General features: G+C 69.3%; 46 protein-coding genes and 3 tRNA genes (1 of these 49 cut by a window edge). 20 read left to right on the forward strand and 29 right to left on the reverse strand.

All coding sequences use genetic code 11. The features are described 5' to 3' along the window. From ACT3UL_RS08210 to ACT3UL_RS08265, 12 genes are all read right to left on the reverse strand, one after another. A protein-coding gene (locus ACT3UL_RS08210) for a F0F1 ATP synthase subunit delta (RefSeq protein WP_444577748.1) crosses the window boundary here: on the reverse strand, window positions 1-58 show its 5' portion. The gene continues 758 nt to the left of window position 1, outside the view; the window shows 58 of its 816 coding nt (coding positions 1-58); it begins with the start codon at window positions 56-58; its stop codon lies off the left edge, out of view. A 9-nt stretch (window positions 59-67) separates the two neighbouring features. After that, window positions 68-607, reverse strand: coding sequence for a F0F1 ATP synthase subunit B (locus ACT3UL_RS08215; RefSeq protein ID WP_444577750.1), 540 nt, complete (start codon window positions 605-607; stop codon window positions 68-70). Between the two features lie 10 nt (window positions 608-617). Then, entirely contained in the window at window positions 618-857 is a 240-nt protein-coding gene (atpE, locus tag ACT3UL_RS08220; protein ID WP_319021471.1) for an ATP synthase F0 subunit C, read from the reverse strand. Window positions 858-936: 79 nt separating this feature from the next. Next, window positions 937-1,779 (reverse strand): F0F1 ATP synthase subunit A, encoded by an 843-nt coding sequence (gene atpB, locus ACT3UL_RS08225; protein ID WP_444577807.1) that lies wholly within the window; start codon window positions 1,777-1,779, stop codon window positions 937-939. A gap of 166 nt (window positions 1,780-1,945) precedes the next feature. Continuing rightward, window positions 1,946-2,437 carry a hypothetical protein gene (locus ACT3UL_RS08230; RefSeq protein WP_444577752.1) on the reverse strand — a complete coding sequence of 164 codons (492 nt, stop codon included), beginning with the start codon at window positions 2,435-2,437 and terminating at the stop codon, window positions 1,946-1,948. Beyond that, window positions 2,421-3,545 carry a glycosyltransferase family 4 protein gene (locus ACT3UL_RS08235; RefSeq protein WP_444577754.1) on the reverse strand — a complete coding sequence of 375 codons (1,125 nt, stop codon included), beginning with the start codon at window positions 3,543-3,545 and terminating at the stop codon, window positions 2,421-2,423. The genes ACT3UL_RS08230 and ACT3UL_RS08235 overlap by 17 nt, the downstream gene beginning before the upstream one ends. Continuing rightward, the gene (locus ACT3UL_RS08240; RefSeq protein WP_444577755.1) at window positions 3,542-4,594 is read right to left on the reverse strand and encodes an L-threonylcarbamoyladenylate synthase; all 1,053 of its coding nucleotides are present in this window, start codon (window positions 4,592-4,594) and stop codon (window positions 3,542-3,544) included. Before ACT3UL_RS08240 ends, ACT3UL_RS08235 begins: the two co-directional genes overlap by 4 nt. Continuing rightward, window positions 4,591-5,529 carry a peptide chain release factor N(5)-glutamine methyltransferase gene (prmC, locus tag ACT3UL_RS08245; RefSeq protein WP_444577808.1) on the reverse strand — a complete coding sequence of 313 codons (939 nt, stop codon included), beginning with the start codon at window positions 5,527-5,529 and terminating at the stop codon, window positions 4,591-4,593. Before prmC ends, ACT3UL_RS08240 begins: the two co-directional genes overlap by 4 nt. A gap of 158 nt (window positions 5,530-5,687) precedes the next feature. After that, complete coding sequence (prfA, locus tag ACT3UL_RS08250; protein WP_444577757.1) at window positions 5,688-6,881, reverse strand: peptide chain release factor 1; 1,194 nt, start codon at window positions 6,879-6,881, stop codon at window positions 5,688-5,690. 73 nt (window positions 6,882-6,954) lie between these two features. Beyond that, window positions 6,955-7,164 (reverse strand): 50S ribosomal protein L31, encoded by a 210-nt coding sequence (rpmE, locus tag ACT3UL_RS08255; protein WP_444577759.1) that lies wholly within the window; start codon window positions 7,162-7,164, stop codon window positions 6,955-6,957. Between the two features lie 166 nt (window positions 7,165-7,330). Then, complete coding sequence (locus ACT3UL_RS08260; RefSeq protein WP_444577761.1) at window positions 7,331-8,329, reverse strand: LacI family DNA-binding transcriptional regulator; 999 nt, start codon at window positions 8,327-8,329, stop codon at window positions 7,331-7,333. Between the two features lie 13 nt (window positions 8,330-8,342). Then, complete coding sequence (locus ACT3UL_RS08265; RefSeq protein WP_444577763.1) at window positions 8,343-10,358, reverse strand: aldo/keto reductase; 2,016 nt, start codon at window positions 10,356-10,358, stop codon at window positions 8,343-8,345. Window positions 10,359-10,656: 298 nt separating this feature from the next. On the opposite strand from ACT3UL_RS08265, the gene ACT3UL_RS08270 reads away from it, so the two are divergent. From ACT3UL_RS08270 to ACT3UL_RS08280, 3 genes are read left to right on the forward strand one after another with little or no spacing between them, the layout of a single operon-like run. Next, window positions 10,657-11,907: an ABC transporter substrate-binding protein gene (locus ACT3UL_RS08270; protein ID WP_444577765.1), complete on the forward strand. Its 1,251-nt coding sequence runs from the start codon at window positions 10,657-10,659 to the stop codon at window positions 11,905-11,907. Next, the gene (locus tag ACT3UL_RS08275) at window positions 11,904-12,884 is read left to right on the forward strand and encodes a carbohydrate ABC transporter permease (RefSeq protein WP_444577767.1); all 981 of its coding nucleotides are present in this window, start codon (window positions 11,904-11,906) and stop codon (window positions 12,882-12,884) included. The genes ACT3UL_RS08270 and ACT3UL_RS08275 overlap by 4 nt, the downstream gene beginning before the upstream one ends. Continuing rightward, window positions 12,881-13,774: a carbohydrate ABC transporter permease gene (locus tag ACT3UL_RS08280; protein ID WP_444577769.1), complete on the forward strand. Its 894-nt coding sequence runs from the start codon at window positions 12,881-12,883 to the stop codon at window positions 13,772-13,774. Before ACT3UL_RS08275 ends, ACT3UL_RS08280 begins: the two co-directional genes overlap by 4 nt. Window positions 13,775-14,067: 293 nt before the next feature. On the opposite strand, the gene rho is transcribed toward ACT3UL_RS08280, so the two are convergent. The 5 genes from rho to lysA all read right to left on the reverse strand — a co-directional run bounded on the left by rho (window position 14,068) and on the right by lysA (window position 21,611). Beyond that, window positions 14,068-16,284: a transcription termination factor Rho gene (gene rho, locus ACT3UL_RS08285; protein ID WP_444577771.1), complete on the reverse strand. Its 2,217-nt coding sequence runs from the start codon at window positions 16,282-16,284 to the stop codon at window positions 14,068-14,070. A 315-nt stretch (window positions 16,285-16,599) separates the two neighbouring features. Next, window positions 16,600-17,514: a homoserine kinase gene (gene thrB / locus ACT3UL_RS08290; RefSeq protein WP_444577773.1), complete on the reverse strand. Its 915-nt coding sequence runs from the start codon at window positions 17,512-17,514 to the stop codon at window positions 16,600-16,602. Beyond that, window positions 17,511-18,569 carry a threonine synthase gene (thrC, locus tag ACT3UL_RS08295; RefSeq protein WP_444577775.1) on the reverse strand — a complete coding sequence of 353 codons (1,059 nt, stop codon included), beginning with the start codon at window positions 18,567-18,569 and terminating at the stop codon, window positions 17,511-17,513. The genes thrB and thrC overlap by 4 nt, the downstream gene beginning before the upstream one ends. Window positions 18,570-18,574: 5 nt before the next feature. Beyond that, a complete protein-coding gene (locus ACT3UL_RS08300; protein ID WP_444577777.1) occupies window positions 18,575-19,933 on the reverse strand; it encodes a homoserine dehydrogenase in 1,359 nt (452 codons plus the stop codon). 265 nt (window positions 19,934-20,198) lie between these two features. Further along, complete coding sequence (gene lysA, locus ACT3UL_RS08305; RefSeq protein WP_444577778.1) at window positions 20,199-21,611, reverse strand: diaminopimelate decarboxylase; 1,413 nt, start codon at window positions 21,609-21,611, stop codon at window positions 20,199-20,201. Window positions 21,612-22,067: 456 nt separating this feature from the next. Between lysA and ACT3UL_RS08310 the strand changes: the two genes are divergently transcribed. Further along, entirely contained in the window at window positions 22,068-24,296 is a 2,229-nt protein-coding gene (locus ACT3UL_RS08310; protein ID WP_444577809.1) for a bifunctional alpha,alpha-trehalose-phosphate synthase (UDP-forming)/trehalose-phosphatase, read from the forward strand. Here the strand turns inward: ACT3UL_RS08310 and pabB are convergent. The 4 genes from pabB to ACT3UL_RS08330 form a co-directional block, all read right to left on the reverse strand. After that, window positions 24,271-26,280, reverse strand: a complete 2,010-nt coding sequence (gene pabB / locus ACT3UL_RS08315) for an aminodeoxychorismate synthase component I (protein WP_444577779.1) — start codon at window positions 26,278-26,280, stop codon at window positions 24,271-24,273. The genes ACT3UL_RS08310 and pabB overlap by 26 nt on opposite strands. Before the next feature lie 84 nt (window positions 26,281-26,364). Continuing rightward, a tRNA-Arg gene (locus ACT3UL_RS08320) sits at window positions 26,365-26,437 on the reverse strand. Window positions 26,438-26,531: 94 nt separating this feature from the next. Continuing rightward, on the reverse strand, window positions 26,532-27,590 hold the full coding sequence (gene tsaD, locus ACT3UL_RS08325; protein ID WP_444577780.1) for a tRNA (adenosine(37)-N6)-threonylcarbamoyltransferase complex transferase subunit TsaD: 1,059 nt from the start codon (window positions 27,588-27,590) through the stop codon (window positions 26,532-26,534). Next, window positions 27,587-28,489, reverse strand: a complete 903-nt coding sequence (locus ACT3UL_RS08330; protein ID WP_444577781.1) for a M23 family metallopeptidase — start codon at window positions 28,487-28,489, stop codon at window positions 27,587-27,589. The genes tsaD and ACT3UL_RS08330 overlap by 4 nt, the downstream gene beginning before the upstream one ends. A 468-nt stretch (window positions 28,490-28,957) precedes the next feature. Here ACT3UL_RS08330 and ACT3UL_RS08335 point away from each other — a divergent pair, with 468 nt between their 5' ends. The 5 genes from ACT3UL_RS08335 (at window position 28,958) to ACT3UL_RS08355 (ending at window position 35,758) form a co-directional block, all read left to right on the forward strand. Further along, window positions 28,958-29,770, forward strand: a complete 813-nt coding sequence (locus ACT3UL_RS08335; RefSeq protein ID WP_444577782.1) for a response regulator transcription factor — start codon at window positions 28,958-28,960, stop codon at window positions 29,768-29,770. Then, the gene (locus ACT3UL_RS08340; RefSeq protein ID WP_444577783.1) at window positions 29,767-30,876 is read left to right on the forward strand and encodes a sensor histidine kinase; all 1,110 of its coding nucleotides are present in this window, start codon (window positions 29,767-29,769) and stop codon (window positions 30,874-30,876) included. The genes ACT3UL_RS08335 and ACT3UL_RS08340 overlap by 4 nt, the downstream gene beginning before the upstream one ends. A 123-nt stretch (window positions 30,877-30,999) precedes the next feature. Beyond that, window positions 31,000-34,848 (forward strand): multifunctional oxoglutarate decarboxylase/oxoglutarate dehydrogenase thiamine pyrophosphate-binding subunit/dihydrolipoyllysine-residue succinyltransferase subunit, encoded by a 3,849-nt coding sequence (locus tag ACT3UL_RS08345; protein WP_444577784.1) that lies wholly within the window; start codon window positions 31,000-31,002, stop codon window positions 34,846-34,848. A gap of 83 nt (window positions 34,849-34,931) precedes the next feature. Further along, window positions 34,932-35,576, forward strand: a complete 645-nt coding sequence (locus ACT3UL_RS08350; protein WP_444577785.1) for a GDSL-type esterase/lipase family protein — start codon at window positions 34,932-34,934, stop codon at window positions 35,574-35,576. Between the two features lie 107 nt (window positions 35,577-35,683). After that, a complete protein-coding gene (locus tag ACT3UL_RS08355) occupies window positions 35,684-35,758 on the forward strand; it encodes a 50S ribosomal protein bL37 (RefSeq protein ID WP_370696128.1) in 75 nt (24 codons plus the stop codon). A gap of 103 nt (window positions 35,759-35,861) precedes the next feature. On the opposite strand, the gene rsrA is transcribed toward ACT3UL_RS08355, so the two are convergent. Together rsrA and ACT3UL_RS08365 are read right to left on the reverse strand one after the other, a co-directional pair. Continuing rightward, complete coding sequence (gene rsrA / locus ACT3UL_RS08360) at window positions 35,862-36,230, reverse strand: mycothiol system anti-sigma-R factor (RefSeq protein ID WP_444577786.1); 369 nt, start codon at window positions 36,228-36,230, stop codon at window positions 35,862-35,864. Continuing rightward, window positions 36,227-36,931, reverse strand: a complete 705-nt coding sequence (locus ACT3UL_RS08365; protein ID WP_444577787.1) for a sigma-70 family RNA polymerase sigma factor — start codon at window positions 36,929-36,931, stop codon at window positions 36,227-36,229. Before ACT3UL_RS08365 ends, rsrA begins: the two co-directional genes overlap by 4 nt. 292 nt (window positions 36,932-37,223) lie before the next feature. Between ACT3UL_RS08365 and ACT3UL_RS08370 the strand changes: the two genes are divergently transcribed. The 6 genes from ACT3UL_RS08370 (at window position 37,224) to ACT3UL_RS08395 (ending at window position 43,501) form a co-directional block, all read left to right on the forward strand. Beyond that, window positions 37,224-37,790, forward strand: a complete 567-nt coding sequence (locus ACT3UL_RS08370) for a hypothetical protein (RefSeq protein WP_444577788.1) — start codon at window positions 37,224-37,226, stop codon at window positions 37,788-37,790. A gap of 6 nt (window positions 37,791-37,796) precedes the next feature. Further along, complete coding sequence (gene aroA / locus ACT3UL_RS08375) at window positions 37,797-39,125, forward strand: 3-phosphoshikimate 1-carboxyvinyltransferase (RefSeq protein ID WP_444577789.1); 1,329 nt, start codon at window positions 37,797-37,799, stop codon at window positions 39,123-39,125. After that, window positions 39,122-40,192, forward strand: coding sequence for a ribosome small subunit-dependent GTPase A (rsgA, locus tag ACT3UL_RS08380; protein WP_444577790.1), 1,071 nt, complete (start codon window positions 39,122-39,124; stop codon window positions 40,190-40,192). Before aroA ends, rsgA begins: the two co-directional genes overlap by 4 nt. 137 nt (window positions 40,193-40,329) lie before the next feature. Further along, window positions 40,330-41,124 (forward strand): inositol monophosphatase family protein, encoded by a 795-nt coding sequence (locus ACT3UL_RS08385; protein WP_444577791.1) that lies wholly within the window; start codon window positions 40,330-40,332, stop codon window positions 41,122-41,124. A gap of 198 nt (window positions 41,125-41,322) precedes the next feature. After that, on the forward strand, window positions 41,323-42,543 hold the full coding sequence (locus ACT3UL_RS08390; protein ID WP_444577810.1) for a pyrophosphate--fructose-6-phosphate 1-phosphotransferase: 1,221 nt from the start codon (window positions 41,323-41,325) through the stop codon (window positions 42,541-42,543). Window positions 42,544-42,595: 52 nt separating this feature from the next. After that, on the forward strand, window positions 42,596-43,501 hold the full coding sequence (locus ACT3UL_RS08395; RefSeq protein ID WP_444577792.1) for a C2 family cysteine protease: 906 nt from the start codon (window positions 42,596-42,598) through the stop codon (window positions 43,499-43,501). Window positions 43,502-43,613: 112 nt separating this feature from the next. Here ACT3UL_RS08395 and ACT3UL_RS08400 read toward each other — a convergent pair whose 3' ends face one another. Beyond that, window positions 43,614-44,264 carry an SGNH/GDSL hydrolase family protein gene (locus ACT3UL_RS08400; protein WP_444577793.1) on the reverse strand — a complete coding sequence of 217 codons (651 nt, stop codon included), beginning with the start codon at window positions 44,262-44,264 and terminating at the stop codon, window positions 43,614-43,616. A 98-nt stretch (window positions 44,265-44,362) separates the two neighbouring features. Next, a complete protein-coding gene (locus tag ACT3UL_RS08405; protein WP_444577794.1) occupies window positions 44,363-44,941 on the reverse strand; it encodes a TetR/AcrR family transcriptional regulator in 579 nt (192 codons plus the stop codon). A gap of 103 nt (window positions 44,942-45,044) precedes the next feature. Here ACT3UL_RS08405 and ACT3UL_RS08410 point away from each other — a divergent pair, with 103 nt between their 5' ends. The 4 genes from ACT3UL_RS08410 (at window position 45,045) to ACT3UL_RS08425 (ending at window position 46,998) form a co-directional block, all read left to right on the forward strand. Further along, window positions 45,045-45,518 (forward strand): FAD-dependent oxidoreductase, encoded by a 474-nt coding sequence (locus tag ACT3UL_RS08410; RefSeq protein ID WP_444577795.1) that lies wholly within the window; start codon window positions 45,045-45,047, stop codon window positions 45,516-45,518. Further along, a complete protein-coding gene (locus ACT3UL_RS08415) occupies window positions 45,515-45,922 on the forward strand; it encodes a hypothetical protein (protein ID WP_444577796.1) in 408 nt (135 codons plus the stop codon). The genes ACT3UL_RS08410 and ACT3UL_RS08415 overlap by 4 nt, the downstream gene beginning before the upstream one ends. A 15-nt stretch (window positions 45,923-45,937) precedes the next feature. Further along, the gene (locus ACT3UL_RS08420; protein ID WP_444577797.1) at window positions 45,938-46,198 is read left to right on the forward strand and encodes an FAD-dependent monooxygenase; all 261 of its coding nucleotides are present in this window, start codon (window positions 45,938-45,940) and stop codon (window positions 46,196-46,198) included. Window positions 46,199-46,395: 197 nt separating this feature from the next. After that, complete coding sequence (locus ACT3UL_RS08425) at window positions 46,396-46,998, forward strand: DUF1349 domain-containing protein (RefSeq protein WP_444577798.1); 603 nt, start codon at window positions 46,396-46,398, stop codon at window positions 46,996-46,998. Window positions 46,999-47,209: 211 nt separating this feature from the next. Here the strand turns inward: ACT3UL_RS08425 and ACT3UL_RS08430 are convergent. The 3 genes from ACT3UL_RS08430 to ACT3UL_RS08440 all read right to left on the reverse strand — a co-directional run bounded on the left by ACT3UL_RS08430 (window position 47,210) and on the right by ACT3UL_RS08440 (window position 50,981). Further along, a tRNA-Met gene (locus ACT3UL_RS08430) sits at window positions 47,210-47,283 on the reverse strand. Window positions 47,284-47,626: 343 nt separating this feature from the next. Further along, window positions 47,627-47,700, reverse strand: a tRNA-Met gene (locus ACT3UL_RS08435). Window positions 47,701-47,888: 188 nt separating this feature from the next. Further along, entirely contained in the window at window positions 47,889-50,981 is a 3,093-nt protein-coding gene (locus ACT3UL_RS08440; RefSeq protein WP_444577799.1) for a UPF0182 family membrane protein, read from the reverse strand. A gap of 154 nt (window positions 50,982-51,135) precedes the next feature. On the opposite strand from ACT3UL_RS08440, the gene ACT3UL_RS08445 reads away from it, so the two are divergent. Then, entirely contained in the window at window positions 51,136-51,687 is a 552-nt protein-coding gene (locus tag ACT3UL_RS08445; RefSeq protein ID WP_444577800.1) for a PPA1309 family protein, read from the forward strand. 27 nt (window positions 51,688-51,714) lie between these two features. Here the strand turns inward: ACT3UL_RS08445 and ACT3UL_RS08450 are convergent, their stop codons facing one another. Further along, window positions 51,715-52,206, reverse strand: a complete 492-nt coding sequence (locus tag ACT3UL_RS08450; protein WP_444577801.1) for a single-stranded DNA-binding protein — start codon at window positions 52,204-52,206, stop codon at window positions 51,715-51,717. Between the last annotated feature and the right edge of the window lie 364 nt (window positions 52,207-52,570).

Raw genomic sequence — 52,570 nt, forward strand, 5'->3', positions numbered from 1 at the left:
AGACGGACTGGGCCTGCTGGACGACCTCGGCGAACGAGGTGGAGGAAGTTCCTCGCATCACTGATCCTTATCGGGTGGCGGACTGGCTCGACTCGAGGTCGTCCAGGAACCGGTCGATCACGCGGCGGGAGCGCTCATCATCGGTGAGGGACTCCCCGACGATCTTCGAGGCCAGGTCGCTCGCGAGCGATCCGACTTCGCTGTGGAGCTGCGTGGAGGCCGTCTGGCGCTCCGCGGACAGCTGCTGACGGCCGGCGACGAGAACGCGCTCGGATTCGGCTTCGGCGCGAGCCTTGGCCTCCTCGACGATGCGTGCGCCGTCCTGGCGTGCCTTCTCGCGGATGCCTGCGGCTTCCTGACGAGCGGCGGCGAGCTCCTGCTCCTGGGTGGCCTTGAGATCATCGGCCTGCTGCTGGACCTCTTCGGCCTTCTTCAGCCCGCCTTCGATCTTCTCCGCACGCTCATCGAGCACGGCGGTGAGCCGCGGCAGGACGAACTTCATGAAGACGACGACGAAGATGACGACGAAGATCAACGTCCAGATGATCTCCGGGACATCGGGCAGCAGGAGCTTGTAGCCCGGAACTTCTGCTTCAGCGGTGAGCATCAGGGGAGCCTCAGGCCGTTCCGCCGAAGATGAGGCCGGTGACGATGGCCAGCAGCGTCAGGATCTCCGTGAAGGCGATACCGATGAACATGGTGGTCTGCAGCTGGCCGCGCAGCTCGGGCTGGCGCGCGGTGGCCTCAGCGGTCTTGCCGACAATGATGCCGATGCCGATACCGGGGCCGATAGCGGCGAGGCCGTAGCCGATCGACGCGACGTTGCCGTTGATTTCGGAGAGGATCATCGGGTCCACGGGGATTCCTTTCGTTGTGCTGCCCGGGCGGGCAGCAGACAGGGGTCTTGCGGGGAGGTGCGGGAACGGAGGCGAGCGCTCAGTGCTCGTCCGAGGAGGCCATCTGGATGTACACCGCGGCCAGCATCGTGAAGATGAAGGCCTGCAGCGCGGCGACGAAGATCTCGAAGCCGTAGATGCCGATGGCGAGGGCTCCGGCGAACGGGGAGGCCACGATGAGCCAGGTGCCCGAGAGCAGCAGCCCCTGGGTCAGCCCGATGAAGACGACCAGCATGATGTGGCCGGCGACCATGTTCGCGAGCAGTCGGATCGTGAGCGAGGCCCAGCGGATCAGGATGACCTGGAGGAACTCGATCGGGATCAGCAGGATGTAGATCGGCTTCGGCACACCGGGAGGCATGGTCTCGTGCTTGAGGTAGCCGCCCAGCCCGTGCTTCTTGATGCCGGCGACCACGTAGGTCACGAAGGTCCACAGCGCCAGCAGCAGCGGGAAGCCGATCACGGAGGTGCCCGCGAGGTTCAGACCCGGGACCACCCCGGCGAGGTTCATCGCGAGGATGAGGAAGAAGAGGGTGATCAGGAAGGGGGCGAAACGCCGGCCTTCCCGGATCCCCAGGGTGTTCTGGATGATCGTGCCGTGCACGAACTCGATCAGGATCTCGACGATGCTCTGCGCGCGGCCGGGGACCAGCTTGGCCCGGGAGGCGATCACGCACATCACGATGAGCACGACCGCGATGACGATCAGGCGCACGAGCTGCACCCGGTTGAACTCGAACGGGGTCCCGGCGAAGAGGATCGGCGGCGGGAAGAATTCCGCCAGGCTCGGGATATGGAAGAGCGAATCGCCCTCTGCGTACAGCGTGGGGCTGAGGTCTGCGGTGTTCAGCTCGATCTCCCGTGGTCGTCTGGCCGGACGCAGTCGCGTCGGCCGTGGCCGTCATGTTGATCGAGTCCATCCCGGGGCGGCCACCATGCGTACGACGATGGACGACGCTAGGCGTTCCGGGTGGTCGATCAGTGGTCGAACTCGCTGCGGTATTGCACCGTGATCAGCGGTCGAGCACCTTGGAAATCATAACAGAGAGTCAGGATCCGGACTGGTCCTCGGAGGGGTCTGCGACCTGCTCCACATCGAGGGGCTGACGGGACCGTGCCAGCAGGGTGACCTCGACCGCTACAGCCGAGACCGCGCCCACCAGCAGGGCGAGTCCGATCCACCGGGTGGAGACGCCGGCCATGTCGCGCACGATGATCAGGACGAGGATCACAACAAGCATCTTCACCGCCCAGCTGCCGAGCACGGTCGCGGCCATCGACACCGGCGTCATCCGCGGGCCGGCGAAGGTGATCGCGAGGGTCGGCAGGACGACCACGAGCGTGAGGCCCGTGCCGATGAGCGCACCGACGAGCGCCGGCGAGTCGGAGCTCATGGCTGCGATCACGATGACCACGACGTCCAGCGCCATGCCGACGACGAGCGCCAGGATCAGGGCCCGCTGCATCGCGCGATCTCCCACGGCGCGACGACGCGGCGTCGACCCCGTAGGGGTGGCGGGGCTGTCAGGACGAGGGGACATCGGATTCCTTCCGGCGGCGCCCGGGGCGCCATCTGAGCGGGTCGAAGGTCAGCAGGAGCGCGAGGAGGAGCCCGCACACCCAGAAGATCACGACAGCCTGGGTGGACAGCACGATGGGCAGCAGCAGACCGACCGACACGACGACCGTCCACGTGTACATGATCAGCACGGCGTTGCGCTTGGAGTGCCCCAGGCGCAGCAGCCGGTGGTGCAGGTGAGCCTTGTCGGCATGGAACGGGGACTTGCCCGAGCCGATCCGCCGCACGACGGCGAGCGCGAAGTCGAGGAACGGGATGACCATCACGCCGATCGGCAGCAGGATCGGCAGGAACTGGCCGAAGAAGTCCGCCCCCGACAGTCGTGCGGGATCCACCTGACCGGTCACCGCGATCGTGCTCGCGGCAAGAAGGAGACCCAACAGCATCGATCCGGAATCCCCCATGAAGATCCGGGCACGGGTCATGTTGTGGGGCAGGAACCCCAGACAGGCACCGATCATCACCGCCGTGAGCAGGGCGGCGAGCGAGGAATAGTCGGTCGTCGAGGCGTTGCGGGTGAGCGTGTACGCGTACACGAAGAAGGCCGAGCCCCCGATGGCCATCACTCCGGCGGCGAGGCCGTCGAGGCCGTCCACGAAGTTCACGGCGTTCATGCAGACCACGACCACGAGCACGGTGAGGATCAGGGCCGAGCGCTCGGACAGGATGGTCACGCCGCCGATCGGCAGGGTCACCAGGCTGACGCCCTGCCAGGCGAGGAGCATCGCCGCGAGGATCTGGCCCGCCAGCTTCGTCATCCAGTCCAGGTCCCACTTGTCATCCGCTGCGCCGAGCAGGCAGACGAGGCCGGCGGCCGCGAGGATCGCCCAGGGCTGCCGGTTGTCCTCGAACAGCCCCTCGAGGAAGGGCACCTTGCTGGCGATCACCATCGCGGCGGCCACACCGATGAGCATCGCGAGTCCGCCCAGCCGGGGGGTCACGGCATCATGCACGTCACGCTCCCGCACCGCGGTCATCGCCCCGGCTCGACGGGCCAGCAGCCGCACGGCCGGGGTGACCAGGTACGTCACTGCCGCAGAGATCAGCAGGACGAAGAGATAGATCCTCACCCCGCAGCGTGTCCGTCGCGGGGAACACCCTCGGTATTCGCCGGGTCCGCCGCGGCGGTCGTCGCTACGTCGGCGCCGTCATCCGCGGGGACGACGGGGGCAGCGGGCTCGGCGAGCTCGGCGGGGGACGTCGAGGACTGTCCCAGGTCGGGCTCGGACGGGAGGTCGAGCGCGGAGGCATTGGCCGCGGCAGCAGAACCGCCCGGCACGGACCCGTCGGCGGCAGAAACGTCAGTGGCCGAACCGTCAGTGGCAGAACCGTCGGTGGCAGAACCATCTGCTGCAGAGCCGTCGACGGCAGCACCGTCGACCGCAGAGCCATCGTCCGCTGCCTCGTGCGAGCCCGTCCCGTCTGCGTCGATTGCGTCGACTGCGCCGTCCGGGTCGTCCTCGGAGGCCTCCGGCGCGGGAGCGGCGAAGATGTCGCCGACGACCGCGATGATCTGGTCCTTGGTGAGGCTGCCTTCTCGGACGATCTCCGCAGGCTCCACGGTGGCATCGAGAATGGTCGAGCCGGTCCCGATCCTGGCAGTTCCTCCGTCGAGGTACTCCTCGACGCTGTCCCCGAGCTGCGTGGCGGCATCGAGCACCGTGAGCGCGGCGGGCTTGCCGCTGCGGTTCGCGCTGGAGACGGCGAGCGGACCGGTGCGGCGCAGGAGCGCCAGCGCGATCTCGTCGTCCGGCATGCGCAGGGCGACGGTTCCGCGGGTCTCCCCCAGGTCCCAGGTCAGCGACGGCTGGGCGGTGAGGATGATGGTCAGCGGGCCGGGCCAGAACTCCTCGGCCAGCTGCTCGACGTAGTCGGGCACGTCGGTGGCCAGCGCCAGCAGGACGGCGTGGTCTCCCACGAGGACCGGCGGTGGCACGTCGCGTCCGCGCCCCTTGGCGTCGAGCAGGGCGTTGACGGCATCCGGGGTGAAGGCGTCAGCCCCGATGCCGTAGACGGTGTCCGTCGGCAGGACGATCAGCTTGCCGTCACGGACGGCGTCGGTCGCGGCCGTCAGTGCGGCGTCGCGGGATTCTGGGTTCTGGGTGTCATGCACGCTCACGAGGTCAGTCTCTCACTTCCGGGGTCGGGGTCCGCGTCGGCACGGCGAGCGACCAGGAAGCGGTCGCGGCCGGTGAGATCACGGGCGGTGCGCAGGGTGTCGAATCCGCCGTGCTGAGCAGCGGCGCGCCGCGCAGCGTCCCCCTGGACGTCGGCGTGCTCCATGACCAGCACTCCCCCGGGTCGCAGCAGACGGGCGGCCCAGGAGATCACGGCGCGCGGGACCTCCAGCCCGTCCGGCCCCCCACCGAAGAGAGCACGGTGCGGGTCGTGGTCGAGCACCTCGGCATCCCGAGGCACCGCCTCGGGCGGGATGTAGGGCGGGTTGGAGACGACGGCGTCCACGGGTCCTTCCGCGCACAGCGTGGTCAGGACCGCTGCGGAGGCGCTCGACGGGTCGTGCAGGGCCGCCGTCAGATCGGCGGGCAGCACGCGGCCGCGGCCTGGGCCGGCCATCTCGAGATTCTCTCGAGCGAGGTCGATCGCCGCCGGGTCGACCTCGACCGCGGTGACGCGGGAGTCGGGCATCTCGTCGAGGATCGCGGCGGCCAGCGCTCCGCTTCCGGTGCACAGGTCCACCACGCTGCCCAGAGCGCCGGCGGACTCCTCGCGCAGCAGATCCACGGCGAGCTCGGTCTCCGGCCGCGGGATGAAGACCCCCGGTCGCACCGCGAGCATCAGCCGACGGAATGGGGCACGGCCCAGGATCAGCTGGAGCGGCTCGCGCTGCTCGCGGCGGGCGGTGAGCGCCTCGAGATCTGCGGCGAAGGACTCCGGCAGCTCGTCGAGCATCACGAGCGGCCCCTCGGTGCGGGCCGCCGCGGCGATCAGCGCGCGTGCGTCGACGCTGGACGACGGCACCCCGGCGACTCCGAGGCGCGCTGTGGTCTCCGCGAGGGCGGAGCGCAGGCGATCCCTCGCGGCAGCGCCGGACAGCGCAGCAGCCGGAACCGACGGGGCCGACGGGGCCGACGGAACAGACCCAACAGATGCCCTCGACGCAGCGGACCCAGAGGACGCCGTCGGGTCGCTCGTCACCGTATCGGTGGTCGTTGGAACAGTGGGCGCCGGATCAGTGCTCGCTGAATCGGTGCTCATCGAGCCTCCTCGGCAGCGATGCGCTGGGCGTCCTCGAGGCGGGCGGCGCGCTCGGCGTCCCGGGAGGAGGCGATGAGATCCTCGAGGTCGCCGGAGAGCACAGCGGCGAGGTTCCCCGCCTTGTACCCGGTGCGATGATCGGCGACCCGTGACTCGGGGAAGTTGTAGGTGCGGATGCGCTCGCTGCGATCGACAGTGCGCACCTGGGAGCGGCGGGCCGCGGAGGACTGCGCCTCCTGCTCGGCGCGGCGCGCGTCCAGCAGCCGGGTGCGAAGGATGCGCATCGCCTGCTCACGGTTCTGCAGCTGGCTCTTCTGGTCCTGGCAGGAGACCACGAGGCCGGTGGGGACGTGGGTGATGCGCACCGCCGAATCGGTCGTGTTCACGCTCTGCCCGCCAGGGCCGCTCGAGCGGTACACGTCGATCCGGAGGTTCGCGGGTGCCATCGCCTCGGCGAGCACCTCGCCCTCGTCGGCCTCGTCCGCCTCGGGCAGGACGAGAACGCCCACCGCTGAGGTGTGGATGCGGCCCGCGGATTCGGTGACCGGCACGCGCTGCACGCGGTGCACGCCGGCTTCGTGCTTGAGGTGGGCGTAGACGCCGTCGGCCGGGGTGGTGCCGGCGCGCGCGGTGATCGCCGCGGTGACGTCCTTGAATCCCCCGAGGTCGGACTCCGCGGAGGTGAGGACCTCGACGCGCCAGCCGTTGCGCTCCGCGTAGGAGCGATACATGCGCAGCATCTCGGCCGCGAACAGGGCGGACTCCTCACCGCCTGCCCCGGCCTTGATCTCGAGGAGGACGTCCCGAGCATCGTCGGGATCCCGGGGTGCGAGGAGATCCTCGAGGTGCTCGCGCTCGATCTCGAGGCGGGCGGAGAGCTGCTCGGCCTCGGCCGACAGCTCGTCGTCGGCCTCCCCCAGCTCGATCAGCTCACGAGCGGTCTCGAGATCCGCGGTCGTGGACTCGATCCGTGCGGCGGCCTCCAGCACCGAGTCGATCTCGGCGTAACGACGACCGACCCGTCGGGCGCGCGCGGGGTTGTCATGGAGATCGGGATCTGCCATCGACTCCTGCAGGCGGGCATGCTCGCTGCGCAACGGGTCCAGACGGGCATCACTGTCTCCCCCGGCATCACGGATCCCACGGGCATCGTGGGCCCCGCGACCGTCAGCGGTGTCGTCGTCCTTCATCAACCATCACGCCCTCACATGCGACGACGCCGGTGCACGCCCTGGGGCGCGCACCGGCGTCGGAGACTCGGTGTCAGGCCTTCTTGCCGTAGCGGGCCTGGAAGCGGGCCACGCGGCCGCCGGTGTCCAGGATCTTCTGCTTGCCGGTGTAGAAGGGGTGGCATGCGGAGCAGACCTCGGTGCTGATCGCACCGTCGGTCTTGGTGCTGCGCGTGGTGAACGAGTTACCGCAGGTGCAGGTCACCTGGGTCTCGACGTACTTGGGGTGGATATCAGCCTTCATGTCTCTCCTTCTCGGGGTCGCTGGGTCGGCGCCCGGGCGGGCGCCGTGAACCAGAACCGACGTCACAGTCTGCCACGGCACGCACCCCCGGAGCGAGGAATCCGGATGCGGCGTGCGCAACATCGCGAATCCAGGTGGTGGACGGCCACGGGACGGACTGGACACCTCAGGTCGAGGCGCGGACCTCCAGGTGATAGGGCACCGTTCGATGTGCATCTGGCCCCTTCAGCGGAACGGTCCCCTCGAGCATCCCTGCCACCAGCTCGACGGTCTCCCGCGCCACCGCCTCGATGTCGATGCTCAACGAGGTGAGCTCGGGAGTCACCAGCGATCCGATCTCAAGTCCGTCGATACCTACGAGGCGGACCTGGCCGGGAATCTCGATCTCCATCGAGCGCAGTGCACGCAGCAGGCGCACCGCGAGCTCGTCGTTGAAGGCGATGAGGGCGTCGGCACCGGTGGCGAGTGCCACCTCGAGGGCCTCACGGTGGCCGGTGCGGGCGTCGACCTCATGAATCAGCACCTCGCCGTCATCCGTCAGCTCGCGGAGTGCAGCAGCGAGGGTGAGAGCCCGGCCGCCTATCGGGCCGCCGGTCAGGTCCAGCACCAGCGGGCGCCGCACGCCCACATCCCGGAGGTGCCCCACGAGCTCGGGCATCGCCTCCGTGAACAGCTGCTCGACCACGCCTCCGGCGTCGAGATGCTTCCGGCCGCCGTCCAGCTGCACCACGGGCATGCCCGTGCCGCCGCGGATGTCGCCGGTCCCCACGCCGTAGCCGACGATCGCGTCGACCCGGCGCGCCAGGTCAGCGGCGACGCTCTCCGGATCAATAGCGTTCTCCGCCTCGACCAAGACCACGTTCCACCCGTACGGAGCGCAGGCACGCACCACTGCCGTACCCAGCTCCCCGTAATACGCGTTGGTCAGGTCCATCACCACCAGGCCGAGGGTGATGGGACCCTGCTCGACCAGGCCCCGCCCGAAGCGGGAGGGGCGATAGCTGAGCTCGCGTGCGGCGTCGAGCACTCGTTCACGAGTGGCGACGCTGATGCCGGGCATGTCGTTCATCGCCCGCGAGACCGTCTGCCGGGAGACCCCGGCGCGCTGAGCGACGTCGATGATCGTCGCACGGTGCGTGCCGGGGCTGTTCGCCTGCTGCGTCATGCGCGGAAGTCTGTCACGCCCGCTGCTCGGCCCGCAGGTCGAGCCACGCGAGGTCGCTCTCGGCGAGTTCGACTCCGAGTCCGAGGGTCGACGAGCGCATCTCGGCGATGCTGCGCGGGCCGAACAGCGGGAACGTCGGGAACTTCTGGTGCAGCACGAAGGCGAGGGCGATCGCCGTCGCGGGCACCCCGCGCTCAGCGCCCAGGGTCTCGGCCCGGGCCAGCCGCTCGAAGTTCTCGTCGCTGTAGTAGCAGCGCACGAGCTCCGCATCGGAACGGTCCTCGGGGTGCGCCCGCCCGGTGAAGAACCCTCGCGCCTGGGACGACCACGGCAGCAGCGCGATGCCACGATCCTCGAGCCATGCCTTGGAGTCGGCGTCGGTGGCGTGGACGCAGCCCGCCCACGGCACATCCAGCGCCTCCGCCAGACCGAAGTGGTTGGAGAGAATCGTGAACCCGGCGCGGCCGTTCTCCCGGGCGTACGCGTTGGCCTCGTCCACCCGGGCAGGGGTCCAGTTGGAGCCGCCGTAGGCACGGATGCGACCGGCCCGCAGGTGCTCGTCCATGACGTCGACGAACTCCCCGACCGGGATCTCCGGGTTGTCGCGATGCATCATGTAGAGGTCCGCGTAGTCGGTGCCCTGACGCTCGAGGGACTCCTGGAGCTGACGGGTGATCGACTCCGGATCGCAGTGCGGGGTGTGGGCGCCCTTGGTGATCACGACGACGTCCTCACGCACACCGCGGTTCTGCACCCACTTCCCGAAAAGCCCCTCGACGTACCCGCCGCCGTAGATGTAGGCGGTGTCGAAGGTGGTGCCGCCGATCTCGTAGAAGGCGTCGAACATCGCCGAGGCGTGGGCCAGGTTCATCTGGTTGTCGCAGCCCATCACCAGGCGCGAGACCTTCTTCTCGATGCCCGGGAGCTCCCCGTAGACCATCGACGGGCCGGACTGCACGCTGCCGGCGACGAGCGGGCGCCCGGTGAGGGTGGGGATGTCCGCGTCATCCGCCTCGAAGGGGAAGCGCAGCCCCAACTCCTCGCGCCACGCGTCCAGCGCCCGGGCCTGGCCGAGCGAGTTCTCGGCGGTGACCTCGGGGACCGCAGCGCCCTCACGGGCAGCGCGGGCGAGAGCATCGGCCTCGCGCGCGTACGCGGCGGACTGCGGGATCTCGAGCCGCTGCGGCTCCTTGCCGACGACGTCGAGCTCGATGACCTGCTGCTCACCGAGGGCCCACGGGTCCGACAGCCGGATCGCACCGCGAGAGCCGATGATCGTCGCGGTCTGCGGATCGGCAAGGCGCACCCCGGTGCGCAGGCTGGCCGTGATCCCGCCGGGCAGAGTCACCTCGGCGCTTGCCCACTCGTCGACCCCGGTCTCCCCGATCGTGCCGCTGCCCCGCAGAGCCGTCGGATCAGCGAAGGCAGCGCCCTGCGCGGCACCGGCGACGAACCGTGCGAAGGACAGCGGGTAGCAGCCGACGTCGAGGATGCCGCCGCCGGCGACGGCCGGGTCGAAAAGGCGCCCGGTGCGTCCGCCGGTGTCGAACGCGAACGAGGCGTCGACGTGGGTGACGTCGCCGATCGCTCCGTCGGCGACGAGCTCGAGGACCTTCACGGTCTGCGGGTGGAAGCGGTACATGTACGCCTCCAGGAGCACCTTCCCACTGCGCACGGCGAGGTCGGTCAGCGCCATGGTGGTACCGGAGTTCGGAGTCATGGGCTTCTCGCACAGCACGTGCTTGCCGGCCTCGAGGGCGGCTGCGGCCAGGCGAGCGTGACCGGTGTGGACGGTGGAGACGTAGACGCCGTCGACCTCGTCGGAGGCGAGGATCTCCTCGTAGGTGCCCAGCAGAGCGGGCTCGGCGAGGGGGAACTCCTGGGCGAAAGCGCTGGCGCGCTCGGGCGAGCTGCTCCCGACGGCAACCAGGACGCCGTCCTGCGAGGAGGGGAGCTGGGTGGCGAAGCGGCGGGCGATGCTGCCCGGGCCGAGGATCGCCCAGCGGAACGGGGTGGAGGAGGTGCTCATGGAGACGTCGTCGTCCTTCGAGTTCGAGGCCAGTAAGAGTCGTGAACGTTCACGACCATGTCACCCTATCCCGCTCCCCCGCGGCTCCACAAGCGCACTACTTAGCGCGGGTCCATGATGACGACGACCGGCCGAACCGTTGACGCACCATTATCCCAATGGCATGATCTGCGTCACCCGTGAACGTTCACGGAACTGCGACTGCCACTCAAGGAGGAGGGTGCGTATGAGCGCTGCGCTCACACGACGTCCATTTCGAAGTTCCCCACCGCGGAATCATCCTTCGCGACGATCCCTGATGCTCGGCGCCGGGCTGCTCCCCCTGGCCCTGGCCAGCTGCGGCTCGGACCCGACGATCTCCGAGGACCCCGACGAACTCGTGCTGTGGTTCTGGGACCGATCAGCCAGTCGAGATCTGCTGGAGCAGGCGAGCCAGGAGATCCCCGGCACCGACCGCCATCTCCGAGCCGATGTGATCGGCACCAGTTTCGACACCAAGCTCCGCACAAGTCTGGCCGGCGACGCTTACATCCCCGACATCACCTACATCAACTCCAACAACGCCCTCTATTTCACCAACGAGGACCTGTTCCTGGATCTGTCCGAGCTCGGCGCGGACTCCGTCAAGGACGACTACTACGAGTGGAAGTGGAACCTCGGAACGACCCCCACCGGCCGCTTTTGCTTCTTCCCCCTGGACATCGGCCCGACGGGCTACTTCTACCGCCAGGACATCTTTGAGGAGGCGGGCCTGCCGAGCACGCCCGCGAATGTTTCGGCGGCGATCACCAGGTGGGAGGATTGGATCGCGCTCGGCGCCGAGCTCAAGGGGGCGGCCGACGCCTTCCTCGTCAACGACGCGCTGAACGTCTTCGAGGAATTCTTGAACGCGAGCCCGGAACGCTTCTTCGACACCGATGACAAGGCCCTCTATCTGCGGCCAGATAGCGCCGTCCGTCAGGCGTGGGACACCTCGGTCGCCGCCATCGAGGCCGGTGTGACGGCCAAGATCCCGCGGGAACGCGACACTGACCGGAATGCTGCCTGGGCCAGCGGCCGCACCGCCGGGAACATCGGGGCGGCCTGGTGGGCCCAGGTCCTCCAGCAGTCCGCTCCCGACACCGCCGGCGCCTGGCGCCTCGCGTCGCAGCCGGTGCGTCCTGGCAACAGCGGCGGCTCCTTCGCCGCGCTTCCCCACACCTGCAAGGACCCGGAGGCCGCACTCGCCTTCATCACCTGGATCAACTCTCCCGAGAACCAGGCCGCCGCCTACCAGGACGAGTCGCTGTTCCCTTCCACACCCGCTTCCTTCGAGGATCTGACCTACTCCGGAGACTTCTACGGGGACCAGGACCCGCTCGCGTTCTTCTCCACCGCTGCGGAATCGGTCCCCTCCTCGTTCATCAGCAACGCGGAGACCTTCATCATGGGCAAGTTCGTCCTCGAGCTCTCGAACGTGGAGACCTCCGGCAAGGACTCCGAGGCCGCCTGGAACGATGCGATCGGCCAGGCGGAGCGCGTCCTCCTCAAGCGAGGAGTCTTCTCGTGAGCACCGCAACCCCGACGCGGCCGCGCGACGCCCTCACCTCCGCGGATCCCACCGCCAAGCGAAAGCGGAAGATCCGGGAGGTGCTGCCGCTCTACCTGGCGATCTCCCCCTTCTACCTGCTGTTCGCCGTCTTCGGTCTATTCCCGATCTTGTTCTCCATCGTCCTGTCCTTCATGGACTGGGATGGAATGGGCGAGATTTCCTTCGTGGGCCTGGCGCAGTACAAGTTCCTACTCACCGACGGCCGCTTCTGGAACTCCGTTGGCAACACCTTCATCATCTGGTTCCTCTCGACCATCCCGATGCTGCTCTTCGCGATGGTCATCGCGTTCCTGCTGCACCAGAACATCCGGTTCACGAAGTTCTACCGAGTGGCCTTCTTCCTGCCCAACGTCACCTCGATGGTGGCGATGGCGATCGTCTTCGGATCGGTCTTCTCCGACACCTTCGGCCTGGTGAACTCCGCACTCACCGCAGTGGGCCTGGACGCCGTGCCGTGGCTGTCGAGCCCCTGGGGTATCAAGATCACGATCGCGGTCATGGTGATCTGGCGATTCACCGGCTACAACGCGATCATCTATCTCGCGGGCCTGCAGTCCATCTCCACAGACCTGTACGACGCCGCGAAGGTCGACGGAGCCAACCTATGGCAGGTCTTCTTCCGGGTGACGGTGCCGATGATGCGCCCCATCATCCTGTTCACGGTGATCACCTCGACCATCGGCGGCCTGAGCCTGTTCACCGAGCCCCAGGTGCTGCTCGGAGATTCCGGCGGCGCCGGCGAGGCGGGCATGACGATCGTGCTCTACCAGTACAACCAGGCGTTCACTCAGTTCGACTTCGGCTATGGCTCGGCGATCGCCTGGGCGCTGTTCCTGATCGCCGCCATCTTCGCGATCATCAATTGGCGCCTGGTCTCCGGACGTGGTGACGACACGGTGCGACGCGCCGTACGGACCAAGGAGGCCCGAGGATGACCGCACTGAAACCGGCCGCACCGAAGAGCACCGCAGATGCACGCCGCCCGAACGCGCACTACGTGGCGCGGGGCCGGCTCGCCGCCGCCGTCACCCACCTGTGCGTGATCATCGACGTGCTGCTGTCGATCTTCCCGTTCTACTGGCTGATCGTGATGTCGACCTCGACCACCGGGGAGATCTTCGGCTACCCGCCGAAGCTCACCGTCGGCAGCAGCTTCGCGGAGAACGTGCGCAGCGTCGTCTCCAGCGTCGACCTGCTGCAGGCACTGGTGAACACGATCATCGTCTCCACGGCCAGCGCCGCCCTGGTGATGTTCTTCGACTCCCTGGCAGCCTTCGCCTTCGCGAAGTTCGACTTCCCGGGCAAGAAACCGTTGTTCATCCTGCTGATCGCCACCATGCTGGTGCCCGGAAGCCTCTCCCTGGTCCCGAGCTTCATCCTGATGTCGGAACTGGGCTGGGTAGGGACGCTGCAGGCGCTGATAGTCCCGGGCGCCGCGAACGCCTTCGGCATCTTCCTGCTGCGGCAGATGGCGGCGGGATCCATCCCCGACGAGCTCGTGGAATCGGCACGGATCGACGGCGCCGGATTCTTCACCACCTACTGGAGGGTGGGTGTGCCTCTTCTCCGCGGAGGACTCGCATTCCTCGGCATCTTCACCTTCATCACCGCATGGAACGACTACGTGTGGCCGTTGATCGTGCTCGTGGATCCGGAGCGCCAGACCCTGCAGACGGCCCTGCAGAACCTCAACTCCCTGTACCTCACCGATTACGGGATGGTGATGGCCGGCGCCCTCATCAGTGTGGTCCCGCTGATCGGCGTGTTCATCATCGGCTCGCGGCACTTCATCGCCAACATCGCCGCCGGCGCAATCAAGGGCTGAGCCGCCGACGACCGACCGATGCACCAGGCTCGGCCCGACCTGGCCCGACACGCTCGCCCATTCCACGAGAACGTGCCATCCACGACACGTTCTCGTGGATTCGGTCGGCGTGTTGCTTACGCAGTGGGCTCACGCTCTCCGGTGGACCGCGCAATCCGGCTCACAATCACCGGTGGACCGCGCAGTCGGCTGCACCCAGCCCGGCTCACGCGGACCGGTGGGCGGGGTCACCACAGCATGACGACGGGGCGCCTCCGCTAGGGAGACGCCCCGTCGTCATGCGAGGTGGTGGATCAGTCGGCGTTGCGACCGTTCACGCTCGGCGTGTTCTTCTGGACCGTCATGAGGAACTCGGTGTTGGACTGGGTCTTCTTGACCCGCTCCATGAGCAGTTCGAGGGCCTGCTGCTGCTCGAGGGACCCCAGGACGCGCCGGAGCTTCCACATGATGGCCAGCTCCTCCTTGCCCATGAGCTCCTCCTCGCGACGGGTGCCGGAGGCGTTGACGTCCACGGCCGGGAAGATGCGCTTGTCCGCGAGGTGGCGGGACAGACGCAGCTCCATGTTGCCTGTGCCCTTGAACTCCTCGAAGATGACCTCGTCCATCTTGGAGCCGGTCTCCACCAGGGCGGAGGCCAGGATCGTCAGCGAACCACCGTGCTCGATGTTGCGCGCCGCACCGAAGAACCGCTTGGGCGGGTAGAGCGCGGAGGCGTCGACACCACCGGAGAGGATGCGGCCCGAGGCCGGCGCGGCGAGGTTGTAGGCGCGCGAGAGACGCGTGAGCGAATCCAGCAGCACGACGACGTCGCGGCCCATCTCCACCAGGCGCTTCGCCCGCTCGATGGCGAGCTCCGCGACGATCGTGTGATCCGAGGCAGGGCGGTCGAAGGTGGAGGCGATGACCTCACCCTTGACCGTCCGCTGCATGTCGGTGACTTCCTCAGGACGCTCGTCGACCAGCACGACCATGAGGTGGACCTCAGGGTTGTTCGTGGTGATGGCATTGGCGATCTGCTGCATGATGATCGTCTTGCCGGCCTTCGGCGGAGCGACGATGAGACCGCGCTGCCCCTTGCCGATGGGCGAGACGAGATCGATCAGGCGAGGAGCGACACCCTTGGGGTCGGTCTCCAGGCGCAGGCGCTCATCCGGGTACAGCGGCGTCAGCTTGCTGAAGTCCACCCGCGAACGTGCCTTGTCCTGGGGCAGACCGTTGACGGTGTCCACCTGGACCAGCGCGGCGTACTTGCTCTGGTTGTTCCCGCCGCCGCCCTTGCCACGACGGTTGCGACCGCCGCCGTGGTGCTGCTGCTGCTCGACCTGCTGATCATCGCCGTCGCGGGGAGCCTTCACCTGACCGGTGATCGCGTCGCCCTTGCGCAGACCGGCGCGCTTGACCTGGTTCATGGTCACGTAGACATCGCTGGCTCCGGGGAGGTAACCAGTGGTGCGCACATAGGCGTTGTTGTCGCGGATGTCGAGGATGCCGGCGACCGTCATCAGCTCCTCGCCGCCACGCGGCTCGGAGTCCTCCTGCTGATCGTTCCTGTTGCCCTGGTTGCCCTGCGAGTTCCGGCCACCCTGGGAGTTCTGGCCGCCCTGGGACTCCTGACCGCCCTGGTCGTTCTGGCCGCGGCCGCGACGCTTGCGATCACGCGAGCGGTTACGGCTGCGCGAACGGCCGCGCCTGTCGTCGTCGTAGTCGTCGCCCTGGTTGCGATCCTCGTCGTTCTCGCCCGAGCGGTCCGGCAGTGCGATGTCCTCGAGGCGGCGACGCTGGTTGCCGCCCTGCTGGTTGCCGCCCTGCTGGTTGCCGCGACGGTCCTGACCGTCGCGTCCGTGCTGCGAGGACCGACCCTCGTCGTCCCGGTCCGAACCGCTGCGACGGGAATCGTCCCGGCGCGATCCCTCGCTGCGGGAACCGTCGCGGTGGTCCTCCTCGCGGCGGGTGTCCTCGCGGCGGGTGTCCTCGCGAGGAGCGTCTTCGCGACGCGTGTCCTCACGGCTGTCGTCGCGGGCGTCGCCCGAGGAGCGCGTCTCCTCGCGGCGGCTGCCACGGCGCCCGCCCTGACGCTCGGGCAGATCGATGCCCAGATCCGGGGCGTTGTCCTCGGCCTGATCACGAGCGGCCGAGCGGGAGCGGGACCGCGACCGCGTGGGTGCCTCGTCCGTCTCGGACCGCGCCGAACGGCCCTGCTCGTCGCCTGCGGAGGCGGTGCGTGCGGAGGCGGTGCGTGCGGACCGCGCCGACGAGCTGTCGCGCTGGGCCGTGCCCTGCGAGTCCTCGGCGGGCGCCACAGGCTCGGTGGCGACGGCCGACGCGCTCGAGGCCGGGGCCTCGGACGCAGCGGCAGGGGCGGTCTGGGAGGATCCGCCCCCACGGATGGCGTCGATGAGCTCGCCCTTGCGGAGGCGCCGTGCGCCCTTGATGCCGAGGCCGGTCGCGATGGACTGCAGCTCGGGAAGCTTCTTCGCCGCGAGATCCGCGTCGGAGGTGGTGTCGTTCACCCGGGTTCCTTCCTGTCGAACCGGACGGAGCCGATTCTGTTCTGGTCTGGTTGCCGCTGCGAGGCAGAAGGACGGGGTCCGGGTGCTTCAGCGGCTCATCCGAGCAAGGTGACGCCATGGTGCAGGGCACCGATGGTCGGCCTGCTGGTGTGCTTCGGGGTGCGTCGGCGTCGGGTGCACGGGCCTGCTCGGCACGGCGTGCGCGGAGCGCAGGTTTCATGCGGGACGCTGCTCAGGGATGCATCGGGACACGGGGCATTGCCGGCAGATACTGCTGCAATGCTCGCCATCGGACGATGCCGCCTGGACGCAGGCTCAACCTACCACAGGGGCGGCAGGCTTCTCCCGCAGCGGGACCTGGGCGATGCGCCACGCGGTCGGATCGGTGACGATCCGGCGCACCAGCGGCGCGACCTCGGACCGTCGACCGTTCAGCACGAGCACGGAGGGCCCGGCTCCCGAGATCACGGCGGGATGGCCCTCCTGCCGCAGCACGCGCATCAGCTCGACGCTCTGGGGCATGCCGGCGGAGCGCTGCTCCTGGTGCAGGCGATCCTCCGTCGCCTCCATGAGCAGCTCGGCGTCCCCGCCGAGCGCGTGGACCAGCAGGCCGGTGCGCGAGGCGTTGAAGACCGCATCGGCGTGGGGCACCTCGGCGGGCAGCAGTCCCCGCGCCTGGTGCGTGGACAGCGTGCTCGAGGGCAGCAGGACCAGGGGGTTCAGCACTCCGGGGGCATGCGTGAGCGGCACGGAACGGGCACGGTCGCCGGACATCCAGGAGAGCACCACGCCGCCGAGCAGCGCTGGGGCGGCGTTGTCGGGGTGGCCCTCGAACTCGGTCGCGAGGTCCAGCACGGTCTCGTCGTCCAGGGCGTCCGGCTCGGACAGCAGTCCGCGCGCGAGCAACAGACCGGCGATCGTCGCCGCGGCGCTGGATCCCAGTCCCCGGCCGTGCGGGATCCGGTTGAGAGTGGCCAGGCGCACCCCGATCTGCGGGGCGCCCGCGTGGTCGAGGCCACGGCGCAGAGCTCGCACGACGAGGTGCTCCTCGCCGGTGGGCACCGATCCCGAGCCCTCGCCCTCGGCGCGGACCTCGATCCCGCCGGTGGTCGCCTCGAGTTCGAGCTCGTCGCACAGCCCGAGCGCGAGCCCGAGGGTGTCGAAACCGGGGCCGAGGTTCGCGGAGGTCGCCGGGACCTGGACGGACACCCGCGTGTTCTGGATCCTCACAGGCCGATGGCCTCCGCGGCGGCGGCGATGTCGACCGGGATCACCGTGGGGGTGAGATCGCGCTGGGAGAGGGCGGTGTCGATGTCCTTGAGCCCGTTGCCGGTCACTGTGATGGCGATCGTCGCGCCGGCGGGGACCAGGCCCCGCTCGGACTGCTGGAGCAGGCCTGCCACGCCTGCGGCGGAGGCCGGCTCGACGAAGATCCCGACCTCCGCGGCCAACAGGCTCTGCGCGTCGAGGATCTGCTGGTCGGAGACGGCGTCGATGAGACCGCCGGAATCGTCACGGGCGGTGACCGCGAGGTCCCAGGAGGCGGGGGCACCGATCCGGATCGCGGTCGCGACGGTCTCGGGGTTGCTGATCGGGCGTCCGGCCACGAAGGGTGCGGCACCGGCGGCCTGGTACCCCCACATCGCGGGGAGCGCCTGGTTGATGCCCGCCTCGTGGTATTCGCGGTAGCCCATCCAGTAGGCGGAGATGTTGCCCGCGTTGCCGACCGGCAGGATGTGGATGTCCGGCGCGCGGCCCAGGGCATCGCTCACCTCGAAGGCGGCGGTCTTCTGTCCCTGCAGGCGGTAGGGGTTCACGGAGTTCACGAGCTCGACGGGATGCTCCGCGTCGAGCTTGCGGGCGATCTCGAGGCAGTCGTCGAAGTTGCCCTGCACCTGGATCAGCTTGGCTCCGTGCACCACGGCCTGCGCGAGCTTCCCGGCGGCGATCTTGCCCTCGGGCAGCAGCACTGCACAGGTCATGCCGGCGGCCGTCGCATAGGCGGCCGCCGAGGCGCTGGTGTTGCCCGTCGACGCGCAGACCACGGCGGTGGCGCCGTCGTTGAGCGCCTTCGACATGGCCGAGACCATGCCGCGGTCCTTGAAGGATCCGGTCGGGTTCTGGCCCTCGACCTTGATGTGGACGTCCGCGCCGACCCGCTTCGACAGCGCCGGTGCGGGCACGAGCGGGGTGCCGCCCTCCCCCAGCGTGAGCAGGGTGTCGGTGTCGGCGAAGGGAAGGTGTTCGCGATATTCGGCGAGGACGCCGCGCCACTGATGTGCCATAGGGGTCATTCTCCTTCGATACGGAGGACGGAATCGATGCTCAGCACCGTCGAGGTCGAGGAGAACACGTCCAGGGACGCGGTCATCGCGGACTCCAGGGCACGGTGCGTGCTGATGCCGATGTGCGCCAGGGCCTGCTCACCCCCGTCGGCCTGCTGGTCGAGGAGCTCCTGATGGATGGTCGAGATGGAGATCCCGTACCCGGACAGGGTGCCGGCGATCTCGGCGAGGACGCCGGGACGGTCCTGCACGGTGAGCGAGATGTAGAAGGCGTTGCGCAGGTCGTCGAGCGGGATCAGGTCCAGCTCGGCATAGCGGGACTCGCGGGGACCCACACCGCCTCGCACGCGCTGGCTGGCGGCGGAGACCACATCGCCGAGGATCGCGGAGGCGGTCGGGGCTCCCCCGGCCCCCTGCCCGTAGAACATGAGCGAGCCGGCGGCGTCCGCCTCGATGAAGACAGCGTTGTACGCCTCGGAGACCGAAGCCAGCGGGTGCCCGTCCGGGATGAGCGCCGGGTACACGCGGGCGGAGATCCGCTCCCCGCTCTCGTCCTGGACCCGTTCGACGATCGAGAGTAGCTTGATGGTGCGCCCCATGCGGGCGGCCGCGGCGATGTCCTGCGCGGAGACGTCGGTGATGCCCTCGCAGTGCACGTCCGACAGGCGCACCCGGGAGTGGAAGGCGAGCGAGGCCAGGATCGAGGCCTTCGCGGCGGCGTCATGGCCCTGCACGTCGGCGGTGGGATCGGCCTCGGCGTATCCGAGCTCCTGCGCCGTGGCGAGGGCCTCCTCGAAGCTCGCGCCGGAGCGGGTCATCGCATCGAGGATGTAGTTGGTGGTCCCGTTGACGATGCCCAGCACACGCTGGATGCGGTCGCCGGCCAGGGATTCGCGCACCGGGCGCACCAGCGGGATGGCTCCTGCGACGGCGGCCTCGAAGTACAGGTCCACCCCGTGGGTGTCGGCGGCCTCGTAGAGGGAGGCACCGTCCTGGGCCAGGAGCGCCTTGTTGGCGGTGACGACGCTCGCGCCGTGGGACATGGCCTCCAGCAGCAGGCTGCGGGCCGGCTCGATCCCGCCCATGACCTCGATGACGAGATCCGCATCGCGCACGAGGGCGGAGGCGTCGGTGGTGAGCAGATCTGCGGGGACGTGCTCGCCGCGGTCGCGCGTCGTGTCGCGCACGGCGACGCCGACCACGTCCAGTCGCGCACCGATGCGGTGGGCGAGGTCCTTCCCCTGCTGGGAGATCAGACGCAGCACCTCGGTGCCGACGGTGCCGGCTCCGAGCACGGCGACGCGGAGCGCGGGGAGCTCCGACGGGGCCGAGGGCCGGGAGCTGCTGGGCGATGACTGTGACATGTGCGAGGTGGTCCTTCCACATGGTCCGACGGGGTGGCCGGGCGGGCTCTCGAACTGTATCCGAGGGCGCGTCGGTTCCGTGACCGAGCATGAACGCAGATGACCGACGTGCGGGACGACGGATGGACGGTGCGGGAACAGGTCCCGCGGGGCCGGGCCGCGCGGGACCTGCCCGGGAACGAGGGGGCAGGGCGGCGAGGACGCCCTGCACGCGAGGAGCACCCGACGCGCGAGGGACGCTTCCGCCGTGCAGCCCCCGCACGGATCACCCCACGTCGAGGCCGAGGAGGTCCTCCTCCGTCTCGCGACGGATCAGGGTGCGGATCTCTCCGCCACGGACGGCGACGACGGGAGGCCGCGGGACGTGGTTGTAGTTCGACGCCAGGGAGTAGCAGTAGGCACCGGTGACCGGCACCGAGATCAGGTCCCCGCGCTGCACGTCCGAGGGCAGGTACTCGTCCTTGACCACGATGTCCCCGCTCTCGCAGTGCTTGCCGACCACACGCACCACCTCGGGGGCCTCGTCGGAGACGCGGCCGGTCAGCAGGCACGAGTAGTCGGCGTCGTACAGCGCGGTGCGCACGTTGTCGCTCATGCCGCCGTCGACCGAGACGTAGACCCGGTGGTGGGGGCCGCCGAGACGGACATCCTTGACGGTGCCGACCGAGTACAGGGTCTGGGTGGAGGGCCCCGCGATCGCGCGGCCCGGCTCGAAGGACACGTGCGGCACGTCGAGCTCGAGCTCGTGGCACTGCTTCTCCACGATCCCGGCGATGCCGACCGCGAGGGCCGTAGGGGTCGCCGGGGTGTGCTGGGTGTTGTACATGACGCCGAAGCCGCCACCGAGGTCGAGCTGGTCGATGGTGTGGCCGAGCTCGTTCCTGACCTGAGCGACCAGATCCAGCACACGACGCGCCGCCACCTCGAAGCCGCCCGTGTCGAAGATCTGCGAGCCGATGTGGGAGTGGAGCCCCAGGAGGTCGAGGTGCTCCGTCTCGAGGGTGCGGCGCACGCCCTCGAAGGCGGCGCCGCCGGTGAGCGAGAGACCGAACTTCTGATCCTCATGGGCGGTCGCGATGAACTCATGGGTGTGGGCCTCGACGCCCGTGGTCACCCGGAGCATCACCGAGGCGCGCACCCCCAGCTCGGCGGCGACCGCGGCGACCTGGTCGATCTCGTCCAGGGAGTCGATCACGATACGGCCGACGCCGGCGTCGAGAGCGCGACGCAGCTCGGCGACGGACTTGTTGTTGCCGTGCAGGGCGATGCGCTCCCCCGGGAACCCGGCGCGCAGCGCGACGGCGAGCTCGCCGCCGGTGCACACGTCCAGGCCGAGCCCGTCCTCCTGGACCCAGCGCGCGACGGCTCCGCACAGGAAGGCCTTGCCCGCGTAGTACACGTCGGCTCCGGCATGGGGCGCGAAGGCCTCGGCGAAGGCATTGCGGAACTCGCGGGCGCGGCCGCGGAAGTCGTCCTCGTCGAGGACGAAGGCCGGGGTCCCGACCTCCTCGGCGATGCGCCGCACGTCCACACCTCCCACCTCGACCGCACCCTCGGAGTTGCGTCGGGTGGTCGCGGACCACAGCCCGTCGATGAGCACGTTGACGTCGGTGGGGTACGGGAGCCACGTGGGGGCGGCGTCGTTGCCGTGAAGGGCTCCGGCCTCATGGGCGCGCATGTCTGCTCCTGGGGTGGTGCGGAGGTGAGTGGTGCGGGGATCCGGTCGGCGCCGGTGACGCCGGACAGGATCGTGCTGCGGGTCGACCTTAGACGGGGCTGCGCCCCGCGCGGCGCCGTGTCCGTCGTACGGTCGCCCCGCACCCTGGCGGCCGCACGACGGTCCATCCGGTCGGGGGCCATCTGCACTGGTCAGCACTGCTGGTCATGGCGCCTTCTCTCCCGGCACAGGCACAGCAGGTGAGCGAACGCACTTGGTACTCTCGGAGCACGAGCTCGAGAGTTGCCGCGGTGTCCTGCCCCGGCCCGATCCCGTCGCTGCGCCGCACAGCTCTCGTCGCCCGCCCCACCCGACCGTCGTCAAGGAGTTCTCGTGCCCGGTCCTGCGTCCCCTTCTCCGTCGAGTCCTGCGTCCGATCCTGCAGACTGGTCTGCGGCCGAGGGCCACGACCTCGTCGTGGTCGCCAACCGCCTGCCCGTCGACTCCCGCACCCTGCCCGACGGCGCGACCGAATGGGTCACGAGCCCCGGCGGCCTCGTCACCGCGATGGAGTCGGTGATGCGCACGGTCGACTCCGGCGCCTGGGTGGGCTGGGGCGGATCCCCCGGCGAGGCGCCCGAGCCCTTCGAGGCCGACGGCATGAGCCTGTATCCCGTCCGTCTCGATCAGGAGGACGTCGAGCGGTACTACGAGGGCTTCTCCAACGCCACGCTGTGGCCTCTCTATCACGACGTCATCGTCGACCCCGAGTTCCACCGCACGTGGTGGGACTCGTACGTGACGGCGAACCGTCGCTTCGCCCGCGCCGCAGGAGCGGTGGCGAGCAAGGGCGGCACGATCTGGGTCCACGACTACCAGCTGCAGCTGGTGCCGCGAATGATCCGCGATGACCGCACCGACGTGCGGATCGGCTTCTTCAACCACATCCCCTTCCCCTCGGTCGAGCTGTTCTCCCAGCTGCCCAAGCGCAATCAGATGCTGCGAGGCCTGCTCGGCTCGGACCTCGTCGGTTTCCAGCGCGAGAGCGATGCGCAGAACTTCCTGGGCGCCGTGCGCAAGCTGCTGGGCTACCAGGTCGACGGACAGGTCATCTCGGTTCCCGGTGTGGGTGCCGCCCCGGTGCGCGAGGTGCTCGTGCAGACCTTCCCGATCTCGATCGACTCCGAGGCCGTCTCCGCGCTCACCGAGGACACGGAGGTGCGGGAGCGCGCCGCGCAGCTGCGTCGGGATCTCGGCGATCCGCACAAGATCGTCCTCGGGGTGGACCGTCTGGATTACACCAAGGGCATCCGCCATCGCCTCAAGGCCTGGGGCGAGCTGCTCAACGACGGCTCGATCGACCCGCACGACACGGTGATGATCCAGGTCGCGACCCCGTCCCGTGAGCGCGTCGAGGCCTACCGCCAGCTGCGTGACGAGGTCGAGCTGACGGTGGGCCGCATCAACGGCGACCACGCCCCGATCGGTCGTCCGGCGGTCTCCTATCAGCATCGCTCCTTCGACCGTCGCGATATGACCGCCCTGTTCATGGCGGCCGACGTGGTGCTCGTGACCGCTCTGCGTGATGGCATGAACCTGGTGGCCAAGGAGTACGTGGCCTCCCGGCCCGACCTGCGCGGGGTGCTCGTGCTCAGCGAGTTCGCCGGCGCCGCGGACGAGCTGCGTGCGGCCGTCATGGTCAATCCCCACGACATCGACGAGCTGAAGTCCGCGATCCTGCGCGCGCTCGCCATGCCCGAGGAGGAGCAGGAGGAGGCGATGCGCTCCCTGCGCCATCAGGTGATGGAGAACGACGTCCAGGCCTGGGCGCACGATTTCCTGCAGCATCTGGAGCAGTCGGGCGATCCTGCCCACGGAACGCGACCCACGGTGCGGCTGGCCGGAGGCGACTCCACGGACCCCGAGGCCCTCGATCGAGCTCTCGAGGACTTCTCGGATGTGCCGAGGATCCTCATCGCCTCGGACTTCGACGGCGTGCTGGCCCCGATCGTCTCCGACCGCGACGCCGTCGAACCCGATCCGAAGGCGCTGTCGACCCTCCGTGCGCTCTCCGAGCTCCCAGGGGTCGCGGTCGCCCTGGTCTCGGGCCGGGCCCTGGAGGATCTCGACTCCCACACCGGGATGCCGAGCTCCGTGGTGCTGGTGGGATCCCACGGCGCCGAGGTCGGGGCGCTCCCGCCGTGGATGCAGTCCGAGGTGCTCGATTCGGCCGCGCTGTCGATGACTCCCGAGAAGGAGGACCTGCTGCGGTCCATCACGGAGAACCTGCGACGCATCGCCCGCGCGCACCCGGGCGTCGAGGTCGAGACCAAGCCGTCGGCCGCCGTGCTGCACACGCGCAATGCCAAGGGCCGCGGGTCGATCAACGCGACCGAGTCCGCGCTCGAGTACGCGGTCACCCTGCCGGATGTCACGGTCACCCCGGGCAAGGAGGTCGTCGAATTCTCGGTGGTCCACACCTCCAAGGGCGCGGCGATCGACGCCCTCGCGCGGGCGAGCGCGGCCGATGCCTGGCTCTACCTGGGTGATGACGTCACCGACGAGTCCGTCTTCGCCCAGCTGGGCGACCGGGACGTCGGCATCAAGGTCGGTGACGGTGACACCGCCGCCGGCTACCGCATCTCCGGACCCGACCAGGTCGGGGCGGCGCTGAAGCGCCTCAACGACCTGCGCCGGGAGAGCTGAGCACCGCGGGTCGCCATCCGCGCGCCGAGCTGAGCAGGGCGATCCGGGAAGCGGCCCGCAGCTCGACGACGGTGATCTCGCGCTCGAGGATCTGCCCGGCCTCGAGCGCGAGGCGCCGTCCGACACCTGCGAGGCAGCCGTCCTCGAGCGGCGGGGTGCACCAGCGAGAGTCGATCTCCACGAGCAGGGTCGCGATCGTCGTCTCCGTGACGCGGCCGTCGCGGCCCCGCAGGATCACGTCGTCCGCAGCGGTCGTGCCCACGGCGCACCTGTCGCCAGCACCCGGATCTCCCGCGTCCCCCGCACTCGGGAATCCGGCGCTGCTGTCCCGGGCTCGGGCGAGGGCCGCCGCGAGATGGGCCCGGTCCGTCGTCTTGTGCCGCACGGCCGGGGCGTCAGGGTCCTGGAGCACGTCGTCCAGGGCGAGGACCACGGGCGTGCGGTCACGGGCCGGGAGGGCGCGGTCGCTGAGCACGATCTCGCCGTCCTGACCGAGGGCCAGGCGCAGGATCACGTCGCTCCCGCTCGCCCCGAGCGCCCGCGCCCGGACGCCCACCGCCTCGCGCACCTGATCCCGATCGCACGCGATGGCGAAGGCGCTCGCGGAGGCCTCGAGTCGGTCCAGGTGCTCCTCGAGGTGCCGGGGCAGCCCGTCGACCACGGCCAGCGTCTCGAGCAGGGCGAACGGCGCGGTGTCCCGGTCCGGCTCCGCGGCCACGGCTCGATGGGAGCCCAGCAGATCCAGCACTCGCGTCTTCATCCCGAGCTCGGCATGCTCCGCGGCCGCCTCGGAGGGCCACGTGATGCCGCTGCCCACCCCGTACACGGCGGATCCGTCGGACCGGTCGACGACGAGGGTGCGGATCGCGACGCTGAACGAGGAGCTCGCCGGCACCGGACCGTCCGCGGCGTCCCGGGCCGGGGCCATCCACCCGATCGCCCCGCAGTACATGCCCCGCGGACTGCTCTCCAGGTCACGGATCAGCGCCATGGTCGAGGCCTTGGGGGTGCCCGTGATGGAGCCGCACGGGAACATCGCGGCCATCGTCTCCTCCAGACCGATGACCGGGTCCACTCTCGCCGTGATGGTGCTGGTCATCTGCCACACGGTCGGGTACCTCTCCACGTCGAGCAGGGAGGGCACGGCGACACCGCCCGGCCGTGCCAGACGGGAGAGGTCGTTGCGCAGGAGGTCCACGATCATGACGTTCTCGGCGCGCTCCTTGGCGCTGTGCAGCAGAGAGGCGCGCGAGGCGGCATCGGCGGCCGGGCTCCCGTGCCGGGCGGCAGTGCCCTTCATCGGAGCCGTCGTGAGCAGGTCGCCGCTGCGGGACAGGAACAGCTCGGGGCTCGCGCTGAGGATCGCGCTGCCGCCGAGGTCGAGGTAGGCGCCGTGGGCGGTCCCCTGCGCGACGACGAGGTCCAGGTAGCACGAGAGCAGGTCGCCGGTGACCGTGCCGCGTCGGCGGGTGGTGAGGTTCGTCTGGTAGGTATCCCCCGCGGCGATCGCGTCGTGCACGCGGGCGATCCTCCCCGCGTGGGCCTCGGGGCTCCACTCGTCGTGCCACGGTCCGATCTCGTAGCCGCCCCGTGAGGCCGGCGACGGCGGCCGGCCGCCGGGTGCACCGGGATCGTCAGAACTATCGCTCCTCGCAGGACGGTCAGGACCATCAGGGCTGTCCGGAGCATCAGGGCTGTCAGGAGCATCAGGGCTGTCCGGAGCGTCCGCGATGCCGAACCACAGCAGCGGCAGGTCGTCGGCGGGCGCTTGGTCGGGCAGTGCAGGATCGAGCCCCGGGGCGGCCTCGTAGGTGATCATGCCGACCGCCCAGCTGCCCGCGTCGACCCTGGCCTGCACCGCGGCCAGGGCGGGCCGGACCTCGCTGAGGGTGCGGGCCGTGATCTGTTCCCGGAACACGGAGAACTGCCGCGTGGTGCCGCCCGGGACATCGTCGAAGCGGACGAACGGGCTGTGCACGGGCATTCCGCCCTCCTGCCGGTGATGGAGCCGGAACGACGACGTCCCCGGTCAGGGGCCACAAGGGCCGCTGACCGGGGACGTCCGACGTGCCCGCGACAGGATTCGAACCTACGACCTTCTGCTCCGGAGGCAGACGCTCTATCCACTGAGCTACGCGGGCCGACCGTACGAGTCTAGCAAGTCCTCGGGGCCCGACGGGACACTGCGGCGGCTGGTGGGCCGAGGTGTGAGGCGGACCTCACCTCAGGAAGCACTCACCTCGGCAGCGGCAGCTGAGCCCCATGCAGGACCGCTGAGGGATCCGCGGCGATCCGCAGTCCGCTGGGATCTGCCCCGCTGCGCACGAGGAGATCCCCGACGGCAGCGATCATGGCGCCGTTGTCCGTGCACAGCGCGGGCGGCGGGATCCGCAGCTCGATGCCGTCGGCATCGCAGCGCTCCTGCGCCACGGCACGGAGACGCGCGTTGGCCGCGACGCCGCCGACGATGACCAGGGTGCCCAGGTTGCGCTCACGCACGGCCCGCAGCGCCTTGGTGACCAGCACGTCCACGACGGCCTGCTCGAAGGAGGCGGCGATATCGGCGACGGGGACCAGTTCGCCGGCGCGTTCGATCCGCTCCACCGTGCGGGCGACCGCAGTCTTCAGCCCGGAGAAGGAGAAGACGAACGGGGCATCTCCCGGCCGCAGCATCGCCCGGGGGAACCTGAAGGCGGCCGGGTCGCCGCCGGCCGCTGCCCGGGAGATCGCCGGTCCGCCGGGGTATCCGAGGCCCAGCAGGCGGGCGACCTTGTCGAAGGCCTCCCCCGCGGCGTCGTCCAGGGTGTCCCCGAGATGCTCGATGGGATCGCGCACGAGGTCCCCGACCGCCAGGATCGAGGTATGGCCGCCGGAGACGATCAGCACGATGCTGCGCTCGGGGAGCGGGCCGTGCTCGAGGGTGTCCGCGGCGGCGTGGCCGGCGAGGTGGTGGACGCCGTACAGCGGCTTGTCCAACGACCAGGCGACCGCCTTCGCCGCGGCGAGGCCGACGTGGACCGCGGTGGCGAGCCCCGGGCCGGAGGTGACGGCGACGTGGGTGATGTCGGCCAGCTCGACCCCGGCATCCTCGAGGGCGAGATGCAATGTGGGGACCGCGGCGTCGAGATGGGCGCGGGCCGCGATCTCGGGGACGACTCCCCCGAAATCTGCGTGCTGAGCCGCGCTGGACGCCAATCCCTGTCCGAGCAGGACTCCCTCGGAGACGAGCCCGAACCCGGTCTCGTCACACGAGGACTCCACCCCGAGGACCAGGGGCGCCCCGGAACGGATCACCGCAGGATCGACATCGGGTTGGAGTAGTTGCCCGCCTCGTCCATCTTCGCGAAGTGCAGATGGCAGCCGGTGGAGCGGCCGGTCGACCCGACGTAGCCGACGGTGTCGCCCTGCTGGACGGTGGCGCCGACCGAGGTGTTGAAGCCCTGCAGGTGGTAGTAGCCGGTCACGACGCCGTTGCCGTGGTCGACCTTGACCCGGTTGCCGGAGGCGTTGTTGTACTCGACGGCCACGACCTTGCCGGCCTTGGCCGCCTTCACAGGAGTGCCGCACGAGGCACCGAAATCGACGCCGTTATGGCCCTTGAAGTAGCCGAGGACGGGGTGCATGCGCCCGCCGAAGCCGGAGGTGATCGGGGCGTTCACCGGATTGATGTAGCCACCGTTGCTCGCCGGTGCCGCGGCACCGTCGGCCTCGGCCGAGGCGTCCGCGGGTGCGGCCTCCGCCTCGACGGTCGGCTCGGGAGCCGGCGCTGCGACCTCGATGCCGGTGCTGCCTGCGGCCTCGGCCTTCGCGGCGTCGGCAGCCTTCTCGCTCTTCGCGGGAGAGGTGCGATCCGTGCTGCGCGTGGAGTCGGAGTCGTCGTCGCGGGTCTCGAGTCCGGCCGTTCCGACGCTCGCGGAGAGGTCTGCGGTGGGCAGGGAGACGGGTGCTGCGGGGACCTCCGCGGGCTGGGCGACCGACTGGGGCGCCTGCGCCGCAGCGGTCTCGCCGGTGGCGGCGGTCTCGTCGATGCCGGCAGCAGCAGCGGCCAGGGGCGCAGCGATCGTGGCGGTGGCGAGGACGCCGAGCACGCCCGCCTTCACCGCACTGGCGGGAAGGGCGGCGTCACGGTGGGTGCCCCCGATCGCTCGGAGCTTGCGCACCGAGGCGCGTCCATCGGCGCGGTGATTCGCCACGTGAAGACCTGCTTCCAGTTCGACTGCGTATTCCGGTTCGTACGTCTGTCCGAGCGCGACGCCGGACAGGGGAAGGACGCGTCGCCGAACAACCTCGAATAACCTACGACCCCGTCACCCCAAAGGACCAGCAGGTCACCCGTGACATTGCCAAGTTTTTGCCCGAATGCCCCAAAGGTTGCCCGGTCTTGACGGGAGCGCGTCCGCAGAGTGTGCCTCGCCACCTGTGGATGCGACCAGAAGGCGTCCTCGGTCACGTCTGCGAGGGCTCCCCCTGCCGTTCGCCGCTGACCACCCGGCCCGCTCCTCCCGCAGGATCCGTCCGCTCGCACCGGCCGGCCCCGGCCCACGCAGCTCCTCAGCAGCGCTCCCGGAGCACTCCCGGAGCACTCGCCGAGCACTGCCAGCGCACTCGCCGCGCGCATCGATGTCAGGGTCGTCGCAGTCGTCGCGCATTAGAGTGGCGGCATGTCGAATCCGGACCAGGCAGCATCCCCGTCGGCCCAGCCCGTGCGCGTCGTCGTGATCGAGGACGAGCCGACGATCACCCGCGCCATCGCTGACCGGCTCACCGCCGAGGGCTGGGAGGTCTCCACCGCGCTCGATGGCCCGTCCGGGGTGCGGACGGTGGCGGAGGTGCGCCCCGACGTCGTCGTCCTCGATGTCATGCTCCCGGGCTTCGACGGCCTCGAGGTCTGCCGTCGCATCCAGGCCGACGAGCCGGTCCCGGTGCTCATGCTGACAGCCCGCGACGACGAGACCGACATGCTGGTCGGGCTCGGCGTCGGCGCGGACGACTACATGACCAAGCCGTTCTCCATGCGTGAGCTCGCCGCACGCCTCAAGGCGCTGCTGCGACGGGTGCGCCGCACGACCCCGGCGCCCGCCTCGGAGACCGAGCAGAACGTCGCGATGCAGTTCGGTGACCTGGTGATCGACCGAGCCGGCCGGCGGGTGATGAGGGCGGGCGTGCCGGCCCACCTCACCCCCACCGAGTTCGACCTCCTGCTGTGCCTCGCCAACGCCCCCGGCACCGTCCTCACCCGCGAGCAGCTGCTCGCGGACGTCTGGGACTGGATCGACGCGACGGGGACCCGCACGGTCGACTCGCACGTCAAGGCGCTGCGTCGGAAGCTCGGCGCCGACCTGGTCCGCACCGTCCACGGCGTGGGATACGCCCTGGAGGTCCCGGAGGAGGACGTGGACGAGGACTCTCTCGCAGAGGACCCCACGGACATCTCCTCGCTGCGCACGCCGGTCGACCCCCCGTCCTCCCCGTGACCACGGAGCATCCACCGGCCGACGGGTCCGCGCCGCAGGTCCCGCGCCGCAGGGTGCCGGAGCGCCTCGACGTGCGCCCCCTGGACCGCTTCCGCTCCTTCAAGGTCAAGCTCGGGATCCTGGTCGGTGCTGTCGTGCTGGTCGCGGCGCTGCTGACCCAGATCAGCATCCGCGCCGGGATCGAGCCGCTGCTGGCCATCCCCCTGGTCGTGATCGCCGCGCTCGTCTTCACCCAGCTGCTGGCGCGAGGCATGACCTCTCCTCTGCGGGAGATCACCGCGGCGGCGCGTGCGATGGCCCGTGGGGACTACACCCAGCGGATCCGTTCCAGCAGCCGTGATGAGATCGGCCAGCTCGCCGAGGCCTTCTCCACCATGGCTTCCGAGCTGGAGCAGACCGACCGCATGCGCCGCGACCTCGTCGCGAACGTGTCCCATGAGCTGCGCACTCCTGTCGCCGGCCTCCGCGCACAGCTGGAGAACCTCGTCGACGGCGTCACCGAACCGGATCCTGCCGCGCTCGAGGTGGCCCTCACCGAGACGGAGCGGCTCTCGCTGCTGGTGAACCACCTCCTGGACCTCTCCCGCCTCGACGCCGGGGTCGTCGAGCTGGACCTCGAGGACATCGAGCTCACTCCCTTCCTCCATGAGGTGGTCGACGCGGCGACCCTCGCCTCCGGCGGCCGGGACGTGCGCTGGATCGTCGAGGTGGAGCCGGCCGACCTGATGGTCACCGCCGATGCGGCGCGCATCCATCAGGTCATCCACAACCTGCTCGAGAACGCCGCTCGGCATTCCCCCGCAGGTGGCCGGATCCATATCAGCGCGGCCTGCCTCGAGGACGGCGACGGGGTACGGATCGATGTGCACGACGAGGGCCCGGGCATCGCCCTCGAGGACCGCTCCCGGGTGTTCGAGCGCTTCCAGCGGGGCGGATATGCGGACAGCTCAGGGGGAACCGGGCTGGGTCTGGCGATCGCGCGCTGGGCCGTGGGGCTGCATGGCGGCACGATCGAGGTGCTGGACGACCCGCGAACCGAGGTCGACGGCGATGGCCGTTCCTCGCTGATCCGGGTGGTCCTTCCCCAGGCCCACCTCGCGACGTGACGTCCCACACCACAGGGCCGTCAAACGCCCCCGGAGCACGCGAGCGGCGCATGCGACGAGTCCTGCTCCGTTAGGCTGTGGCTATCCGTATCACTCGACCGTGAGAAGGCTGGCGATCTCAGAGTGTCACAGCAGACACAGGGCTCCGAGAACTCGGAATTCGGCCCGAATCAGTGGCTCGTGGACTCGCTCCGCGAGCAGTGGCAGCAGGATCCCTCCAGCGTCGACCCCAGTTGGGCGGAGTACTTCTCCACCCATGGTGAGCTGACGCCCGAGGCACCTGCCCTCGACGAGCCCTCCCCGGGCAGTCCTCCCGCTGCGATGGAGCAGCAGGAGAAGACCCCGGAGGACACGTCTCCCCAGGCGGATCCCGCCACGCAGGCCGACCCTCCGTCGGCCGCTCCCGAGCCCGCACCGGCTCCTGAAGCACCCTCACCCCAGGCCGCGTCCGCCGCGGCATCCCCTCAGCGCGCGAAGGAAGCTGCTCCTGTGAACGACGAACCCGCGAAGGCCACCTCCCGGCCGACGCCCTCCGTGTCGACCACCTCGGACCGCCCGGCGAAGATCCCCACCACCACCGCGCAGATCCCCGTCGTCGAGCTGCGCGAGCCGGAGACCGTCAAGCTGCGCGGCCCCGCCGCCGCCGTCGTGCGCAACATGAACGAGTCGCTCGAGGTGCCCACGGCGACGTCCGTGCGCGATGTGCCTGTGAAGCTGCTGTTCGACAACCGCATCGTCATCAACAACCACCTCAAGCGCAACCGCGCCGGCAAGGTGTCGTTCACGCACCTCATCGGGTGGGCGATGATCGAGGCGATCACCGAGATCACCGATATGAACAACGGCTTCGCGGTCGACGAGAAGGGCAAGCCGCTCCTCCTCAAGCGCGAGGACATAAACTTCGGTCTCGCCATCGACATGCCGCGCCCCGATGGCAGCCGTGGCCTGGTCGTGCCCAGCATCAAGGGCGCCCAGCGCTTCGACTTCCTGGGCTTCTGGAGGGCCTACGAGGAAGTCGTGAGGAAGGCCCGCGGCGGCAAGCTCACGATGGACGACTTCGCGCACACCACGGTGTCGCTGACCAACCCCGGCGGCATCGGCACCGTCCACTCGATCCCCCGGCTCATGCAGGGCCAGGGCACGATCGTGGGCGTGGGCGCGATGGACTATCCCGCGCAGTTCCAGGGTGCCAGCCCCGCCACGCTCGCGGACCTCGCGGTCTCGAAGGTCATGACGCTGACCTCGACCTACGACCATCGCATCATCCAGGGCGCCGCCTCCGGCGAGTTCCTCAAGCGCATGGGCGACAAGCTCCTGGGCAAGGAGGGCTTCTACGACCGGGTGTTCGCGGCGCTGAGGATCCCGTACCAGCCGATCCGCTGGGTGCCGGACAACCCCTTCAAGGACTCCAAGTCCGAGCGCCTCGCGCGGGTCATGGACCTCATCCATGCCTTCCGCGTGCGCGGCCATCTCATGGCGGACACCGACCCGCTGCAGTACCGGGTGCGCAACCACCCCGATCTGGACGTCGAGACCCACGGGCTGACCCTGTGGGACCTCGATCGCACCTTCCCCACACGTGGTCTGGGCGGCAAGGACGAGATGCCGCTGCGCGACATCCTCGGGGTGCTGCGCGATGCCTACAGCCGCACCATCGGTGTGGAGTACATGCATATCTCCGATCCGGACGAACGCGCCTGGATCCAGGACCAGATGGAGACGCCGCGGCGTCCGTTCGACAAGGTCGAGCACACGCACATCATGGATCGGCTCAATGCTGCCGAGGCGTTCGAGACCTTCCTGCAGACCAAGTTCGTGGGCCAGAAGCGCTTCTCCCTCGAGGGCGGCGAGTCCGTCATCCCGATGCTCGACGCCGTCCTGCACGGCGCTGCGCACGACGGCGTCGACGAGGTCTGCATCGGGATGTCCCACCGCGGCCGTCTGAACGTCCTGTCCAACCTGGCCGGGAAGAGCTACGGCCAGATCTTCCAGGAGTTCGAGGGCAACTTCGGCCAGAACCCCGGCTCGGGGGACGTGAAGTACCACCTGGGCACGGAGGGCACCTACACCTCCCACGACGGCGAGACCACCAAGGTCTACCTCGCCGCGAACCCCTCGCATCTCGAGGCGGTCAACCCCGTCCTCGAGGGCATCGCCCGGGCGAAGCAGGACCGCCTCGAGCGGCCCGAGGAGTTCCCGGTGCTGCCGATCCTCGTGCACGGCGACGCGGCCTTCGCCGGCCAGGGAGTGGTCACCGAGACCCTGAACCTGTCCGAGCTGCGCGGGTACCGCACCGGCGGCACGGTGCACGTGGTCATCAACAACCAGATCGGCTTCACGACGCTGCCGGACTCCTCGCGCTCGTCGTTCTACTCGACGGACGTCGCGAAGTCGACCCAGCTGCCGATCTTCCATGTCAACGGCGATGACCCCGAGGCCTGCGTGCGGGTCGCGGAGATCGCCTTCAGCTACCGCCAGAAGTTCCATCGCGATGTCGTGATCGACATGGTCTGCTACCGCCGCCGCGGGCACAACGAGGGCGACGACCCCTCGATGACCCAGCCGCAGATGTACTCGCTGATCAACGACAAGCCCTCCACGCGCAAGCTGTACATGGAGGCGCTGATCGAGCGCGGCGACCTCACCGAGGACGAGGCCGAGGGCCTGGTCCGCAACTTCCAGGAGCACCTCGACGAGGCCTTCGCCGCGACCCGCGCCGGAGCCTCCGAGGTCGATCCGGACTCGAGCGTGCAGGGGCTGGAGCTGCCGGCCTCCCAGCGCACGGCGGCCGCCGAGGCCGGCGCCGTCGAGGGAGACGCCGTCGAGACCGCTGTGGGTGCCGAGGTGCTCTCGCACATCGGCCAGGCGTTCGGTGAGGTGCCGGACTCCTTCACGGTCCATCCCAAGCTGATGAACGTGCTCACGCGGCGCCAGCAGATGTCGACCGAGGGCAGGATCGACTGGGCCTATGGCGAGCTGCTCGCCTTCGGCTCGCTGCTCATGGAGGGCCGACGCGTGCGTCTGGCCGGTCAGGACTCCCGACGCGGCACCTTCGTGCAGCGCCACAGCGTCCTCATCGACCACGAGAAGGGCGACACCTGGACGCCCCTGTCGTACCTGTCCGACGACCAGGGACGCTTCAACGTCTACGACTCCTCGCTCTCGGAGTTCGCCGCGCTCGGCTTCGAGTACGGCTACTCGGTGGAGAACCCCGAGTCGCTCGTGCTCTGGGAGGCGCAGTTCGGAGACTTCGTCAACGGTGCGCAGACGATCATCGACGAGTTCATCTCGGCCTCGGAGCAGAAGTGGGGCCAGAACTCGAGCGTCGTGCTCCTGCTCCCCCACGGCTACGAGGGCCAGGGCCCGGACCACTCCTCCGCACGCATCGAGCGCTTCCTGCAGCTGTGCGCCGAGGACAACATGCGGGTCTCGGCCCCGTCGACCCCCGCGAGCTACTTCCATCTGCTGCGCCGACAGGCCAAGCTCGAGCCGAAGCGTCCGCTGATCGTCTTCACGCCGAAGTCGATGCTGCGCAACAAGGCGGCCGTCAGCTCCGTCGAGGACTTCACCACCGGTGGCTTCGAACCCGTGCTGGCCGACACCACCGTCGATCCCTCGGCGGTCAAGCGCGTCCTGCTCACCTCGGGGAAGGTGTACTGGGACCTCGTCGCCTGGCGGGAGAAGCAGGGGCTGACCGATACCGCGATCGTGCGCATCGAGCAGCTGTACCCGCTGCCCGCCGAGGAGATCCTCGAGGTGCTCGAGTCGTACCCCGACGCCGAGCTCACCTGGGTCCAGGAGGAGCCGCAGAACCAGGGCGCCTGGTCCTTCATGGCCGTGAACTTCGCGGTCGAGGTGGGCCGCACGCTGAAGGTCGTGGCGCGTGCCGCGTCGGCCTCCCCGGCGACCGGCTCCAACGCCACGCACAACGCCGAGCAGGAAGTTCTGCTCGTCCGTGCATGCGAGTCGTGAGCGCCAGGTGGGGGTGGCGGGGTCGCCCGCGGCCCCCACCGTCGTTTCAGTTGACGTTCCCGTCCCAGGCCCAGGAGGTCCCGGTGCAGACTGTGCCCACATCGTCCGCCACGGATCCGGATTCCCGGATCCGGATCATCGCACTCGGAGACGAGCTCCTCGCCGGTATCGGTGATGCTCGTGCCCTGGGCTGGCTCGGCCGTGCCGTCGCCAGCGAACAGGGGGCGCACAATCGCCTCGACGTGTTCACGTCGGCGCTGCCCGGTGAGTCCTCCGCCTCCCTCGCGGACCGCTGGGACGACGAGGTGCAGCGTCGGATGGATCAGGCCGCACAGTCCGACGGCAGCGTCGATCACCGCGTCGTGCTCGCCCTGGGGCGCGCGGACGTCGCGGCCGGGGTCTCCCTGGCCCGCTCCCGGCTCAACCTGGCCAAGGTGCTCGACGGGCTCGAGCGGCTGCGGATCCCGGCTTTCGTGGTCGGGCCGCCGCCCAGCCGCGACCCGGGGATCACGCAGGGCGTCCGAGAGCTGTCGGGAGCCTTCGAGGACGTCTGCTCACGCCGTCGCATCCCCTATGTCGACCTCGTCGGCGGGCTCGTCGGGCACGAGCAGTGGGAGACCGACGTCGCCCGATCCCCGGGGGATCACCCGGGACAGACCGGATACGGGCTCGTGGCCTGGCTGGTCCTGCACGGAGGCTTCGGCTCCTGGTTGGGGACCTCCTCCTGACCGAGTGACCTCCGCCTCAGCGAGGTCTGCCGGCCCGTTCCGCGAGCTGGCCGGGCCCCACCATGTGGCACAATCGTCGGGTTACCCGGGCGAGGAAGGAGAACGTGATGAGCAAGCGAGGACGTAAGCGCAAGTCTCGCCGTAAGAACGGCGCAAATCACGGCAAGCGCCCCAACTGCTGACCGTGATGCCGCTGCTGGCGGCATGACAGAGGGCCCCTCCCATCTCGGGAGGGGCCCTCTGTCATGCCCGGCCGTGCCCGGCTGCTCCGAGCTCGGCCCGAGTTCAGCTGCCCGGGATCTCCCCCTGGACGCTGGTGGAGGTGATGCGCACGCTGGTCGTCCCGTCGACCTCGGTGGTCCGCGTGACGGAGACGGTGCGGCACTGCACGGCGATCCGCTCCCGGAGGGAGGTCGGCGCACGGTCCTCGGTGCAGCTGCGGCGCACGAGCTCCTTGATGCGCCGCACGCGCTCCCATTCGTCGGCGCACTCGGGGCAGTCCTCCGTGTGCCGTGCCATCCGCTCGACGGTCTCGCGCGGGAGCTCACCGTCCAGGGCTTCGTCGAGCCGATAACGCGGGTCGCGGCGGCTCTCCGGTGTGGGGCCGTCCGCGGTGAGATCGGTGTCGCGTGCCGTCTTCTCGTCCTGGTTCATCGTTCCTCCTCCCGGTCCATCGATCGGGTGTCGTCCTGGTCGGTCCCGCTCGCGGCGGGGGCCGAGGGATCATCGCGCAGGTATCCGCTGCGGTAGGCATAGTCGGAGAGCATCTCGCGCAGCTGGCGACGGCCGCGGTGCAGCCGCGACATCACGGTGCCGATGGGGGTGCCCATGATCTCCGCGATCTCCTTGTAGGCGAAGCCTTCGACGTCCGCGTAGTAGACGGCCATGCGGTAGTCCTCCCGCAGCTCGCCCAGCGCGTCCTTGACCGCGGAGTCCGGCAGGTGGTCCAGCGCCTCGGTCTCCGCGGAGCGCAGACCGCTGCTGGTGTGCGAGCCGACCTCGGCGAGCTGCCAGTCCTCGACGGTGTCGCTCCAGGCCTCCTTGGGCCGGCGCTGCTTCTGCCGGTACGTCGAGATGTAGCCGTTGGTCATGATCCGGTACAGCCAGGCGCGCATGTTCGTGCCCGGGGTGAATCGGTCCCGGGCGCGGAAGGCCTTCATGAAGGTCTCCTGCACCAGGTCCTCTGCGTCGTGGGGATTGCGGGTCATCCGGAGTGCGCCGCCGTAGAGCGAGTCGAGGTGGGACAGGGCCTCGGACTCGAAATCGAACTCGGCGACACCGCCGGTGGCGTCGCCGTCGGGCGCGCCGTCCGGAAGGCCCGTGTCTGGGCTCGGGGCGGGATCTGTCTGGGTCATCGCCCTCCAACCTACGCCAGGTCGGCGGGGAGGAGCTTGCCTCAGCACCGCTGTCGTCATACGCGTTCCATCCCTCCGGTCCGCTGTCGTCTCGTTCCTGAGCCCCTGCCGGTCGGCTCCGGGAGCATGCTCTGGGGAGCCGGGCGCTCCGGTTCCACAGGGTGCAACGCTTCAGGCATCACGAATGTTCCCTGGGCGGTAGTCTGGACGTCGGTGACCTCCCGGGCAGGACTTCCCTGCCCCGCCCGGCGTCACCGGAACTGCTTGCCCCCGTACAGAACGTGAGGACACCATGGCCCTGGTCCGACGCATCGCTCGCCCCCTGCTCGCCGCTCCCTTCATCGTCGAAGGTGTGCGCACCGTCATGCGCCCCGAGCGCGAGATCGACGTCTACCCCCAGGCGTTCGACGCGTTCGATTCGACGCTCGCCAAGACGTCGGCCCCGAACTTCCTGGACGCCCGCACCGTGGTGCGCGCCGCCGGAGCGGTCGCCGCAGGCGCTGGTGTCCTGTACGCGACGAACCGCTACCCGCGCGCCGCAGCCGCCGCCCTCCTGATGACCACGTCGGTCGGCTGGGCCGGTCGCAAGAAGGTCTGGGAGCTGCGCGGCGAGGAGCGCATGGAAGAGATCCAGTCGATCCTCACCGACGCCGGCCTGCTCGGCGGCGTGCTGCTGGCCGTGGTCGACCACGACGGGCGCCCGTCGCACGGCTACCAGGTGAACCAGTTCGTCGAGCGCAGCCAGAAGAAGGCCGCCGCGAAGCAGCGTGAGCTCGAGAAGAAGTCCGAGCAGCTGGAGAAGAAGGCGAGGAGCGCGGTGGGAACCGCCCAGAAGCAGCTCGCCGCGCAGCAAGGCTGACGCCCGGTGGTCTCCGAGGTGCTGTGGACCGCTCCGGTCGCTGATCGCCCCGTCGACGCCCTGGTCCGGGTGCCGGGTTCGAAATCCCTGACCGCACGGTGGATGCTGCTGGCCGCCGCGGCGAACGAGCCGTCCGAGCTGCGAGGAGCCCTCGTCTCCCGCGACACCCGCTTGATGCGAGATGCCCTGGAGCGCCTCGGGGCGACCCTCGAGGTGCGGGACGACTCCCTGCTGGTGACCCCGCTCCCGCCGCCGTCGGAGCATCCGGAGCCACCGGTGGAGATCCACACGGGTCTGGCCGGCACCGTGATGCGCTTCGTCCCGATGCTCGCGGCCCTGCACCACGGGGACGTGCGGTTCACCGGTGACGAAGGAGCCCTGGCCCGACCCATGGGACCGGTCATCGACGTGCTGCGCCGGCAGGGGGTCGAGGTCACCGAGCACGGCGAGCCCGGGCACCTCCCCCTCACCGTGCACGGCACGGGCCGCCTCCGCGGCGGGACCGTCGAGGTCGATGCGTCGGCCTCGAGCCAGTTCATCTCGAACGCCCTGCTGGTCGCGGCGCGCGCCGATGCCGATCTCGAGCTGGTGCACGTGGGCGAGAAGCTCCCCTCGCTCCCCCACATCGAGATGACGCTGGCGACCCTGCGTCAGGTCGGCATCGACGGCTCGCACAGCACGGACGACCAGGGGCGCCATCGGTGGCGCGTCAGCACCGGCGCGATCCGGCCCGTGCGCATCGTCGTCGAGCCCGATCTCTCCAATGCCGGGCCGTTCCTGGCTGCGGCGCTGGTCACCGGTGGCACCATCGCCGTGGACGACTGGCCGGAGACCACCACGCAGCCCGGCGATGCCTACCGCGACCTGCTCACCCGGATGGGTGCGGAGGTCTGGCGGGAGGACACGTCGATCTGCGTGAGCGGCACCGGTGCCCTCCACGGGATCGACGCCGACCTGTCCGCGGTCGGCGAGCTGACCCCCACCATCGCGGCTCTCGCCGCGCTGGCCGATTCACCCTCCACCCTGCGAGGCGTGGGCCATCTGCGCGGTCATGAGACGGATCGGCTGAAGGCACTCGCCACGGAGCTCACCAAGCTCGGTGCCCGCACCCTCGAGCTCGAGGACGGCCTGGAGATCCATCCGGGCGAGCTGCGCGGCACGGTCTTCGAGACCTATGAGGACCACCGCATGGCCACCGCCGCCGCGATCATCGGGCTGCGCGTGCCCGAGCTGCGCGTGGTCAACATCGGGACCACCCAGAAGACCCTGCCGGACTTCGTGGGGATGTGGTTGTCGATGCTGCACACCGAGCCTCTCGCGGACGGCGACGCGTGAGCCGATCGGCCCGGGAGTACGACGAGTCCGACATCCGCGTCCGGCCCAACCGACGCGGATCCCGTCCCCGCACGAAGGATCGTCCCAAGCACGAGGACGCGATCACGGCGCGCGTGGTGTCGGTGGACCGCGGCCGCTGGCGCACCGTGGTCGCCGCCGGGACTCCCGAGGAGCGCACCGTCACGGCGATGCGCGCCCGGGAGCTCGGCCGCTCCCCCGTCGTGCCCGGCGATCTGGTCGCGCTCGTCGGTGACACCTCGGGCCGCGACGGCTCCCTCGCCCGGATCGTGCGGATCCAGGAGCGCAGCTCCTTCCTGCGGCGCAGCGCCGACGACGACGACTCCACGGAGCGCCCCCTGGTCGCCAACGTGGACCTCATGGTCATGGTCACCGCGGTGGCCGAACCGGAACCCCGCGGCGGCATGATCGACCGCTGCCTCGTCGCCGCCTATGTGGCGGGGATCGATGCCCTGCTCGTGCTGACCAAGGCCGACCTGCGCTCCCCCGAGCAGTTCCTGCACACGTACGCACCGCTCGGGCTCGACCACGTGGTCACCCAGCGGGAGAGCTCCGGCGGGATCATCGGGCTCGAGCAGGTGCGCGAACGGCTCGACGGCCGGGTCAGCGTGCTCATCGGGCACTCGGGCGTCGGGAAGTCCACCCTGATCAACGCCCTGGTCCCGGGGACGGACCGCGCCATCGGGGTGGTCAACGACGTCACCGGTCGGGGCCGGCACACCTCGTCCTCCGCGCTCGCGATGCAGCTCCCCGCCGCTGAGGGGTCGGAGCGGGTCGAGGACTCCGGCGGCTGGGTGATCGACACCCCCGGTGTACGGTCCTTCGGCCTGGGCCACGTGGACCCCGACGAGCTGCTCGACGCCTTCGCCGATCTCGCCGCGCTCGCGGAGTCCTGCCCTCGTGGATGCACCCATCTCGAGGACGCCTCCGACTGTGCCCTCGACGCCCTGGTCGCCGAGGGGAGAGCGGGGAGCGCCGGCTCCGCCCGCCTGGTCTCGTACCGGAGATTGGCCGTCACCCTGCGGAAGAACGACCCCTGGGCTCTCTGAGCGCGCTGCGGACTCGGGCATGCTCTCTCCGAGGCGGCCTCCTGCACACCCTGCACCGAGGCGGTTGTGGCCGTCCGGGCGGTTTCCATTCCGCGTCGCTGCCCCGTCGGAGCGATCCATCGCTCTAGGGTGGGCTCATGTCCAGCCGCTATGCCGATGATCTGCGCCTCGCCCATGTGCTCGCCGACGCCGTGGATCAGCTGACCATGTCTCGCTTCAAGGCGCAGGACCTCGAGGTCACCACCAAGCCGGATCTCACCGAGGTCACCGACGCAGACAAGGCCGCCGAGCAGCTCGTGCGCTCGCAGCTGTCCCGTTCCCGGTCCCGCGACCAGGTGATCGGTGAGGAGTTCGGGAGCACCGGGTCCGCCTCCCGGCAATGGGTGATCGACCCGATCGACGGCACCAGCAACTTCGTGCGCGGGGTGCCGGTATGGGCCACGCTCATCGGCCTAATCGAGGACGGCCGGCCCGTCGTCGGACTGGTCTCCGCGCCCTCGCTCTCCCGGCGCTGGTGGGGCGGGACGGATGCGGGCGCCTGGACCGGTTCGCGGATCAACAATGCCTCCCGCCTCCAGGTGTCCCAGGTCAGCCGGGTGGAGGAGGCTTCACTGTCGTACTCCTCCCTGCACGGCTGGGCGGATCATGATCGTCTCCCCCAGATGCTGAACCTCATGCAGCGCTTCTGGCGCACGCGGGCCTACGGCGACTTCTGGTCGTACATGCTGGTCGCCGAAGGAGCGGTCGACGCCGCCTGCGAGCCTGAGCTCGCCCTGCACGACATGGTGGCGCTGGCCCCGATCCTCACGGAGGCCGGCGGGCGCTTCTCGTCGCTCGAGGGCGAGGACGGCCCCTTCGGGGGCAGCGCTGTGGCCACCAACGGTCTGCTGCACGAGGAGCTCCTCACCGCGCTCGCCCCGCACGAGCGCTGACCCGGCTCCCCGCCGATCCGTCTCCCTGTCTCCCCGCCTCCCCGTCCGTCCACGCCGCTGCCGGCCAGGTGCTGAGGCTGGTGCAGGTGCCGGTCGTGCGCCTCGGGCTCGGCGGGACGGACCTCCCAGACCACGGTCCGCGCGCATCGGTAGACTCGGGATGTCGTGACCTCGAACCGTGAAGGGACCCCCATCCACATGACCGTCAAGCGCGTCGCCCTGCTGACCGCAGGTGGCTATGCCCCCTGCCTGTCCTCCGCCGTCGGCGGCCTCATCGAGCGGTACACCGAGCTGGTGCCCGATGTCGAGATCATCGCCTACAAGCATGGCTACTGGGGCCTGCTGTCCGGCGAGAAGATCGTCATCGACGACGAGGTGCGCGCCGGCGCCCACGTGCTGCACAACTACGGCGGCTCCCCGATCGGGAACTCGCGCGTCAAGCTCACCAACACCGCGAACCTCGTCGAGCGCGGGCTGATCCAGGAGGGCGAGAACGCCCTCGAGGTCGCGGCGAACAAGCTCATGGCCGACGGCGTGGACGTCCTGCACACCATCGGCGGCGACGACACCAACACCACGGCCGCGGATCTCGCGAAGTACCTCCACGAGAACGGTCACGAGCTGCAGGTCGTGGGCCTGCCCAAGACCATCGACAACGACATCGTGCCGATCCGTCAGTCCCTCGGCGCGCGGACCGCCGCCGAGCAGACCAGCATCTTCGCGCAGAACATCATCGCCGAGCACGGCTCGAACCCGAAGATGCTGATCATCCACGAGATCATGGGCCGCGCCTGCGGCTATCTCACCGCGGAGGCCGCCGCGTACTACCAGACCTGGCACTCCCAGCAGGAGTGGCTGCCCGGGATCGGCCACCGCGCCGAGCGCTGGGACGTCCACGCCGTGTTCCTGCCGGAGCTCGCCCTGGACATCGAGGCGGAGGCCGAGCGCCTGAAGGCGGTCATGGACGATGCCGGCTGCGTGAACATCTTCCTGTCCGAGGGCGCCGGCATCCCGGAGATCATCGCCGAGATGCAGGCCCGCGGCGAGGAGCCGGAGAAGGATCCCTTCGGTCACGTGAAGATCGATCAGATCAACCCCGGTCAGTGGTTCGCGAAGCAGTTCGCCGAGAAGCTCGGCGCGGAGAAGGTCATGGTCCAGAAGTCGGGCTACTTCTCGCGCTCCGCGAAGGCCAACGCCGACGATCTGCGCCTGATCAAGTCCATGACCGACTACGCCGTGCAGGTCGCGCTCGAGGGCGGCTCCGGCCTCGTGGGCCACGACGAGGAGCGCGGCGATGTGCTGCGCGCCGTGGAGTTCGAGCGGGTCGCCGGGCACAAGGCGTTCGACGTCACCCAGTCCTGGTTCCAGGACGTCATGGAGCGCACCGGCCAGACCATCGTCCCGGTCCAGGCCGACTGAGCTCGCTGAGCTCACTGAGCCGACAACACCCCTGAGCCCGGAGTCCTCTCCCGTGAGCGCCGCCGATCCGAAGCACATCGCCCGGCGGCCTCGGGTGCGGACCTGGCGTCGCACTCTTCGCGCGCTCGCCCGTCGTGGGCGGGCGCGCGACGCATTGGACGACAGAGCAGCCGGCGGGGCCGACGAGCGTGCTGTGGGCGACGAGCGTGCACGGGCCGACGGACGTGCTGGAGCCGACGGACGTGCCGAGCCCGACGCACGACCCGGCCTCACGCAGCTCAGCCCCGGGCCGGCAGGCACGGACTGGAGGCTCGATGACGGTCCGCTGTGGCCACGGCGCCCGCTCCGTCCGCAGCAGGGCCGTCTGGGCGACTGCTGGGTCCTTGCGTCGATGCTCGCGATCCACGAGACGGCGCCGGAGCGCCTCGGGGACCTGCTGTCAGCAGGTGCTGACGGCACGGTGGAGGTGCGTCTGCCCGCCGTCCCCGCACCGATCCTGGTGGATCGCCGGATGCCCGTCGATGGCGCCGGGCGCTTCGTCTACGGCCGACGGGAGGGCGCGAATCCCGGCTGGGTCGGTGTGCTCGAGAAGGCTGTGGCCGCGCATGTGGCCGGTGGGTACGGCTCCCTGCAACGCGGGTTCGCCCGGTTCGGGCTCGAGCTGCTGCTGGGGATGCCGGTGCGCTCGAGCCTGCGGCTGCCCTCGGCGCGCCGGATCGACGCGTGGCGGCAGGAGCATCGCGCGATCGCCGCGTCCACCCATCCGCTCAGCGGCCGCGTGATGACTCAGCATAGCCCGCTGCCGCCCAACCACGTCTTCGCGGTCGTCGGAGCGGATCCTCACAGCGGACACGTGCATCTGCGCAATCCCACCCGCCCCGGACAGGTGCTGGTCCTCGACGCCCGCACGTTCCGCCGCGGCTTCCTGTCGATCGACGTGTCGCCGCCCCTGCGCTGAACCCTGCCGCTCGGCGACGTCCCCACGGCGCAGCGACGTTCAGGGCCCAGCGGCGCCCCCGACGTTCCGGCGGCACAGCGGCGTCCTGACGACACAGCGACGTTCCGACAGCTCAGCGGCGGCTCGGATCGACCTCGGCGAAGGTGCGCAGCCATTCGTCGGCGATCAGGCGGTGCCCGGCGATGGTGGGGTGCACGCCGTCGTCTGCGAGTCCCGCCGGGGTGTGCCCCACGGTCCATGCCGTCTCGAGCACCTTCTCGAGGTCCACCACGGAGTGCTGGAACTCGCGGGCGAGGTCGCGGATGATCGTGACCTTCGCGTGGAGGTCGTCGTGGATCTGGGCCATCTCGTCGCTGACATCGGCGACGAACGGGATCACCAGGAGCACGGGCGCGGCCGGACGCGTCGCGGAGAGCTGATCGAGGAGATACCGGTATCCGGCCTCGAAATCCTCCTCGGTGACGAGCTCACCGCGCGTGTACCGGTGCCAGGAATCGTTGACCCCGACGTAGATGGTCACGACCTGGGGGTCGTGCGCGAGGCAGTCGGAGCCGAATCGCTCCACGAGATCCTCCACCTTGTCGCCCCCGATCCCCCGGTTGATCACGCGGGCAGTGGGCTCATGGGCGGCGAAGTGCTCGGCCAGCAGCCTCACGTAGCCGTAGCCGAGGCCGTCGGGGTCCTCGGTGCGGGAGCAGTCGGTGATCGAATCCCCGATGAACAGCAGCGTCCGGGACTCAGGAAGGGATGGCGTCGTCGTCATGTCCAGATTCTGTCAGACCCTGCCCGAACCAACGTCGCAGCGACATGATGACCGGTCCTGGCACTGCACCGTCCGGACGACACTGCACCGTCCAGGCATCACCTCGACTGCCACCCGTTGATCAGCAGGTGGAACACCGTCTCGACGACCGCTTCAGGAGCGGGAGCTCCTCGCACCAGCGTGGGGATCTCCAGGATGAACCGCGCGAGGGTCGAGCTCGCGAGATCGTCCGCTTCACGCCCGAGCTCTTCGGCGATGGCGACGCCCAGAGCGCCTGCATGACGCATCCACATCCGCTCGGAGTATTCGCGCAGGGCCGGCGTCTGCTCCACCAGCGCACTGAATGTCTCCAGTCTCGGGTCGGACGCCGTCCGCGCCCAGGCGGTCAGCGCGTGGATGCGCAGCGCTTCGATCACGTCCTGACCCGCAGGCCGCTGACGCACGGCGGCGACGAGGTCCTGTTCGACGTCCGCCTCGCGGTCGAAGACCAGCGCTTCCTTCCCCCGGAAGTGCGCGAAGAGCGTGGTGGTCGACACGTCGGCCCGCTCCGCGATGTCGCGGATGCTCACCTGGTCGTACCCGTCGCGGACGAACAGCTCCAGGGCGGCATCGGCAATGGCCTGCCTGGTGGCGGCCTTCTTGCGTTCGCGACGTCCGACAGGTGGTGACACTGACATACCGCGATCGTACCGCATACCTTGACCGAGTCCGAAACTGGACTCATTGCACTTTCGGGCTGATTCTGTTCTGCTGAGCCTCGGCCCTCGAAAGGAAGCCCCCATGAGCTCCCCCACACCCCAGCAAGCACGAATCAGCATCATCGGCGCAGGGCCCGGAGGCCTCGTCGCCGCCCGGATCCTGCAACAGCACGGCATCGCGGTGACCGTGCACGACCGCGACCCGAATGCGAACCACCGCAACCAGGGCGGCTCGCTCGATCTTCACGACGACGACGGACAGGTCGCACTGCGCGAAGCAGGCCTCCTCGATGAGTTCTTCGAGCTCGCCCGGTTCGAGGGACAGGAGATGCGCCAGCTCGACGCCGAGGGCACACTGCTCGCCCACCATCTGCCCCAGGCGGACGAGACCGCGAGCCCCGAGATCGATCGCGGACTGCTCCGCGACCTCCTCATGACGTCGCTCGACCCCGGGACGATCCGATGGGCCGCACCCTCACATCGGTCGGAGGTTCGACAGGCGGCCCACGGACTCTCACGTTCGCCGACGGCACGACGAGCGAGGCTGACCTGGTGATCGGCGCGGATGGCGCCTCATCCCGAGTCCGAGCCGCCGTCTCCTCGGCCACACCGAGCTATACCGGGGTCAGCTTCCTCGAAGCCTGGTTCGAGGAGATGGAGACCATGCATCCTGAACTTGCCGAGCTGGTCGGGCACGGCAGCGCCCATGCGGCCGATGGAACGCGCGGCCTTTTCGCACAGCGGAACGGCGACGGCCACATGCGGGTCTACATCATGCAGCGCACATCCGCGGACTGGATAGCGTCGAATGCGCTGCGACCCGACGACACGAAGGGGATCCGAGCGCTCCTGCTGGCCGAGTACGGCGACTGGTCGCCACTTCTGCCGCGGTTGATCACGGACAATGACGGTCCGTATGTCGACCGGCCGCTCTTCGCCCTCCCGGTGCCGCACGCCTAGGAGCACTCCCCCTCCGTGACGCTCCTGGGCGACGCCGCACACCTCATGCCGCCCCTCGGCGTAGGGGTGAACCTCGCGATGCTCGATGCCGCGGAGCTCGCTCGCGCCCTCGTGGACTCCGCGTCGGTGGACGAGGCGGTACGCGCCTACGAGGAGAGGATGCTCCCGAGATCGGCCGAGATCGCCACGTTGCTCGAGGGCGGCGCCGACGGGATGCTGGCCGTCCCTGACCCTGCCGAGGTGGCCGGCTGGTCCGATGACGCTCGAGCCTCCTGACTGACGAGCGGCTTCGAAGCTGGCCCGAGCGAGCGCAGCCAGCCAGCCAGCCAGCCAGCCAGCCAGCCAGCCAGCCAGCCAGTGATGATGTCTCCGAACCCCACGCCCTAGACTGAGGATCGACCGATCGCGGGTCCGATGCCGATCGCGGCTCGCGACCGTCTCTCCCTTCCCGGATGACTCGTAGGGGTTCGATGATGCCTGCCCTCACTCTGCCCGCGCTCCCCTTCCCGCTCGACCCGTCGAACGTGCCATTCGAGGTCGTCGGCGAGGACGAGCTGCGGGCCACCTCCCAGGCCAGGACCGACATCTTCGCCCCGCCCTTCCCCGGCGCGGAGCCCACGCTCGATGCAGGGACGTTGTTCGGCACGGCGCCGGACGGAGACTTCCAGTTCAGCGCACGTATCACGGTCGACTTCCGTTCGACCTTCGATGCCGGGGTGCTGATGCTCTGGCACGACGAGCAGCACTGGGCGAAGCTGTGCTTCGAGTCCGCTCCGGACGGCAGCCCGACCGTGGTGTCCGTCGTCAACCGCACCGTCTCCGATGACGCGAACGCGCAGATCGTCACGGCCGAGCACGTGTGGATGAGGATCAGCCGGGTGGATGGCATCTTCCTGTTCCACAGCTCGTTCGACGGCCTGCGGTGGGACATGGTGCGCCTCTTCGCCCTGGAGTCCCCCGATCCTCTGCAGATCGGCTTCGAGGTGCAGTCGCCGACCGGCGAAGGCTGCGATGTCGTCTTCGACCAGATCTCCTTCACAGCAATACGGCTGGAGGGTCAGCGCGACGGCTCCTGAGAACTCGTAACACCAGGAATCGGGGCTCTGGAGCATCCCTGGTTCTCTGCCGCGGCCTCGTCGACCGCGGTGAACACGGCGTCGAGCGTCGGCGCCGCGCGGCAGGTGATCTGAGGGTGCGGCCGATGGAGCGAACGATGCCGGCACTGTCGGATGCACGAAGAACTAGGGCCCCTGGTCAGTGTTTCCACTGGCCAGGGGCCCTATCTCGTAGCGGGGGCAGGATTTGAACCTACGACCTCCGGGTTATGAGCCCGGCGAGCTACCGAACTGCTCCACCCCGCGTCGGTAACCATTACTTTACGGCGTTCGTCGCCGCGCGTCCAACCAGGGGAAACAGAATGTCAGAGTCATCACGGCGGCATCGGCCAGTGCACCTGCCTACAACAGGCGCACAGACCGAAGCTGCCGATCTGAACTCCGCGAACTCCGGGCCGAATGACGGACCATGGAAGCCGGACGGGCGTCGGCCTGGCCGACGAGGCCAGGCAGTGCGCGTTGCCTCGTGCCCCACTGCAGTCGATCTCCCCCCATGGACCGGCACTGGCCATCCAGCACTGGGCGCGCTTCCGGGGAATAGCAGAAGGCCCCTGATCAGTGTCTCCACTGGCCAGGGGCCTTCTCTTCGTAGCGGGGGCAGGATTTGAACCTACGACCTCCGGGTTATGAGCCCGGCGAGCTACCGAACTGCTCCACCCCGCGTCGGTAATCATCACTTTACGGGGATCGTGCACCGGCGTCCAACCAGACCCCTCCCGACGTGTGCCATGACACGTTCACAGCCCGTTCACCTGGGTGGACTCGCATGGACGGACGGCAGGACGCCCGGCACCCCGGTCGTGGACCAGGGGTGCCGGGCGTCCTGCGGATCGCTCAGGAACCTCAGTCGGTCAGCCTTCGCCACCGTCCGACCCAGCCGGCGTGCCGGCCCCACCGAGTTCCTCATTGGCCGCGACGGCCCGGTTCAGGGCATCGGCGAGCTGGTCCTGGGCCTTGCCGTAGGCGGCCCAGTCACCATCGGCCATCGCCTTCTCGGAGTCTGCCACCGCGGTGTCCATGTCCGTGAGGGCCTGGTCGAGCTGCTCCTGCGTGGTGCCGGCGTCCGCTGCAGGCTTCTCGCCGTCGGCTGGCTTCTTCCCGTCAGCAGGAGCATCGACCGCACCTTCACCGGTCTCGGTGTCGGCCGTCCCGGCGACCCCGTCGGGATCGGAGACCGAGGCGTCGCCGGCGGTCGCTCCGGAGTCGCCGCCGAAGACGAGGTCGAGCGCCTCGTCGAGCGTCGGGGCGAACCCGATCTTCTCGCCGAAGGAGACCAGCACCATCTGGAGCAGCGGGTACTGGGTGCCGCCGCCGGAGGCGGAGGACTGCAGGTAGACGGGCTGCACGTACAGCAGTCCGCCACCGACAGGCAGCGTGAGCAGGTTGCCGTTGATCACCTCGGAGTTACCGGACTTCAGCAGGTTCAGTGCCTGCGAGACGTTCGGCTCCGAGTTGAACGTGGCCTGCACCTGGCCGGGTCCGTTCACGGGGTTGGTGGCAGGCAGCACGAGCAGAGTCATGTTGCCGTAGGTGTCCGCCGGATTCCCCTTGTCCTTGCCGGTCTCCGAGTCGACGGCGAGGAAGCCTGTCAGCACGTTCTGCCCCTGGGCCGGGATGTAGCTCGAGGAGAGCGTGAAGCCGGGCTTCTCCATACCGGGGATCTGCATGGTGAGGTACATCGGAGGCTGCGCGGCCTGCGCCCCCGTGGTGCCGTCAGGATTGGTGGGCGCCGGCCTGGTGGGATCCGGAGGCGTCTCCCAGAAGTCCTGGGCACCGAAGAAGTCGTCGGCCTCGGTCACGTGGTACGTGCCCAGCAGCTCACGCTGCGCCTTGAAGTAGTCCGACGGGTAGCGCAGGTGGCTCATCAGCTCACCGCTGATATCGCTGGCCGGGTGGATCGCCTTGGGGAACACCTCGGACCACGCCTTGAGGATCGGATCCTCCGTGTCCCAGGCGTACAGGGTCACCGAGCCGTCGAAGGCATTGACGGTGGCCTTGACCCCGTTGCGCATGTAGTTCGCGCTGTGCTCGCGATTCTGAGAGGTCTCTCCCGGGTCGGTCTGCGAATCGGAGATCGCCGTGTCGAGGTTGAGGGTGCGCGAATAGGGATAGGCATCGGTAGTGGTGTAGCCATCGATCACCCACACCAGCTCGTCGTCGACGACCGCCGGATACATCTGCGAGTCGAGCGAGAGGAAGGGAGCGACCTCACGGACACGCTGCTGCGGATCGCGGTCGTACAGGATCTGCGATTCCTCGTTGAGATAGCCGGAGATCACGACGTTGGGATCACGGAACTTGATCGAGTAGAGCAGCTGGTTGAAGAACCCGCCGACGGACGGGCCGCCATCACCCTGATAGGTGTTGTTGACCTGCTGGCCGCCCTCCTCGCCATCCGTGCCCGACTGGTAGTCGAATTCCTCGGGATCCGCCCCCTCGGGGGCACCGACGATGGAGTAGTCCGGGGAGTGCTTGCCGAAGTACACCCGCTCCTCGTACTCTCCGAACGCGCCCTTGCCCGGGACCCCGGACTGCAGGAAGCTCGGTTCGCCATCGGCGTTGCGCCGGTTCCCATAGGCGGCGGCCGCGCCATATCCGTGGGTGTAGATGATGTGCTGGTCGACCCAGGATCGAGTGTTGAGCTCGAACTTGTCCGGTCGCAGCTCGCGCACACCGATGACGGTGTCCTGGAGCTCCCCGTCCATCTCATAGCGGTCCACGCTGAGGACCTTGTCGAATCCCCAGTAACGACGGTTCGCTTCTCGCTGCTCGAAAGTGGGCGAGATGATGTTGGGATCCATCAGACGGATCTGCGTGGTGGTCGAGGCGTCCTCACGCAGCGCTCCGGACTCGGCATCGGTGGTGGCGGTGTACGGCACCTCGTCGACGTCATCGATGTTGAAGGCGGCGCGGGTCGCGTCGATGTTCCGCTGGATGTAGGGCTGCTCGAGCGTGCGCTCGTTGGGCTGGACCTTGAACTGCTGGATGGCCCAGGGGTACAGGCTGCCGACGGCGAGCGTGGACAGGATCATCAGGCCCGCACCGATCGCGGGGATCCTCCAGTCCGAGCGGAAGATCCACAGCACGAACAGCGCGGCAACCGCCACGGAGGCGATCGCGAGGATCGTCTGCGCCGGAAGGATGGCGTGGACGTCGGTGTAGGACGCCCCGTGGAAGCGATCGTTCTGGTTCACGAGCATGTCGTAGCGCTGGAACCAGTGGCCGGCGCCGAGCAGGAGCACGTAGATCGTGGCGAGCACACCGAGATGCCGGCGCGCGGATCGCGTGACCTCGAGGCCGTTCTCCTGGCCCCAGGCGACGCCGCCGTAGATGAAGTGGCCGATGAGCGCTCCGACGATCGCCACCAGCATCACGAACTGCCCGAAGGAGATGATCAGGTCGATCACCGGGAGGGTGAAGACGTAGAAGCCGACGTCGTTCCCGAAGATCGGATCGGTCTCCCCGAACTTCTGGGGATGCAGGAACAGCTGCACCGCCTGCCAGCTGCGGGAGGCGGCAAGACCGCCAAAGGCACCGATGATCAGGGGCGCTGCGATGGTCAGACCCTTCCGCAGCGGATCGACGGCGGCGCGGAACTGCTCGAGCGCTTCCTGCTCCCGGGTGACCGGCGGATAGATCGGGCGCTTGGCGTAGCCGATGCGCAGGCTGAAGAACAACGGCACGGCGAAGAGGATGAACCCGAGGACGAACAGGATGCCCTGCGTGAGCCAGCGGACGGTGAGCACATCGGTGAACTCGAGCTGATCCATCCAGAGGTACTTGGTCCACACCTCGGAAGCGACCACCAGCAGCACGACCAGTGCTGCGATGACGATCGCGGTGATCCCGAGTGGCGAGATCCTCCGGGTCGTGGACGTGCTCGAATCAGGGGCCGGACGCGGGCGCGGCCGGGGTGCATCGCCGAATGGGGCGGAGAAACTCACGGATAACCTCGGGTGCCTCGGTGTCGGAGCCCACGGGTCCCCTGCGCCAGCGCAGGAGGAGTGACCGGTCTCCGGGTACAGTGTGGTGCCGCCGCACACAGAGCGGTGACGCGTCCATTCTGTCAGGCGAACCTGTAAGGGACCTCTCGATCCGATGACGACTCCCGAAACGGACCCACTCGACGCTCCGACCGCGGCCCTCGCCGCAGCGGTGCTCGACATCTCCCGTCATATCGAGGGCACTCCCCTCCCCGCACCGCGCCTCTATGCGCTGGCCCGCAGCGCCGAGCTGATGGCCGCCTCCCCCGCTCTCGCCGGCCTGCTCGGCGTCGGCACGGACGGCACCGGCGCCCCGGATGATCTGCATCTGACACCGATCGACCTCGACGAGGACTCCTCGGACCAGAGCTCAGCGCCCGCCGCACAGGACCCCTTGGCCGCACTGCAGGTCGTGCAATGGCCGGATCTTGCGGCCGGCGGCGCGATCGCCTGCGAGCTCTCACCGTCCAGCTGGACGCTGCATGAGGACGACTCCCGGGCCACGATCCCCACGGACCGGCCTCTGCGCGTGGTCGTCGCCGCCCTGCCCGACGGAACGACCTGGTCCGCCGTGCATCGCGGCGACAAGAACGGCTACGTCCTCGGCGCCGCGCTGCTCCCGGATGTCACCGCCGCTCTGGTGCAGACGCTGCAACCTGCCGGCTGATCTCCGCTCAGGGAGCCTGCCGCCCGCTCAGGACGCGCCGGCCAGCACGGTGTCCTCCGCCGGGCTCCCTGTGAGCTCCTCGGTCACGTCGGCGTCGACGGTCCTTGCATCGAGCATCTCTCCCGTGTCGCGGTTGAGGTCGGGGACCTCGTCCGCCCGCATCGGTCGGGTGAAGGCCGTGGTCCCGAAGGTGAGGTCATGGCCGATCGCCTCGGCCTGCAGCGTCAGGGTGTGGCGCTGGGTGCCGTCCTCCGCCTGCCATTCCGAGCTGCCGAGCCGACCGGTGACCACCAGTGGCTGCCCCTTCTTCACGGACGCCAGCACGTTGCGAGCCAGAGCGCGGCGGGTGTAGACGCTGACGAATTCCGTCTTGCGGTCGATGAAGTCGCTCCTGGCGGAGTCGTAGTAGCGACCGGTGACGGCGATGCGCACGATGGTCGTGCTGGTGCCGTCCTCATGCTGACGGGAGCTGGGGTCTGCGGTCGCGTTCCCCATGAGGGTCGTCTGGATATCGCGCATGGTGATGTCCTTCCTGGAGTGCCGGGGACCTCCCGGCGTCGGCTCCGTGCCGATGGATCCAGAGTTGCCGTTCGCGCAGGCCTGTTCCAGAGGAGCGTCTGGATTGTGGACGACGGTGCACTGGGGAGGAACGGTCCCCGCTTCGCTGCCGAGGCATCGGCGACGGTGCGCATGCGGAACGGCCGGCCCCCACGGGAGGGACCGGCCGTTCGTGCAGCTGCGTGATCGAGCTGGCGCCGCGAGGCGCTGCGAGGCGCTGCTGCAGCTCAGTTCACTGCGTCACTTCACTGCGTCAGTTCACGCGGTCGGGATGACCAGGCCGGAGCCCGTCGCGCGAGCCGTCTCGAACCGCTTCTGGACATCC

It is taken from the genome of Brachybacterium sp. 107 (assembly GCF_052379725.1).
Classification (GTDB): domain Bacteria; phylum Actinomycetota; class Actinomycetes; order Actinomycetales; family Dermabacteraceae; genus Brachybacterium.

Bases quoted from the DNA above. Each gene is read 5' to 3' on its own strand.
- ACT3UL_RS08215 (WP_444577750.1), bottom strand. From the start codon at position 607: ATGCTCACCGCTGAAGCAGAAGTTCCGGGCTACAAGCTCCTGCTGCCC.
- ACT3UL_RS08230 (WP_444577752.1), bottom strand. From the start codon at position 2,437: ATGTCCCCTCGTCCTGACAGCCCCGCCACCCCTACGGGGTCGACGCCG.
- prfA (WP_444577757.1), bottom strand. From the start codon at position 6,881: ATGAAGGACGACGACACCGCTGACGGTCGCGGGGCCCACGATGCCCGT.
- rpmE (WP_444577759.1), bottom strand. From the start codon at position 7,164: ATGAAGGCTGATATCCACCCCAAGTACGTCGAGACCCAGGTGACCTGC.
- ACT3UL_RS08260 (WP_444577761.1), bottom strand. From the start codon at position 8,329: ATGACGCAGCAGGCGAACAGCCCCGGCACGCACCGTGCGACGATCATC.
- ACT3UL_RS08265 (WP_444577763.1), bottom strand. From the start codon at position 10,358: ATGAGCACCTCCTCCACCCCGTTCCGCTGGGCGATCCTCGGCCCGGGC.
- ACT3UL_RS08270 (WP_444577765.1), top strand. From the start codon at position 10,657: ATGCTCGGCGCCGGGCTGCTCCCCCTGGCCCTGGCCAGCTGCGGCTCG.
- ACT3UL_RS08280 (WP_444577769.1), top strand. From the start codon at position 12,881: ATGACCGCACTGAAACCGGCCGCACCGAAGAGCACCGCAGATGCACGC.
- thrC (WP_444577775.1), bottom strand. From the start codon at position 18,569: ATGGCACATCAGTGGCGCGGCGTCCTCGCCGAATATCGCGAACACCTT.
- ACT3UL_RS08300 (WP_444577777.1), bottom strand. From the start codon at position 19,933: ATGTCACAGTCATCGCCCAGCAGCTCCCGGCCCTCGGCCCCGTCGGAG.
- lysA (WP_444577778.1), bottom strand. From the start codon at position 21,611: ATGCGCGCCCATGAGGCCGGAGCCCTTCACGGCAACGACGCCGCCCCC.
- pabB (WP_444577779.1), bottom strand. From the start codon at position 26,280: ATGCCCGTGCACAGCCCGTTCGTCCGCTTCGACGATGTCCCGGGCGGC.
- ACT3UL_RS08335 (WP_444577782.1), top strand. From the start codon at position 28,958: ATGTCGAATCCGGACCAGGCAGCATCCCCGTCGGCCCAGCCCGTGCGC.
- rsrA (WP_444577786.1), bottom strand. From the start codon at position 36,230: ATGAACCAGGACGAGAAGACGGCACGCGACACCGATCTCACCGCGGAC.
- ACT3UL_RS08365 (WP_444577787.1), bottom strand. From the start codon at position 36,931: ATGACCCAGACAGATCCCGCCCCGAGCCCAGACACGGGCCTTCCGGAC.
- ACT3UL_RS08370 (WP_444577788.1), top strand. From the start codon at position 37,224: ATGGCCCTGGTCCGACGCATCGCTCGCCCCCTGCTCGCCGCTCCCTTC.
- ACT3UL_RS08385 (WP_444577791.1), top strand. From the start codon at position 40,330: ATGTCCAGCCGCTATGCCGATGATCTGCGCCTCGCCCATGTGCTCGCC.
- ACT3UL_RS08390 (WP_444577810.1), top strand. From the start codon at position 41,323: ATGACCGTCAAGCGCGTCGCCCTGCTGACCGCAGGTGGCTATGCCCCC.
- ACT3UL_RS08400 (WP_444577793.1), bottom strand. From the start codon at position 44,264: ATGACGACGACGCCATCCCTTCCTGAGTCCCGGACGCTGCTGTTCATC.
- ACT3UL_RS08405 (WP_444577794.1), bottom strand. From the start codon at position 44,941: ATGTCAGTGTCACCACCTGTCGGACGTCGCGAACGCAAGAAGGCCGCC.
- ACT3UL_RS08410 (WP_444577795.1), top strand. From the start codon at position 45,045: ATGAGCTCCCCCACACCCCAGCAAGCACGAATCAGCATCATCGGCGCA.
- ACT3UL_RS08425 (WP_444577798.1), top strand. From the start codon at position 46,396: ATGCCTGCCCTCACTCTGCCCGCGCTCCCCTTCCCGCTCGACCCGTCG.
- ACT3UL_RS08445 (WP_444577800.1), top strand. From the start codon at position 51,136: ATGACGACTCCCGAAACGGACCCACTCGACGCTCCGACCGCGGCCCTC.
- ACT3UL_RS08450 (WP_444577801.1), bottom strand. From the start codon at position 52,206: ATGCGCGATATCCAGACGACCCTCATGGGGAACGCGACCGCAGACCCC.